Source organism: Scopulibacillus cellulosilyticus, assembly GCF_042665295.1.
GTDB lineage: Bacteria > Bacillota > Bacilli > Bacillales > Sporolactobacillaceae > Scopulibacillus_A > Scopulibacillus_A cellulosilyticus.
Genome location: NZ_JBHTCO010000020.1, coordinates 229,512 through 275,491 on the forward strand (window position 1 = coordinate 229,512; position 45,980 = coordinate 275,491).

Below are 45,980 nucleotides of genomic sequence, written 5' to 3' on the forward strand. Positions count from 1 at the left end.
CATCGTTCCATTGTCTTAAATATGCGTAAACCTGAGGATGATCAGGATAAAGCAGCTGATAATCGCCATAGGTTATAATATCATGTTTCTTTCTTAATTTGATTAACCTTTGATAATGATAGAAAATGGAATCTTGATCCGCCAGACTGCTTTTAACATTAATGTCATGATAATTAGATGCCGGATCAATCCAAGGCTTTCCAATCGAGAACCCTGCATTTTCCTTATCATTCCACTGCATCGGCGTCCTTGAATTATCACGCGATTTTTGTTTAAGAATGTTGATAATCTCTTCTTCGGACATCCCTTGCTGCTGTAAAATTTTATACATGTTTAAAGACTCGACATCGCGGTATGATTCAATACTGGAGAAATTCGGGTCTGTCATACCAATTTCTTCACCCTGGTAAATGTAAGGTGTTCCTTGCAGCATGTGCAGTGCAGTTGCCAGCATTTTCGCTGATTCTTTCCAATACTTGCCCGCATCCCCAAATCTGGAGACAATCCGCGGCTGATCATGGTTGCACCAAAACAAAGCATTCCAGCCGCCGCCTTCATGCATCTTCATTTGCCAGTCCGAGAGAATGCGCTTTAAAGCTAGAAAATCAAAATCAGCTTCCGCCCATTTCTCGCCATTCGGATAATCGACTTTTAAATGGTGAAAATTGAACACCATATCTAATTCTTGCCGATCCGGATTCGTATATTTAATGCATTCTTCAACAGCTGTCGAAGACATTTCGCCGACAGTCATGAGATGATTGTCTGAAAAAACTTTTTTGTTCATTTCATGAAGAAATTCATGAATACGCGGGCCATCCGTATAAAACTTTCTTCCGTCCCCGAAACCATCATTGCCGTCATCATTTGGAAAACGCTGATCTTTGGAAATTAAGTTAATAACGTCGAGTCTAAATCCATCAACACCATGATTCAGCCAATAACACATCATATCATAAACTTTCTCCCGGACAGCCTTGTTTTCCCAGTTAAGATCCGCCTGGCTGACATCAAAAAGATGAAGGTAATATTGACCTGTTTTTTCATTAAATGCCCAAGCGGGACCGCCAAATTTAGACTGCCAATTATTCGGTTCAGAACCGTCCGCAGGATCCCGCCAAATATAAAAATCCCGAAAAGGGCTGTTCTTTGAGCTTCTGGCTGATTTAAACCATTCATGATCAGTTGATGTATGGTTAACGACAATATCCATAATGACTTTCATATCGCGGCTGTGCGCTTCAGCTAACAGCTTTTTAAAATCCTTAAAAGTTCCGTACCGCTCATCTATATTAAAATAATCACTGATATCATAACCATTGTCCCGCCCCGGCGATTTATAAATCGGCGTTAACCAGATGACATCAACACAGAGTTTTTTTAAATAATCGAGTTTTTCAATAATGCCTGGTAAATCCCCAAAACCGTCACCGTTAGTATCTTTAAAGCTTTTTGGATAAATTTGATAAACAACTGCCCTTTTCCACCAAGGCTCTTTCATTTCATATCACCTCTCTATTTCAGGGGTCAGACCCCTGAAGGGTTGTGGGTATTGTGGATAATGTTAATAACTATTGGCCATTTGAAATTTCACTTTGATAGATGGCACCTTTGCTTGATCTCCTTTTAAACTTAGAAAAAATGAATGTTAATACAAAAGGAACCACGATAGAAATTATCATCCCTATAAAAAAGGGGCCCCATTTTTGCGGGAAGATCGATAAGAACCCGGGCAATCCGCCAACACCGATGGAAGCGGCCTTGACATGATTAACAGCGAGTGTTGCTCCGCCGATTGCCGCCCCGATCATTGCCGATACAAACGGATATTTAAATCGAATATTAACCCCGAACATCGCTGGTTCAGTCACGCCTAAAAAGGCTGACACAGCTGAAGTTAAAGACAGGCTTTTTAATTTTTTATCTTTTCTTATGATAAACATCATCGCCAGAGCTGCTGCGCCTTGCGCAACGTTCGACATGACAAGAATCGGCCAAAGAAAAGTGCCGCCCACATTTGAAATTAGCTGCAGGTCAACAGCGAGAAATGTCTGATGCATGCCGGTTACAACAAGCAGCGCATAGCACCCGCCGTATATTAAACCGCCTAATACCGGAAAATGGTCAAAAATACCGACAACGATGTTTGTTATAAAGTTTCCTATTCCAAAAGTCACCGGTCCAATAATAATAAACGCCAGAAATCCAGTTACCAAAAGGGCAATTGGTGCAACAAGGAGTAATTGAATCGAATCCGGTATTCGCTTTTTAAGAAAGATTTCTAATTTCGCCAACACATAAGCAGATACAAGGACAGGCAGGACTTGACCTTGGTAGCCGATTTTTTCCACATGAAGACCGAATAAATTCCAATGCGGAACTGTGCCGTTTTTGACCGCGTTACCATAGTCATAGGCATTCATAAGATCAGGATGAACGAGTATGAGGCCTAATACAATGCCAAGCAATGGATTGCCGCCAAAGCGTTTGACAGCCGACCAGCCAATGAGCGCCGGTAAAAATGTAAACGACGTATTTGCAATTAAATTAATGATATCGGCAAGACCTTTCCATTCCTTATGGACATCTATAAATGACTTGTGGTGATAAAAGATGCCCTGTCCTGTCAGCAAGTTATTCAAACCTAGTAACAGACCCGCAGTCACAATCGCCGGTAAGATTGGAATAAAAATATCAGAGAGTGTTTTCACCGCTTTTTGCAGGGGATTAAGCTTTTTAGAAGATTCATTTTTTACATCTTCCTTGGTGGCCTCACCCAATCCTGAGATTTGAATTAATTGCTCATAAACTTTATCAACGGTGCCTTGGCCGATAACAACTTGAAACTGACCGTTTGCTGAAAACGAACCTTTAACTAAATCAATATTTTCAAGCTTCTCTTTATCAACTTTTGCCTCATCCTTCAGAGCGAATCGCAGACGCGTGACACAATGAGTAACAGCATTAATATTTTCTTTCCCGCCGACCGCCTCCAGTATCTTTTCAACCGTTTCCTTGTTAATACCCATGAATATCCCCTCCCCAATACCATGAATTTTTTGTATCCGTTTTCAACACGGGGTTTACTTTTTCATTTTTATAAACATAATCTCAGTTTCTCCGCTTGAAGCTTTAGCTGCAGTTTGCTTCTCGATACTTTCAACTGCATCCATATTCGTTATAACGATAGGCGTTATCGTATCAGCAGCTTTTTCTTTGACTTGATCTAAATCTACATCGATCAACAGATCACCCGCTTTAACTTTTTGTCCTTGTTGCACATGAGCAGTGAAGCCCTCACCATTCATGGAGACTGTTTCAAGGCCAATGTGAATAAGCAATTCCAATCCCGAATTTCCGCGGATGCCAATGGCATGTTTGGTGGGAAACAATTGAACGATTTCACCATCAATGGGTGCTGTAATTGAACCGTCCACTGGAATAATAGCCAGTCCATCGCCCAACATTTTTTGCGCAAAAGTTGGATCAGGAACCTGATCAATTTCAACTATTTTTCCATTTATCGGAGCCAGCACACGTTCTTCGGTGACTTTTTGCTTTTTTTGAAAAAGATTTTTAAACATTTTTAATAACCTCCTTTAAACTCAATCCGATAATTTGTATATACAAGATTTATTTATATTTTAATTTGTATATACATGATAGTCAATATAAAAAATTCCGTTTTAAAATTATTGTGGAAATATTGTTGAAAAAGTGTATAAAAAATAACTGCTTAAACATAAGCAGTTATTTTTTACGTTTTTTCTTATTGTTTTTTACACCTTCATAAAAAGGCGTTTTTTTCGGCGGTTTATGATCCCTTTTTCTTCTGTTGTTGTCATCCTTCTTATTTTCCCTTTTTTCCTTGCGCTGCCCTTGTATAACTGTTGGACGATCCTTTCGTTTCCTCGGTTTGTTTTCCTTCATGCCGACAATTTCAAAATCAATTGAACGCTCATCCACGTTAACATCAATGACACGAACCTCAATTTGGTCGCCGATCCGGAAGACATTTCCCGTTCGTTCACCGACAAGCGCCATATGTTCTTCATGATAATGATAATAATCGTCCGTTAAATAACTGATATGAACAAGCCCTTCAATCGTATTCGGCAATTCGACAAACAGACCGAAGTTTGTGACACTGCTGATGACACCATCAAAGGTTTCGCCAATCTTATCTTCCATATACTCGGCTTTCTTAAGATCATCTGTTTCCCGTTCAGCATCAACGGCTCGCCTTTCTCTTTCAGATGCATGTCTAGCAATTTCGGGAAGTTCTTTTTCCCAATAATGCTTCGTTTTGCTGTCAATTTGTTTCTCAAATAAGTATTTACGGATCAAACGATGGACAATCAAGTCAGGATAACGGCGAATCGGCGAAGTAAAATGTGTATAAAAATCCGTCGACAAACCGAAGTGGCCGAGACTTTCATGAAAATATTTCGCTTGCTGCATTGACCGGAGCATGACCGTATTAATAATTGGCTCCTCAGGCTCGCCCTTTACCTCTTCAAGTAAAGATTGCAATGTCTTCGGATGAATATTGTCAATGCTTCCTTTGACTACATAGCCAAAGTTCACGGCAAAATTGTAAAACCTTGCAAGTTTATCGGGATCAGGCTCTTCGTGAATCCGGTAAATAAACGGCAAATCAAGCCAGTGAAAATGTTCTGCCACCGTTTCATTTGCACAAAGCATAAATTCTTCAATCAAACGTTCAGCTATTGAACGCTCACGAATAACAACATCCACAGGTTTACCTTCATTACCGATGATAATTTTTGCTTCAGGAAAATCAAAATCAATAGCCCCGCGCTCGCGGCGTCTGCCTCTCAAAATTTCCGCCAGCTCAGCCATTAATTCAAAAAATGGGACGAGTTTCTCGTAACGATTAATGACTTCCTGATCTTCTTTAAGAAGAATTTTGCGGACGTTTGTATAAGTCATTCGTTCCGTTGTGTTGATAACGCTTGGAAAAATATCATAGTTGACGACTTTTCCTGATGGCGTAATTTCCATCTCACAGCTGATCGTTAACCGGTCGACATTCGGATTCAAACTGCAAATCCCATTAGAGAGCCTGTGCGGGATCATCGGAATCACACGGTCAACAAGATAAATGCTTGTCCCGCGTTCAAGCGCCTCTTCATTTAGTGCGGAATCTTCCTTAACATAATAGCTGACATCTGCAATGTGAACCCCAAGCTTATAATTGCCGTTATCAAGCTTGACCACATTGACAGCATCATCTAAATCCTTTGCATCTTCACCATCTATCGTGACGATTGTTTCATTCCTCAGATCACGCCGGCCTTCGATTTCCGAAGGATCTATTTCATCAGGTGCCGCATTTGCTTCAGCGATGACTTCATCCGGAAATTCCTGAGGCAAATTGTATTTATAGATAACTGATAATATATCAATACCAGGGTCATTTTTATGCCCCAGTATTTCAACAATTTTTCCTTCTGCATTCATACGGCCTTCAGGGTATTTGGTTATCTCGACAACAACCTTATGACCGTCAACCGCACCGTTAATTTCTTCTTTCGGAATAAAAATATCATTTGGGATCCGCTTATCGTCAGGAATAACAAATCCAAAATGTTTATTGTCGTCATATGTTCCAACCGTTCTTGTTACACCGCGTTCAATAATGCGAATGACAACACCTTCAGGACGTTCTCCGGAAGATTCATGAGAAAGACGAACAATAACTGTATCACCGTTCATCGCCCCATTAAGGTCTCCCTGGGCCACATAGACATCATCATACTTATCAGCTTCATCCGGAATAATGAATGCAAATCCTTTAGCGTGTCCTTGGACCTTCCCGCGTATGAGATTCATTTTTTCCGGCAGGCCGTAACGGTTGCTTCTTGTCCTTACAATTAAACCTTGGTCTTCCATTTTATTTAATGTTTTAACAAACGTCTTAAAAGCTTCAGAATCAGTCAAATCAAAGACTTCTTCAAGCTCAGTCAACGTCATCGGCTTATATGCTTCTTCCTTCATATAATCCAGAATTTCTTGTATGCGATCTTCCGTCACAAACTATCACTCCTTGTCATTAGGAAACCGTCCAGTCCAAACCTTCTAAGAAATGATAAATATCTTCATGAAGCTGTTCTTTCTCATCTCCTAAAGTAATTACATGCGACGAGTGTTCATACCACTTAATATCTTTGTCATCCGATTGCACTTCATTGTAAATGATATTGGCACTGTTAGTGTCAATCATTTTGTCATTGCGGGCTTGGACAACAAATGTCGGCACATATATCATATCCACATGATTGCGAACATCATTGATTAAGTTCTGCAGATCTTTAATCGTCGCCATTTGTTTTTCCTCAAAGGCTTCCATTTCTTCTTTAATTTCTTCGTCTGATTTGCCTTCACGCTTTTTATATTCTTCAGCGTATTCCAAAACGCCTTCATAAATTTGTTTTTCCGTTTTGGCATTCATAGGTGCGCACATAGTCACAATACCCTTTACTGGAAAAGTGTAACCACATTTAAGGGAAAATACCCCTCCTAATGATAAACCGGCAACAGCAATCTCTTCATAACCGAGAGATTGCAAATGTTCATAGCCGTTTTTCACATCTTCCCACCAGTCTTTCGGTCCGGTTTCCAAAAGCTCCTCTGGAGGCACACCATGGCCTTTATAATGCGGGGCATGGCTTGTATACCCTTTATCCTGCAAATATCGGCCAAGCATTCTTACATCAGATGAATTACCGGTAAAGCCGTGCAATAATAAAACGGCACGTTTCCCAGCTTCAAATGTAAATGGTTTTGGGGGTAAAATTTTCACTTTGCGTCTCTCCTTTTATCTCTATCTATATCATGAGTCGATTGGCTTGAGTTTATTTATCATAAAGCCAAGATAATATACCCATCTGAATTCTTCTTTAAACAATATGTATAAAAAGCTTTAAACAAAAAGAAAACAGCATGCCTTAGTTGGCTGCTGCCTAAGATTAAAAATAATATCCCAATAAAAAGGTTATGACAAAGAATAACACAACCAAAACAGCCGTGATTCTAGTTAAAACAGCGTCAATGCCTCTCGCCTTTTGTTTACCAAATAATTGCTCAGCTCCGCCTGTTATCGCTCCGGATAAGCCGTCACTTTTACTTTGCTGCAGAAGAACGAGTACAATAATGCCAATCGTTACGATAACCAGTAACGTAATTAATGCCGCATGCATTTGCTGCACCTCCACTTTTACACAAAACACTAGTTTTAATGTAACATAAACAACTATACCTTTCCAGTGTACAGGTAATCAAATCCTAATGACAGAGTTGTCATTCATCATTAATTATGAATGACAACTTTTGTGTTATATGGAATATTATCATAGATCCATTTTGCATCTGGAATGGTCAAATGGATACAGCCATGGGAATCTTTATGACCGAGTTTCTTGGCATCAGCGGTGATGACGTGTTGTTTTTTATCCATCGGCACACTGTGGAATAAAAATTCACCATGGTTTTTCCAAGATACCCAATATTTTGCGCCTTCTTTATATTGTGGCGAGTAGAACCATTTGCCGCGTTCAGCTTGAATGTGAAAAGTACCCGTCGGTGTGGTTGTATCAGGGTTTTTATCGAGTCCGGTAGATGCAATCATTGTGTAAATAGTCTTATTGCCGTCTTTAACATATACTTTTTGGTCCTTTTTTGATACATCAAGCCAAATATTTTCCCCTTTTTTCAACTTAGGGTAAGGTCCGCCGGAAGGAGCGTTCCAATTGACGGCTTTCGGCTGTTTAGGCTTTTCGGCAGCAGTTTTTTCATTATCCTTAGCTTTTTTACCCTTGTCATCAGTATGGTGCTGATCGGTTTTTTCGTGCGTTTTCGGTGAAGATTCACTGCCCGAGGCAGAATCGGAACAACCGGCAAGAATAATGCCGAGTACAGATAACGCAAGAAGCAAACTGATAAATTTTTTCTGTATTAACATCACTGTTTCGCCCCCTTTTTCCAACAAAAAATTTTAATATGCAGTCTAAGATGAGTTATGTAAAATAACATTATAAAGTGAAACTTCCTTCAGTGGGGGTTTTGTTCATCCCCCACTGATGGTTAGTTGAACAAATCGGGGTGTTAGTGTCCGTTATCTCCCGCCTAAACTTCAGCGCTTAAACTCAAGTTTTGAGGCGGGAGTTTTACGGACGGTTGCACCGGGATAAAAGTAATTATTAAATATTTTTCTCGTGCCATTTCTAAGTTGCTGTTACACAAGTTTCTGTTTTATCTTTGTAACAGGAAGCGGAAATAAGCCAATAAATATGCATTGGCAAAGGACACCTTATACCCTCTTAAAATCTAAAAAAAAAAACAGTAAAAGGGAGTAAACACTCTATAATAATTTCGGATATTTTTTCAATTTTTGGGGTACATGCAGCTTTACAGCATACCAGCATTTGTAGATTGTTAAATAAATATAATGATATTCCGGAGGTGAGTAATGCACTGGATTACTATTATTGTCGTCGGTTTGGCTGCTAATTTAGATAATTTAGGAATAGGTCTTTCTTATGGGGTCAAAAAGACAAAAATTCCTTTTATGTCAAATTTAATTATAGCGATTCTATCTATGGTTGTTACTTATATTTCTGTGGTTGCCGGAGATTTTGCATCCCAATACATCCCTCCCTATTTGGCTAATCTGTTAGGAAGTTTCTTATTATGTTTAATCGGTATGTGGACACTTATTTCTAATCAACCCATACGGTCATCTTCTATAGAAAATCCGGAGAAAGTTGATTGGGATCATAATAATGTCATTTCGTGGAAAGAAGCTGTTTACCTTGGGATGGCCTTATCATTAAATTGTTTAGCAAGTGGAATTGGCATGGGAGCTAATGATATTTCGGCTATTTGGGCAACATTTTCAATCGGTCTATTTTCGTTAATAACAATTGGTATAGGGAGTCATTTTGGTTATAGCCTTACGAAAACTTTTATTGGGAAATACTCAACAATCGTTTCTGGTTCGTTGCTTATTTTAATTGGACTTTATGAAATATTTGCTTAAGAAAATTCTTTAGATATGATGGAATCATAAATCCGCAAAAAAAAAACAGGCATTTGCCTGTTTTTTTGGGTGAAACCGTTAATACACATTCAAAAACTCCCAACATCCCCCATTACTGAGTACCCAATATCATGAAATGGCTCACTTTTGATGTGTTCTCTCTGACTAAATTTAATATTGACAAAAACAAAAGACGGGCAAATTCTTTTTGGCTTTGTGATATTGCTGTTTTTTTGTTTGATTATAAAATCTATTTTATTTGCTTTCTTAATATTGAACTGTTTGTATTTCTAATCAACAATTTGCTGGTCTGCCGGGATTAAACTTTGTGAAAATAAAAAACAAAGAACAAAGAACTATTCTAAACAGAATTAGTGTTAGAGTAGTTCTTTATTTTTTAAATAAGGAATGTAAGGCATATAGAGTTAAAATAGGCAAACAGATTTTTGTTTAAAAATAGAATGTTTTCTTATGAATAGATTATAAAGATATTTGTTCGCAGTTATATTATTTAATTTAAATTATAAAATAATAACAAAAAGGGGAATTTTCAATCATCCCTTCTCTTCGATCGTTCTTTTATGCCTTTATTTAAATTCATAGTTCATATATAAAAATAGATTTTTTCGAAATCACTAAATCCATTGAATTTAACCTTTTATACAAAAATTTCCTATTATTTCGACATATACATTTTTATAGGGAAGGAGGCAATTACACTAAAACTCGACAAGTACCGAGATTTTATTTTTTTATAAGGAGGCATTGACGTGAAGAGTCTTTTGAAACTGGTTACATTTCTTGTGGTAATAGCCATGGTGCTATCAGGGTGTCACAACGGTCAGTCCGCTAAACAAAGCAGTACGACCAGTAAGAAAGCCGATAATCAGCAATCGGTGGACAATGGATTTCCAATGTGGGGTTATAACTTGCAGCATACAAGGCAAGTACCTTATAAGCAAATCACCAAAGATAACGTGAAGAAATTAGGGGTTGTCTGGCAAACCGATTTAACAACGTTAGATAAGAATACTCCCAGCAGCCAAGAGGATTTCCCGATTATCCAGAATGGTGTGATGTATGTTACAAGTTCACTTAATTATGTATTTGCTCTCGATGCAAAAACGGGGAAAAAGATTTGGGAATGGAAACCGCCGCAAGAGGTTCTCGATCATATAAAAAAGGTGCACATGAATTCTAATGTTGCCAGCAGGGGTGTTGCTGTACACAATGGCTATGTATACGTTTTGATCACTGATTGCCGTCTTGCAAAACTTGACGCGAAAACCGGAAAACTCATCAAAATGGTTAACTTTTGGGATTATTACCCGACTATTAAAATGGAAAACAGAGACTATGAAACGTCTGCTCCAATGTACTTTAACGGAAATATTTATGTTGGCAGCAGCGGCGGTGATAATGGCGCTAGAAGTTTTGTCTTGGCTTTTAAAGCTAGTGATTTAAAACCAGCATGGAAAAAGCCATTTTGGACGGTTCCCCCGAGAGGAAAAAGCTGGACAAAAGCGAAAAATACAGGTGGAGGCTCGGTTTGGACACCAATGTCGTTCGATCCGGATACTGGATTGATGTATTTTGCCGTAGGAAATCCGTCGCCTGACTTTTTTGGGAAAAAGCGCGGCGGAGCCAACCCTTATACGGATTCAATCGTCGCTCTTAACAGCAAAACAGGTAAGCTCGTATGGGTAAATCCGGAAGTTGAACACGATGTATGGGATTATGATGCTGCCGCTACACCGATGGTAATCAAAGCCAAAGTAAGTGGCAAACAAAGAAAGCTCGTCGTTGAAGGCGGAAAAAATGGCAAATGGTATGCCTGGGATGCTAAAACTGGCAAAGCAGTTTATAACGGTATTCCGTTTGTCAAAATTAAGCACACACCGCCTCCTAGCAAAAAAAGTGAAGCTAAGCTTCAATGGCCGGGAACAGGCGGTGGAGAAAACTATGCTCCAGAGACGTATGATTCTGCTACCAATTATGTGCTAATCCCTGGCATCAATCAACCATCTCTAGCAGTAGCCGCAAAAGATCAGACAGATATTGAAAAACACAATAATATGTTTCCTGGTACAGAGATTCTTCCTACTCCAAAAGGCGTCGAGGTTTCCGGAAATGTCACTGCCATTGATGTCAATACCGGGAAAAAAGTCTATGAAAAGAAAACCGCTGACCCTATGCTCGGCGGCCTTACAAGTACAGTAACCGGTCTTGCTTTTTATGGAGAAATGGACGGAACATTTAACGCTATCGATATTAAAACAGGAAAAACGTTATGGCACATGAAGAGTGGTGGAGAACAAATAAAAATGGCTCCTTCGATTTATATGGATCATGGAAAAGAATATATCGCCATCATTACCGGCGGTACGAAAGTCGTAGTTTATGGACTGGGCGGAAAAGCACCCGATAAAGTGGATAATAAAGCAAAATTGGGAAAAACGGATACAACCAAAGAATCAAGTAAAACGGCAAATATTAACCCTCAAAAGGTCTTTGAACAAAATTGTTCTTCTTGCCATGGGAACAATTTACAGGGAGATTCCGGTCCGAATCTTCAACATGTAGGTAAGACCATGTCAGAGAAAGATATATTAAATCAAATTAAAAACGGGAGCAGCCGCATGCCGGCAGGTGTAATTAAAGGAAAAGAAGCAAAAGCCGTTGCGGCCTGGCTTTCTAAAAAGAAATAACAAACACAGACATTCATCGATCTTTTTCTTCGAATTCGAAGTTATTAGTTTACCGAAAGAATTAATAAATCATCTGTTAAACTAAGCCAAAAAATTTGGCTCTTTTTTATTTTATAAGGGGTTTCATTAATTTTCATATTTTTATTGTTTCCAACTAGAATATTTTACTTGTACTACGGAAAAGTTAAACGAATTACAAATCGTATAGTTAAACTCAATAAAGAGGATAGCTAAATCTAAAGTCATTCAAAAGGATTAGATGAAATGCTTGAAAAGGGAAAGATTTCTTCGCTGCAGTTAGGGATTCTCTTGTTTGAGCTTCAAACAGCAACAGGAGTTATTTCTTTGCCTAGCTCCGCTTATAAATATGCTAAACAGAATCTTTGGATTTCATATATCTTCGCTTCGTTTGTCTTTTTTATTTTTATATTTGTATACTTCTATTTAAATAAGTATTACCCTAAAAAAACGTTAATTGAATACTGCACAAGCCTCTTAGGAAAATGGATTGGAAAAACAATTGGCTTTATCTGTCTTTTTTATATCTTTTATGTTTCAACCTTTAATTTAGGGGAATACAGTGAATTTTTAACAATTAACTTTTTCTCTAGAACGCCTAAGGTTGTGACTATATGTGGTTTAGTTATTGTATGTTGTTTTGCTGTTATAGGCGGCATTGAAGTGATAGGTCGCTGTGCTCAATTTTTTTTACCTGTTATCATCATTCTCTTCCTTTTGATGCTGATACTTATTTTACCTGAAGCTAAAGTATTGAATTTATTTCCTGTCTTAGAAAATGGATTTAATACTCCTTTGAAAGGGGGAATTATATCATCAGCATGGTTTGGAGATAATTTTATTCTTACCTTTTTGTTACCTTATGTTAGTGATTCAAAAAAAGCAAAGAAATCTGTTATGATCTCGCTGCTCATATCGACATTGACATTGACAACTGTTAGCCTGACTATTCTTATGGTTCTCGGAGAACTTACAGATAAGTTTTTTTATCCTTTTATTGTAGTTGCCCGCTATATAAGTGTGGCAGACTTCTTAGAACATGTTGAAGCCGCAGTGATGGCTATTTGGATTCTTGGCATGTTTATTAAAATGACTTTATTTATTTATGTTTTAACCCTAGGTACTTCCCAATGGTTAAAACTTAATGATTATCGTCCCTTGGTTTTACCTATTGGGTTTTTATTAACCTTTTTAGAAGTTTGGGTTGACCCTAATCTTGCAACGCTTTTTAAAAATTACAACCCGGATCATATATTTGGCATGTTTCCTAAGTACATTTTTCCAGCTTTCCTTTTTATCATTGCTTTAATCCGTCATAAATTCATTTCTAACAGAAAAACAAAAGACCATCTTGCTTAATAAAATGGTCTTTTTCTTAATTCTTTAGGAACTTCTGCTATCATTGTATAACGAGGCTGTCAGAGTGTGGAGAAACCCTTGATTTTCTCCACATTTTGTTTATTATAAACATTCTTTTTACAAATTGATTTAGATATAAGTCAATAAATTAAGTTTCAAGGTTCAAAAAAATGTATCTAAATATCTATTTGAATATAAATAATTAAATAAACAACAGATACTATGTTTAATAAGTGGGAACCAATTCTCTATAAATGAACCTTATGTCAACTTGACTAAATAGGGATGCATCCCATATTAAAGCCCCTAATATATTTGTATAAAAAAGGAGATACACCTGTAATATAGAATGTTATTTTATATTGGAGGCGGACCTAATGAACACTAAATATGATACTGCTTTGGAAATTGTTGCTGAGTCACTAAAAAATGAATTTCGAGATGAACTTTTAGGAATCATTCTTGGGGGATCTGTAGCCTATGGCACACCGCTTCAACACAGCGATATTGATGTGTTTGGAGTTGTTCGCGGTTCTTGGCATCAGCGGCGTGCTTTCGTCGCTGATGATTGTGATGTAGAGCTAATTTTAAGACCAGTACATGCGATTAGAAAGGACTTTAAGAATAATGATATGCCTGCAACTATTAATATATTTGCAAATGGGTGTGTGATATACGATGCCGGGGGGATTTTAGATCCACTCATTCAGGAGGCTAAAGAAATCTTAAAACAAGGCCCAAAAGCAATGAGTCCAAAAGAACAAGTAAAGACTCGTCTCGGACTTGTTGACTTACTTAAGGATACACAGGATTTACTTGAAGTTGAAACACAAGCAGCTGAATATGTTATGCAAGAAACTTTACGAGAAGCGATTCATGCTTATTACAAGATTCAAAGACTATGGACTGTTAAATCGAAATATCAGCTAAAGGATATAGTTGTCCATAATTCCGAACTTTACAAAATGATACTTAATATTTTATCTCAAGAAAATCCAATAAGTGACAGGATCGACATTCTATCAGAGTTGGTAGATAAAATCCTTGAACCAATTGGCGGACGATTAGGACAACAATGGAAAAGTCCAATAGAGAGACTCGAGAATTCATGAATGATTGCATAGGAATAACGTTAACAATAGGTGTTTTATTATAGGGGTACAGCCAACATTCGTACCCCTATAAATAATATATATCACAAACACCTAAGTAGCTGCCGTGTGTAAATCATGGGCATCTGGATCAATTGTATTCGTTGCGCTATAAATCGTGTTAATTTCTTTAAGGGGTCCTGACGTCAAAACGCGGATATTATACATAGCATCTAATCCTTTACAACATTAGTTAAATTGTATTTATATACACAATAACCTATGAAATTCAGAATCGTTTCCGTACCCATGGTATGATACATTTATAGTTTATTAAAAAGGTCTTTAAATACTTGATCTCGGTCAATATAATGAACATATCGAATGAAATGTCTTGATGAATCAAAACTCCAGCAGAAATCTTCCGAAACGATTGGGCTGTGAACAATTGAGCTGGATAGCCAATCTGGATTATTTAAATATCCAATCGTTGAAATATCCCAAATGACCTTCGAAAAGGCAAAATGATCATCACTGTAATTTTTATAAATTTCATAGAGATACTTGCCGATTTCTCCTTTTTCCGAAATATAATCACGCATTTCGGATAACGTTGTTTTTAAGTGCGACGCCACGCCAAGACATGGGATCAATATAAGCGGAACGCCAGAATTTAAAATTATTCTTGATGCATGAAGATCCTGAAACAGATTAAATTCCTTTGTATCCGGCCAATGCAACGCATGACCGCCAAGCCATACAACCACAATTTTTTCAAGGATTTTTGGCTCCATTAAAATAGCTGAAGCTACATTTGTAGGAGCACCAATTGCCACCACATAGAGAGGGTCATCATCAGATGATGCCATTGCTCTTTCAACAAGATTTTGCGCTGCATCACTTTCCACTGGTGTATTCCCATCCAATAAAAAGGATTCTGAACCTTTATAGATAGAGATGTCATCTTTTCCGATGATAGATAAAATATCTTGAATCTCTTTATAACTTTTTTCCATACCGTCTTTCGGCCCAATTGAACGCTTGTTATAAAAAGGCGCAGCGTAAAATGCTTCAATATCAATTTTTTCCTTTGATTGTAATGCATATATAATAGCGAATTGATCATCAATTTCGTTATACGTGTCAGTATCCAATACAATACGAACCTTTCCCTTTGGGTGATTAAGACGCTTAATTAATTTTTCTTGTTTTAACATGTCTATCTCTCCTCTTTCATTTTAATGTTACTCTTTATTACCTGTATTTGCCAAACCTCTAACAAAGTAACGTTGAAGCGGCATTACTATAAGAATTGGAATAAGAAAAGCAATCACTGTTGCAGCAAACATTTCATTCCAAATCGTCGCATGTTCCGTTGTAAAATCACTCATTGCCACTTGAATAACTTTGTATTCCTGTGATCTTGTAGCTATAAGCGGCCACATGAAGGATTCCCATTGGGAAATAAAAAGCATTAATCCGGCGCTAATCGTTATAGGCTTACATAAAGGCATAATAATAGTAGTGTAAATCTTCCACCATGAAGCGCCATCGATTCTTGCTGATTCTATTAATGAGTCTGGCAATTCAATAAAAAATTGCCTGTATAAGAAAATAACAAGACCGTTGGCTACAGCCGGCACAATAAGACTATAATATGTATCCACCCAACCTAAATCATTGATAAGGTTGTAAAGCGGTATAGCAATCGCTTCAAAAGGAACCATAAAGCTGAAAAGTACAATAGCAAAAAGAATGTTTTTACCTTTAAATTCAAATTTAGCAAATGCAAATGCAGCCATAGACCCGAAAAGTATTCCGAATATGACGGTCAATATTGCCACGAAAAATGTGTTAAATAGGACAGTACCAAATCCTCTTTTTGTAAATAAGTTTACATATGCTTCAAATGTTATATGATTTGGAATAAATGTTTTTAAAGTCACAGGCGCTACGTATTTAAAAATATCATTTAACGGTCTTAAAGAAGACACTAAGGCAAAAAGCAGCGGAAAGACGATGATACAAGCTAATATAATATGAAAAAAATATATAGTTACTTTTGATGTTCTAGAAGTTTTGTCCATCGGTTTCTTTCTCCCCCTTACACTTTTGACCGTAACAATCGGAATTGAATCGCAATAATAATTAAAATAACAATAAGCAGTAGAATGACAATGGCAGCTGCTCTTCCTGGATCTGAATAGACAAAGGCACTATTGTAACTTTCAAGCATAAGTACATTTGTACTATCCTCTGGACCGCCGCCCGTCAAAATATACATCGGCGCAAACAATAAGAAATTCGCTACAGTATCGGCTACCATGACAAAGGTAAGGGGTCTTTTCATTAAAGGAAAAGTTACATTTTTAAATTGCTCCCATTTTCCCGCACCATCAATCGCTGAAGCCTCATAGAGTGATTGAGGGATTTCCTGCAATCCGGCAAGAAGGAAAATGGCCCAATAGCCAACACCTTTCCATGTAGAAATTGCCATGATAACCCATAATGCCTGATGCTTGCTTGATAAGAAAAGTTGTTGCGGCAATCCAACAGCCGTAAGCAATGAATTAATAACCCCTTGATCGGGATTAAGCATAATATTCCAAAGGATACATGCAATCGGTAATGACACGGCAATTGGTATAAAATGAATATTTCTGAAAAAGTTGATGCCCTTTATCTTTTTATTCAGAAACATTGCAAGTAGAAAAGCAAGCAGAATTTGAACCGGATTAATGATCACATTGAAAAACAATGTCACGTATAAAGAATGCCAAAACGTACGATCTGTAAACAACGATATATAATTACCCAACCCTATAAATTTATCTTTTTGACCAGCAATAAAATTTGGTGAAAATAGACTGTCCTTAAAAGCAATCAAAATAGGATATACTTTAAATATTATGAGTAATCCGATAGCTGGAAGTAAAAATAAATAAGGAACATATCTGGATTTTGGCATTATCTCACCCCTTTTTTTGTTATAAATTTAGCGTTGTTTAATAAGTCTTTATTTCACAACATGACGATATTTTTCAAGCAAACGATCAATTTTATATGAGGATTGATCAAGGGCGTTTTTTGGGTTTGCTCCATTTTTTATATCGTCGAACGTTCTGTCATAAAGATTCTCAAACTCTAAATAACCGGGCGTAATCGGCCTTGGCGATGCTGTGTGTTGAACTTCATAACTTGCAAGGCGATAAACGTTCTTAGGAAATGAATCATATGAAGGGTCACGATTAATTGCTTGCAGTAGATTGCGATTATCCGGAACGTTTTGATAAATATCAAACCACATTTTTGCGCCTTTTCCTATTGTAAGAAAGCGGATAAATTTTGCTGCTGCTTCTTTTTTAGTCGAGAATTTTGAAATTCCAAGATGCCAGCTTCCTGTTGGTGTCGCGACTTTATGTCCTTTAAAATATGGATGAGGTGCAACCCCAAAGTTTACTTTCGCATCAGAGAATTCTTTAATATTCCATGTCCCGCCGATAAACATCGCTATTTTTCCTGTTTTGAAATACTCTTTTGACTCGTTTGCCGTAATTTTCGGACTTACTTTCCATTTATTAAAAAGGTCATAATAGAACCTTGCTGCTTGTACAGATTTAGAAGAATTAAGATATCCGTCTGTGGTAAGGCCATCTTTACTGATGACATTTGCTCCTAAACTATCTGAAAGCGCTAAATTCTGATAGGCTCGTCCAACTTGTTCAAAACTGAAACCAAATACATCAGGATATCTATTTCCGTTAGTATCGTAAGTAAGTTTTTTTGCCGCTTGTACGACCTGATCCCAAGTCCAACGTTTTTTAATATTAAATTCCGGAGGTTTCACACCCCTTTTTGAAAAAATATCCTTATTATAAAAAAGAACCTGTGTTGACGTATTCATTGGTGCCGCCATCAGTTTGCCTTTATATGTTCCTTCCTTTATTGATGAATCAATCCATGCTTTACGTTGTTCTTTCGGTGAAATATAATGATTGAGCGGTTCTAAATAATCTTTTACCGAATAATTCGCGACAAGAGGACCATCTACCGTAATGATATCGTAAGTCCTTGATTTTGATCCAAGCTTTACTTCTGTATTTTCAAATAACTGTTCATAAGGATATGTTTCCAAATTAACTTTAATTGTTGGATTTTCTTTTTCAAACTGTGCAACAATTTTCTTAAGACTTGAATTCCAATCTGAAAGTGTCATCATTCTAATAACAGTAACACCATTCGTCCGTTTTGAATCTGTCGTTGTTTCTTCGCTTGACTGGCACCCCGCTAGAAAAAAAATAAGTATTAAAGCTGTAAAAACTGAAATCAGTTTCTTCATTTATTAACCCGCCTCTATTTGATAGTCGTCTTCAGCAATAAGACTTTCATCAATCACAATCTCTCTCAAAAAGCGTCTTATCGAAACCCGCAGTTCAGTTTTAACTTTTTAAGATTTTTCATGGTATTATTGGCGCATCCAAAGTAGTTATGAAGTTTTTTATATTCCTCATAAAGTTGATCATAAATTTTCACATGTTCAGGTACCGGGGTATATGTTTTTTCTTTAACTTTCGCTATTTTATCCGCTGCTTCAAATATGCTGTTATACCCGCCTTTTTCTTTTCCAGCAACAACCGCTCCAAACATGGCAGCTCCGTAAGCTGATGATTGCTTTGAATCAGCAATTTTAATCTCACGGTTCATAACATCAGCATAGATTTGCATCAGTAATTCATTTCGCTGGGGAAGTCCGCCGCAAGCAAAAAGTTCATCAACCTCGATTCCAGCTTCAACAAAACTTTCAATAATTTTTCGAGTCCCAAAAGCAGTTGCCTCTAATAAAGCTCGATATATTTCTTCTGGCTTGGTTCCCAATGTTAAACCTACAATTAACCCCGTCAGATCAGAATCTGCTAGAATACGGCTACCATTCCACCAATCTAGTGCCAATAGTCCGGATTGTCCCGGTTTATAAGTTGACGCTTCTCGCTCCAGCCATTTGTGAATACTTAATCCTTCTTTCATTGCTTGCTGTTTTACATACTCTGGAACACTATGGTTAACAAACCATGCAAAGATATCACCAACAGCTGCTTGTCCGGCTTCGTATCCATAAAATCCTGGTATGATGCCATCCTCTACAACACCTGTTATTCCCTTTATCATTTTCTTCTTATCTGATAGCAGCATATGGCAAGTGGACGTCCCCATTGTCATAACCAATTGTCCGTTGCGAACAGCCCCAACGGCTGGAACAGCAGCATGTGAATCGATGATACCTACAGCCACCGGTATCCCTTCTGGTAATCCCATGCGATCTGCCATTTCCTTTGTTAATTCCCCGGCTTTACTTCCAATTGGACGAATGTTTCCACGCATTTTTGTATCTGCAACATGTTCCAGTCGTTCATCTAATTGTCTAAGAAATTGTGGATCAGGATATCCCGCGTCTTTATGCCAAAGCGCCTTAAATCCACTCGTCGCGTTACTGCGTACCAAGGAGCCCGTTAACCGGTAAACCACCCAGTCACATGCCTCTAAAAATAAGTCAGTTTTCTCAAAAATTTTTGGCGACTCTCTTAATATTTGTAATATTTTTGGAAACATCCACTCTGAAGAGATTTTCCTGCCGTATCGGTTTATAAATGATTCTCCTAGTTTTATTGCAAGATGTGTTATTTCATCAGCCTCCTGTTGGGCTGCATGATGTTTCCATAGTTTTACCCAACTATGAGGATGCTTACTCCACTTAGGATTAAAACACAAAGGGACATGATTATTATCCAAAGGTAACATCGTACATGAAGTAAAATCTACACCAATTCCAATGATCTCTTGCGGATTTATTTGAACTTGATGAATAATCTCCGGAACAGATTCATAGAGTACTTTCATGTAATCCGCAGGATCCTGTAAACTCCAATCATTTTGAAGCTTTTTACCAGTAGGAGGAATCTCATCTATGACACCGTGGTTATAATGGGTTATATAAGTGCCGATCTCTTCACCTGTTTCTACATCAATGAGTAACGTTCTACCTGACTCAGTTCCAAAGTCAAAACCGATTGCATATTTAGCTCCCACGATTCCCCCGCCTTTTTATTTTTTAAATAAATTCATTAATTTTTATAGGGTTAATTCTTTTGAAGACGTCTTAACCTTTACACCAGATAAGTCGCCATACAAAACTTTAATTTCTGGGATTATCTCTCCAGTAATCTCGTCCATTTCCTGATGATATGTTCCCCAAGCAGTTCCAGTACTCCAAAATGAACTAAAATTCTCTTTATTAATTACAGGATTAAAGCTTATCTCTTTTTTGCCCATATCGACATTAAATCCACTTAGCGATAGCAATAAGCCCCAACTGGCCATAGAACGAGCATAATGGTGCCCGCACTCTACTTCATTCCATGGATTTCGTTTTATACCATCATGCCTTTCCTTAATCGCTTTTACTATTGTTAGCCCTTCATCTACAAATCCTTCATATATTAAATGGGTGGCAACCTGATATTCTACTCCTGTCCAAACTTCATCTGAATAGATAAATGGAAATTTCGGGCGGCCTCCATTTGGCCAGCTGCATAAAACCAATCCCTTTTCATCATCCATAACATATGTTCTTTGGCAATTGACATGATTACTAAAATTATCCCTAAAATTGTATTTGAAAATAGATTGAATAGCTTTGTTTACATGTTCTTCAGGTAATAAATACCCTAATCCTAAAATATGAGCAATTTGTTGCGCCAAAAGCTGATCGGACAGACACCCTTCTCCATGTTGATATTTAACTTCATCAACATCATTTATTTTCTGTATATAATACTCTCCATTCCATAACATATCGTCCGTACGGCTTCTGCTTAAATCAAAAATATTTTTGCACTTTTCAGCCATCTCTAGATCGTTTTCTATTTTAGCCATTTCTTCAACAGCTCTTAAGGCACCAAGAAAAAACAAATGACTTAAAGGATTAGGCCCATGAAACTCAATATCATAAGTGTTATGCTGAATACCATCTAAAACTAAATCTCCATCTGTATCCCATTGAACTAATGCAAATGTCAGAGCTTTTTTCACATGAGGCCACATATTGTCTAAAAATTCCTTATCCCCACTTATTTTCCACTCTCGATAAACTCTCATAATAGATCCCATTTGACCATCTACCGCTGCGGGGGCTTTTTTTTCTTGAAAAATCCATTCTGAATCAAACATTTTTACGGCTCGGAAATTCATATGACCGTCTTCTTCCAATTCCTCAAGAAATTCAGTCTTTCTCATATTCCGTTCCAATTCAGGAAACAAAAATGCCAATGTTTGCGCATAACCCCAAACATGAGTGCAATTACCGTCACAGCATCCCCAATTGTCAAAACAACCTTCATACCCCAAAAAATGTCCGTCTTTTAACCACATACAGGTTGGACTTCTTAAAACCGTTATATTACTTGAAATTGCTTCAAGTACATAATTTGGTAAAGTTGATGAAAACAAAGCATGATGAAATTTAAATGATTCAGTTTTTAGCCGATCAAAATTTTCATAAATATACTTAGTTACATCCCAAGAACTATTGAACCTTTTCGAATAGTAATTTTGGGTTATTTCTCTCCCTTTTTCTTTCACACGATGTCTCTCGCTCCAACCGTTAATACGATTAGGGAAGTACCATGTTAATAAAAATAAAAATTCCTTTTCTTCTTGAGGGTTTAATGTTTCATAAATACTTAATGAACCTGTGTCACTCTGACGCTCATAGAATACTGAATCAATACTGTTCACTGATTTCCGATCTGTTGAAGGTGTTGTATAACCTAAATCATTCAATTTCCCATCTTTTGAGAAATCATCCCAAAATTCTTGCATTTCATCAAACCAACGGCCTCTTAGCCAAACAGGTTTAAATGTCACATTTTTATTTGTTGTTGTCAATGCAACATTTCCATATTTCAAATCATTTTTGTCATACTTTTTTGAATACATATAAAGACCTTTAAAATCCTTTTCCTCTCTGACTTCGTTTACATTTAGTCCGCCTAACCCTTGATAATTACTAAATTCATCATACTCGATACCTCCAACAGGATTATACAATGAACCCGCAATTGCAACATCAGTTTTCATTTCAGATTTATTTTTTACCTTATATTTTAAAATTGCACATGGTATTCCTGAATCTTCTGTATTTAATGGAATAAATGGTGTGTAAGCTTCAAGCTCAACATCAACTGGTAAATCATTGTCTTTAAAAACTACATTAGCAATAGGATATTCCCCTTTTAACGCAGATGAACTCATTCGTGGTAAACCAGCCGCAGTATTAGGATAATACCCATGTGAGCCGGAATGGGGAGGGGGAACTTTACCTTCTAATACTTTTGCTATAGATGGCTGATTCATCTCTTTTGCCCAAATACTAAAAAATTTATTTGGAAGTTTCAGTCCCTTATTTGGATGATTGAAAATCTCCCAGTCTCTTAAATCCCCGCGAGAACCAAGTGAAACATTTCCCGTTCCGATTCCGCCAAGTAAAAATGCAGCCTCAGTTGCTTTTTCTGTAAATTCACGAGAACCCGTATTTGAATAAATTTGATTCGAATATAATGTCCCATTTATCTTTTCCATTTATCATTTCCCCTTTATCTTTAAGAATTATATTAAAATAGAAACTATAGGCTAACCTTTTACCCCACTATTCATAACACCCTTGACATAATGCTTCTGTAAAAATAGGAAAGCTATCACTATCGGCAATGAACTTATCGTTGATGCTGCAAAAATTTCTCCCCAAGAAATACCTTCAAGCGAAGAGTAAGATGAAATTCCTATATTAATAACCTGTTTTGTATCGTCATTTATCACAATAAGCGGCCATAAAAAGCTGTCCCATTGAGCAACGAATGTAATAATTGCAAGGGTTAACAATGCTGGAATTGCTAATGGTATGATAATCGTTATATAAATACGAAACCATGACGCCCCATCCATTTTTGCTGATTCAATGATGTCTTTTGGAATCTCTTTAAAGAATTGATATAACAAAAATATCCCAAAAGCCCAAACAATTTGTGGAATAATTAATGCTTTAAAAGAATTAATCCAATGTAAATTTTTAATAATTAAAAATTGAGGAATCATAATAACCTCATAAGGAATTGCTAAAGTAGACAGAAATAAAATAAAAAGTAATCTTTTATAAGGGACGTTCATTTTAGCAAACGCAAACGCTGTCATAGAGTTTACAAAAACACCAATAACTGTTACTGTTAGGGATACAAAAAATGTGTTAATTAAATATTTAAAGAAAGGATTTTCTTTATCTAAAAAAATATCGATATAATTTTGCAATGTCCAATGAACTGGGAAGAATAAATGCCAACTAAGATGAGAAAATTTAAATATTTCATCCTGGGATCGCAAGGAACTTAAAGTCATCCATATCATTGGCAGAAGCATTATCAAAGCTATTAAACATAGAATAATATAATGTAAAATTCTAACCGTACTTTTTTTCATATTAACCACCTTTTAATCAGTATCGGCTCTAAAATACTTAAGTTGAATAATTGATATAATTAATACAATGATAAAGAAAATACAAGCCGCAGCTGCTGCATAACCAATATTTAACAAACGAAAAGCTGCTTCATATATGAACAAAACTAAATTTTCAGTGGAACCAGCTGGGCCCCCGCCATCTGTTGTAATGTACATTGGGACAAATACTTTAAAAGCATCTATTGTTGTTATAATAACAACAAAAGCTGTTGTTCTTTTTAACATAGGCATTGTGATATAGATAAATTTTTGCAAAGCATTAGCACCGTCTATTTGTGCAGCCTCATACAGTTCATCAGGAATATTGTTTAAACCAGCTAGAAATACTAGCATAAAAAATCCAACGGCTTTCCATATGCAAAGAATGATGATTCCAATCATAGCCAAATTCGGATTAGATAAAAAATCAATAGGGTGTATGCCAAGGCTGACTAGTAACGAATTTAATAATCCATAATTTTTGTTATAAATTAGTTTGAAGATAGTAGATGCAACTGCAAAAGAAACAGCTACAGGCAAAAAGTAAATGGCTCTAAAAATTCCTATGCCCCGAATTTTATTTTTAATAAGAAGAGCTAAACCAAGCGCTATTGCTGTTTGAATAGGAATGACGATAACAGCAAAGTAAAATGAGTGAATCAAACTTTTAAAAAATTCTTTGTCTGAAAAAAGGCTTTGATAATTCTCCAAGCCAACAAACGTGCTACTGCCATTTAATAAATTATACTTTTGAAAGCTTAATACCAGGGCATGAAGCATCGGATAAATCCAAAATACAATTAACAATACCAATGCAGGCAATACAAAACATAGCGATGTTATTTTTTCTTTCTTTAGACCAATAAATGTACCTAACCTTCGACGCCGCTGTTTTAAACCAGACGTTTTGATTGGTTTCACTTCTACCTTCACTCATCTTCACCCCTTTAATCTTAGAGATAACAATACTTCCCCTTACAATAATCATCTTTTAAGTTCCTTATCAATTTCATTCACTGCATTTTTTAATGCATCATCTTCTTTTACTCCACCTAGAGTAACATCATCAAACAAATCTCTAATTGATTGACTAATCATTGGGTAAGAAGGAGTTACTGGTCGTGGATGAGCATATTTTTCAGATTGTTTGACAAAGATATCCATTGGATATTCTTGCAACTCCGAAAATGATTTAACTGTTGATTTTCTGGCAGGTACATTTTTGGTATTCTTGTACCAAATCTTTGAACCCTTAACACCTGTAACCCACTTAACGAACAACCATGCCTCCTTAGGATGTTTAGAATTTGATGAAATTGCTAAATTCCAGCTGCCATTAGGCGTTACTTGGTTTTTCCCTTTCCACAATGGGGCTATGCCGTAATCTTTTCCTTATTTAAAATTTGGATATTGTTCGTTTATATAACTAAGTTCCCAAGCTCCGTCCATAAAAATAGCTACTCTTCCATTTTCAAACCCATCCTCTGGCAACTCTTTAGGAGCAACTGCTTTAGAGTTATACAAAGACGAGAAAAATTGTAAAGCTTTTTTACTTTCTGGAGAGTCTAAATAACCTTTCGAAGTTGAATAATCAGGGCTTAAAATTTTTGCTCCTGCTTGCCACAAATACGTCTCTTCTGCAAATGATGTCCCTTCGTCGTCTGAAAATCCCCATGGCGTTGGACCCCACCCATATATTTTTTTAGCAGGATCTGTTAATTTTTGAGCAGCCTTTAATACTTGATTCCATGTCCAAGCTTTGTCCGGATCCTTTGGAGGTTGCGGGATATGATGTTCTTTAAACAATTTTATATTATAAAACATGACTAAACTTGCATCATTTCGCGGTGCTGCATATACTTTACCGTTATATGTCATCGCTTTCATAACTGGTTTAAAAATGTCTTCTTTTTTATAACCTTTTTCACTCATATATTTATCCAAGGGTATAATAGCACCATTTTTAGCATAGAAGGCAATGTTTGGCGCATCCATTCCCATAATATCCGGTGCTGAATTTCCCGCTATCGCAGTTCGCAGTTTTGTCTCATACTGTGTAGAAGGAAAATCCTTAGTAATAATTTTTATATTTGGATACTTTTTTTCAAAAGATGTCACCAATTGTTTCCATGCTGTATTTTCAGAGACGTTATGAATCTTCCAAAATGTAATTGTTGCTTTTTTCGAATTTTGATCCTTATTGGCTTGTACATCAGAACTGCACCCTGTATCAAAGACAAACAACAAAATTAATATTATTGAATAGATAAAAAATTTTTTCACTTTACAGCTCCTCAGTTTTATAGTCAACCTTTATCAATTAACCTTTAATCAACAATATTAATATTTAGGCTAGAGAATTTATCTTCTTAAAGGTCTTTTACCTTTGCAGTTAAGTAAAAGACCTTTCTCTTTTATTTATCTCTTTAACATAACGCCAAATCTTCTATTCTCTTCTATTTATATAAAGGACCGTAAACTTGGCAAGCACGATAATCAGCCCCTTCCGATGTACCAAATGCTCCCCAAACACTTGGACGGAAGATACGGTTTTGATCCACGTTATGCATCGAAACAGGAATCCGCAACATCGATGCAAGTGTTATTAAATCACCGCCTATATGTCCATAACTTAAAGCGCAATGATTAGCTCCCCAGTGATTCATGACTGAATAAACATCTTTAAAAGGCCCTTCACCTGTCAATTTCGGAGCAAACCATGTAGTTGGCCAAGTTGGGTTTGTCCTCTGATCCAATGTATCATGAACATCCTGCGGCAACTCGACTGAATAGCCTTCTGCGATTTGCAGTACAGGTCCTAATCCGTGAACTAAGTTTAATCGAATCATTGTCAGTGGTATTCCTCCCTTGGTTAAGTAATCGGTTGAAAAGCCTCCTCCCCGAAAGAAATCCACCGCCGGACACCATTCAGTTGCATTAAGACACTTTTTGACTTCTTCCTCTGTAATCTCCCAGAAGGGTTTCATCGCCGGGTGTCCATTAATTAACTGCTCTCCTGTTCCATCCAAAGTTGCTGGTCCTGAATTATTCATATGGATGATGCCGTTTGCAGCCATACCTGTTAATTCTTTTCCTGTTACCCGTTTAACCGCCTCAGGACTCCAATATACTTGAACATCTGCAAAAATCTGAGCCGTATTTGTCAAAAGATGACCGAACAACATACTAACAGCATTTAAAGAATCATTTTCTGTGGCAACAATAAAAGGTTCCCTTATACCATTCCAATCAAAAGATGACGATAAAATTGCTTCCGTAAAATCTCCATTAGGCATAAAATCGGTCCATTCTCTCTGACCTTGAAATCCAGCCGCAATCGCATTGTGTCCAAGCGCCTCCTCACCAAATCCTTTTTCAGCCAATCTAGTATTACCAATCATAAGGTCCCTTGCAATTAGAGTCATCTTTACAACTGTTTCCCAATCCTTATCTTTTTGTTCCCTTGTCCTTTGCTGTTCAGAAGGATTAATATCTCGACCTTCCTTACAATGCTCTCTTACCCATTTGATTGCTTTAACGTATTCCTCTTCATCATAAATATTTAACTTTAGACGTCTGATAAATTCGCTCATGTCTACATATTCATTTCGCATCCCAAGATAATTTTGGAAAAAATCTTCATTAACGATACACCCCGCGATCCCCATCGCAACAGAACCCATAGAGAGATAAGATTTACCTCTCATGATAGTGACAACTAATGCAGACTTGGTAAACTGCAATAACTTTTGTTGAACATCTTCTGGAATAGTTGTATCTGTCATATCTTGTACATCTCGACCATAAATCTTAAAAGCAGGCAATCCTTTTTGATCATGGGCAGATGCAGCTGCAGCCAAATAAACAGCACCAGGTCTTTCTGTTCCGTTAAACCCCCAAATAGCTTTCATGGTGAGAGGATCTTGATCCATCGTTTCCGTCGGATAACACCAGGAAGGCGTAACAGTAATCGTAATATCTACCCCGTGACGTTCGAATTTTTCTTGAGTTTCAACAGCCTCAGTAACACCGCCTATACATGTATCGGCAATAACACATTCAACAGATGAACCATCAGGATATTGAATACTTTTTTCTAAAAATATAGAAACTCTTTTGGCCATATCCATTGTGACTTCTTCTAGTGACTCACGAATACCATTTCGCCGACCATCAATTACCGGGCGGATACCGACCCGTGGGAATTGTCCCACTAATCGATTTGAACGCTCTCGTTTCACACTTTTTGCTTCCAACCCTTTATCCCCTTTCCACTTTAAATTCTTGTTTTATAACAAGATTAATAATTTTGATTTCTTAACCATTTTAAATGACTCAATACATCAATTAACCCTATAATGTTATCGGTAACAGGAATATATCAAACAAAAAATATATTGTCAATGATGAATATTTAGTAAAATCCCATTTATTTGATAAAATTAATGCAAATTTTTAAAAAAACAAGTATAATAAAATGAGTATTTTATGATATCGGTATCAATAATGTATTTTGAAGAGGAGAAATAATGTGGTTACTATTTATGATATAGCAAAAAGAGCTAACGTTTCCCCGATGACTGTATCAAGAGTAATAAACAATTCTAAACAGATTAGTGAATCAACAAGACAAAAAGTACAAGCAGTAATAGAGGAGTTAGGATATATCCCGAATTCTGCAGCCAGAAGTTTAATATCAAAAAAGACTAAAATTCTTTCCCTATTGATCACAGACATAACAAACCCCTTTTTTACAAGAGTAGCCAGAGGCGCTGAAGATAAAGCAAAACAATTTGGATATCAAATCCTTTTAAGTAATACTGATGAGGATTTTAAAAAAGAAGAAGATTATATTGACATGCTGCTTTCTACAAATGTTGACGGTGTGCTACTTGCTCCGACCGGAGATCAATCAAAGAAAAATATTAAAAAACTGATTAAGCGGGATATTCCATTTGTTTTACTTGATCGGGAGATAGAGGGGATTGAATCAGATATCGTATTAGGAGATAGCTATGAAGGAACCCGCAAGCTTATAGAACACCTCATTCAACAAGGACACAAAAAAATCGCTTTAATTAATGGCCCTCTTTCCGTATCTACCGCAAGAGAAAGACACAAAAGTTACATTGAAACACTTAAATTGTCAAACCTAAAGGTTAATCATGATCTTATTTCAGAAATCGGATATAACAAAGATGATGCCGATACGATAATTAAAAATTTAATTTCGTTACCAAAGTTCGAACGCCCTACCGCAATTTTTGCGGCAAATAACTTTATTGCGGTAAATGCTATTAAAGCCCTTCGAAAATTTGGATATGAAGTTCCAAAAGATATGTCTATTGTTTGTTTCGAAGACTTCGAACCGATTACAGGCTTTAATCCTTTTCTTACCGCTGCTATCCAACCCGCCTATAGTTTCGGTTATACAGGTATCCAATTTCTCATCGAGAGAATTGAAGGGAAAGCTCCTAAAGAATATCGAAAGATCGTTCTTTCACCCGAAATCGTTATCCGGGAATCATCACGTTTGATCAAAAAATAGTCCGCAGATTCCATAAATGGAACAAGCGGATTTTCTTTTTTATAAAAATAAAACATGAATAGCGAGGGTAACTATTTCAATTAGCCTTCAAACCTTGCACCAAGCTTTAAGGTGGACGTAGTAAACAACTAATCAGTAAATTTTTACTGGTTTTTCAGAAAAATATTCAAAGGCTGTTTTGGAAATATAAGGTATGATAGATTCTGATTCATAATAGGATCCGTCCATGATAAAAACGGATATAATAAGTTGACCTTTCTCTTCAGGCAACTCAATAATCCCGACATCATTAACAACATTGCCGATCCATCCTGTTTTATTTGCCACTCTAGTTCCGGGAGGTAAAAAATATGGGATCCTTCGGCGAAGCTGTTGTCGAGACAGCATATCAAGCATTGCCTCGCTTGCTTTTATAGAAACAAGCTCCTTTTTCAACATTTTTTCTAATAAATTTGTCGAATCAAGAGGCGTCATTGCGTTTGTATGCGAGCTTCCTGTAAATACGATGCTTTCTGGATCAAAGCTTTTTCCGGAAAATAATGCTTGGTGCACAGTTTCATAGTATTCCTGACTATAAGGCTGCGGCGTAAAGCCGATGCTTTCCTGAAGCCAGTCCCATAGTGTTTGTTTGACATGAATATTCTCAAAACCGAGTTCCTTCATATACCGGTCAACATTTTCTACGCCGCCGACAATATCTAAGATTTTATCTGTTGCCAGGTTGTCGCTGACAATCGTCATCAGCATAGCTAAATCCTTAATCGACACTTCCGCCCCCGGATCAAGTTCTCTTAAAATACCTGAACCTGTGACTCGATCCTCTTCTTTTATACGAATACGTGTATCTAATTGTACTTTACCTTCCTCTATATCTCGAAATAATGTAATAAGAATTGGAATTTTAATGCACCTCGCTGCTTGAAACAGCCGTTCTGAGTTGATTTTCACCTCTTCACCAGATTGAATATGCCTTATCAAGATCCCAAAAGAGCCCGAAATCGGTTCTATCAGCTGTTCTATTTTCTTCTGTAACATAATTTAATGACCTCCTATTAATGATTTGAATTATCTTTAGTGTGGATATATGCTTGACCATTCACCTTTAAATAACCCATTTTACGAAATCAGTATATTCCAAAAACTCATTTTACAGGAGGAGCCTCAAGCCCTTTTTGTTCTTTATAATTGCGTTTTAATATTAAATTTTGGAAGGACTGTTGAGTTTGCGGGATAAAAAAGGAACTAAATGCTACCAGCAGTGCACCAAATGCCAGGAAAGCAAAGCCGGCTTGATAAGAAATCGTCTGAATCAAAAAGCCCATAATCGTCGGAGTTAATATGCCTGCCACTTTTCCTCCCATATTAACGATTGAACTGCCGACACCTACTATTTCCGTAGGAAGGAAACGCATTGGCAGTCCTAAAATAGGCATATAACATAGTGTCATAAAAAAAGAACTTAACGTTAAAAAAAGAATAAACATGCCCGCGGATTTGACACTTATCATCGAAATTAAAAAAATCATGGCAAGTATCGAACTTGGAATAAATATTTTACGATGCCGACCATGAAACCGGTCAAACATCAAGCCGCCAAGTATTGTTGCAATAATAGAGACAAATGGTGAGATCGACATTAATAAACCGGCATTCACTAGATGAATATGTTTTTCAGTAATTAGAAACGAAGGGACCCAAGAACCAAGTCCAGTAACTATCACGTCGTATCCAAAAAACATGAAAAACAGCCACCACATAACTCCGCTCTTAAAGAGATCGCTTGTACTTATAGACGAAGTCGATTCCTTATTTGCTGCTGCGTTTTTATGTAACGAATCGTCGTTTTCATCGGCAGACAATAATTCTTGAGATGTCAAAGGGCGAGGCAATAAAAACCATATAAGAACAGCGATGATGATCCCAACCCCAGCAACATAGTAAAATACATGATGCCAACCTATAAATAGAATTGCAGGAGCGATAATTAATGGTGCAAAAGCTATTCCGACAGAGTTAGAAGCCATCGTGAACCCATTAGCAGTTGAACGTGTTTTTTCCGATGTTCTCTCTGTAATGCATTTATAAGCAGCCGCCGGAAAAATACCCTGGAATATACCAAAGAAAACCCGGACAATAAGTAAAGAAAGATAATTGAAGGCTGCCCCTGTAAGAGCGGTAAAAATAGACCAGGAAACTAAGGCAAATGTCATGACTTTTTTTGAACCGAAACGATCTGTTAAGAACCCGCTTGGAATCTGTACGACAGCGTAAGAGAAAGAGAATACACTAAGGATGAGCCCCTGTTCTACCTTATTCAAGTGAAACTCTTTTCCAATATAGGGAAGAGCAATTGAAACGATTGAACGATCCAAGTAATCAATAAACCAGGCAAAAAACAGAATAACAACGGTAGTGACAGTCATTTTCTTAACTATTTTGGCAGTATTTGCTGTCATTACTTTTTAACCTCCTCATATCGGTTGGATTTAAAGGGGAACACAACTTAAATGCCTGGAAAATGATCATCAACCCATTTTTATATCATACCCATCTTGTAATAAAGCTGATCATAAATATTCCGTATAATAAAATTGGAATTAGTCTCCGAGCATTTTCGTACAGCCTCCTTTTTTAATTCTTTTGCCTCAATATTATCTTGTGAAAAAATCAATATATCAGTTAAATGAAGGACCATCTGATACTCACCCTTATCCATTAAATCCCTGCATCTTTTCAAAATGATATTCGCATCCTTCATTAAAGATAAAATCTCATTAGCGACATCCTTTTGTTTACATGGCTGAAGATTTGTTGGATTACCGTCGAACCAGCCGGTATACCTTCTGTAAGTCCCCTTAATCGCAAACTCCAAGCAACCGTAGGACGGCTGGATGTATTTGTTATTCGTTAAATCTGAGGGTAATTCAATCTCTTCGAGCATCATTTCTAATGTCATTCCTTTATTTAAACAGTCTATAACTTTCTCGTGAACAAACCGCAACACATCAATAATCGCTTGCAGACCATCCTGAATGTCCTGCTTGCTGCATAAAGCCCTTCCATGTCCGGGAACTAATACATCCGGTTTTAGCTCTTGAATTTGTTGACAAGTTTCATACCACTCTCGTTCAAAGCGATTTACTTTCAAAGGATTGCCTATATTTGGAAAGGCATTGATAAAGAAATCCCCGGAGTATACGATATTGTCTTCCGGAACATGGACGAAACAATGATCGTCTGTTTCTCCCTTTCCGTGCATAAGATAGATGGTCTTATCGCCTAATTTAAATTTGTACTCTTTGGAAAAAGTAATATCCGGGGTAATAAAGTGAAAAGATTCAAGACCTAATTTCCCTTGAAATTGGACTGAATTAATGCGTAAATGGTAGTCATTCAGTTTTCTATATTTATAAAATCTATCAGCTATATTCTCATGGCCTATAATTTGTGTATTCGTTTCTTTGAATACTTCGGTAGAATTTACATGATCCAAATGTCCATGAGTATAAATGATGTAACGTATAGGTAATTTTGATTTTTGACGAATGGCATTATAAATCGCTTTTGCATGCTGTTTATTTAAAGTTGTATCAATCACAACAATGCCATCCGTTGTCATGATAACGCCAACATTTGCAAAATTTGAAACGTAATAATGGCCGTTTTTCAGTGAAACAAGTTCTATCTTTTCTATCGAATTTTCAACAATATCATCCATTTGTCTATCTAATGGTAACCGTTTCAATGATCTGCTGGAACTCATAAAATACCTTCTTTCTGAAGATTTCTATTTTCAATTTCCCTCTAAAAATCCACCCTCATAACCGGTAAAACCCTCCTTATCAATTAAAGTTCCTTGCTGTCAGAGGCAAATGAATATGAAGATCATTGTATGATTAAGATCTCATCCAAGAGACTAAAAGGGCATTAACTATACGGAAAATTCAATAAATTGTATATAAAAAAAATAACCTTTTGTTTCTAACTTCTGCTGATAATCTTCATAACTAATAAATTTGTATCTGCTAATTTTAAAATTCAAATCCATTAAAGTGAATGTTTATCATCTCTTTTCTTTGATAGATAACAAGAGACTATCACTTCCTCACTTTCTATAAGTAATGACATAAAAAAATGCAATTGGGACTCGACATACTGTTCCAGGGACATCCAACCATGAAGACGTGATTCCTTTTTCAGTGCCCACATATGACCAAGACTCACCACATCAAATGCAAGTAAGTCTGCATCTATATCGTGCCGAAAATTCCCTTTCTGCTGTCCCCCGCGAATTATATCTGCAATTACACGCGCGGTCTCGCTCTCCATATTTAAAATCTTAGTACAAGTATCTCTATCTAAAGTACCAAGGTCTTTGTAGAGGATAACAAACAGATCGGTTACCTGATCAATAGAACGATATAATCCGCGTATCACATACTGGAGCCTTTCCACCGGGTTGGTCATTTCATTACCGTGACTAAAAACTTGCTGATAAATGCTGTTTACAACGGCAAGTAAACTGAGTAAAATATCTTCCTTGTTCTTGAAAATGTAATAGATCGAGCCAACACTTACACCCGCCTCTCTAGCAATATCTGGTATCGAGACACCGTGGTACCCTTTTTCGCTAAAAAGTTTCTTAGCAGTCTCTAAAATTTTATCCCTGCGTCCGTTAGCATCACCTCTCATGGCGCCACCTCCATAAACATTATACAATATTTTAGAATGTTCATTCAATAAGAATGTTCATTCCAATTTACAACAAATTATAATGTGATTTATCTAGCCTTTTTCTGCCAATATAAAAAAGCAGGCAAATGCCCGCCTTTTGAAACCGCATACAAATAAAGGTAAAAATCAAATGAAAATATTGAGAATTAATACACATACAAAAGCTGTAACTGAGAGCAAGGTTTCGAGTACCGTCCATGTCTTAAATGTTTCTTTAACAGATAACCCCAAATATTGTTTAACGAGCCAGAAACCTGAATCATTAACGTGCGATAACATTAAAGATCCCGCCCCCGTTGCAATAACAAGCAATTCTTTATTTACACCTGTCATATGTTCAGCTACTGGAGCAACAATGCCTGCGGCTGTAGTTAAAGCAACTGTTGCCGAGCCTGTCGCAACCCTTATTAAGCCGGCAATGATAAATGCTAATACAATCGGTGATAAGCTTAAGTTTTGCGAAATATGACCGAAAGCTGTACCTACGCCGCTGTCAACAAGAACTTGTTTAAATCCGCCGCCGGCACCCATGATCAACATGATAGCAGCGAGTGGTTTTAAACATTCTTCTATAAGCGCTGTGACTTTTCCTTTATTCACTTTTTTATGGAAGCCTAATGAAAAGTAAGCGACGAAAACGGAAATTAGTAGTGCAATCACCGGTGTACCAATGAACTTTGCAAAATTTATAATTGCATGATTCAATGGCAAATATTCTATAACCATAGACAACAACATTAGTAAAATTGGCAGCAAAATCGTAATTAAAGCTGCTGTAAACGATGGTATATGCTCAGATAAGTGACCGCCTGATTTAACAGCCATGCTATCCTTTGTTGAAGCGGTTTCATTAAATCCAGTGTTTACAGCTGTCTCATTGCTTTCCCCATATGGACTAAAAGATGGTTTTACTCTTTTAGAAACCCATTTACCAAATAGCGGACCTGCAACAATAGCAGACGGAATAGCAACAATTAATCCATAAAGCAAAGATTTGCCGACATTGGCCTTATAAATGCCAATAGCAGTCATAGCACCGGGATGCGGCGGAACAATCCCATGAACAATAGATAATCCGGCAATTAACGGCAGACCAACAAACAGAATTGACTTCTTCGAATTTTTAGAAATTGAAATGACTAATGGAAGCAGCAGCACAACACCAACTTCAAAGAAAACCGGCAATCCAATAATGAAGCCTGAGAACATCATTGCCCAGTGTAATTTGCTCTCACCAAATTTTCTTGTAAGGGCATTAGCTATTTGCAGTCCCCCGCCTGAATCGGCCATCATTTTACCTAAAATCGTTCCAAGACCGATAATTCCCGCTAAATCACTTAGAAGACTGCCGACACCTGTTTCATAAGAGCTTACTAATTTATCAAGCGGCAATCCTGCGAAGATGCCTAGGAACAAACTGGCAATAATCAAACTTAAAAAAGGATGTAATTTAAGAACTGACACACCAAGTATAATAACAACAATCGCAGCCAATGTAATACAGACTAAATACCAATCTCCCATCGTATATGCCTCCTTCTCGTCTACACGATACGGTTATATGAAAACTTGATAGTGTAAAGGTAAGGCCAATCCAGAAGATTGGCCCTCCTTCTATTAATCTTCAACTTCAACAATGATTTCAATTTCAACAGGTGTATTGAATGGCAGCTCATTTGCCGCAATGGCAGACCTTGCGTGCTTTCCTTTTTCACCAAGAACTTCTTCAAGAAATTCAGAAGCGCCATTAATGACGTACGGCTGATCGACAAATCCGGGAGCTGAATTAACAAATGCTAATACTTTAACGACTTTTTTTATTTTATCAAGATCGCCGATTTGCCATTTAATCGCAGTAAAACAATTAATAATACATTGTCTGGCAGCTTCTCTTCCTTGTTCAATGGTTAAGTCTTTGCCTAATTTACCTTCATAAATGAGCTCGCCGTTAACCCGGCAATCCATGCCTGAAGTATAAACCAAATTTCCTGTACGGTTACATGGAACATAGACAAACTTTGGTTTTGCTTGCTCCGGTAAAATAACACCTAGTTCTTCCAATTTCTTTTCAACAACACTCATGATGTACACCTCTGCTTAGTTTTTTTTAAAAGTAATAATCTATTATTTAAATACGTTTGTTTTCTTAATTTAGTGACATGCGCATTTTACGCTATGAAACGGAATAAAATGGCCTGCCTTCTTGTGATTATGTTTTTCGTTTTCAATTGTTAATTGACCGTTAACAACGACATGCTCAATACCTTCAGGCAATGTCATTGGGTTTTCATAGGTTGCCAGATCCGCTACCTTGTCATAATCAAAGATTGTAATATCGGCTTCATAGCCTTCTAGTAACAATCCTTTATTATTTAATCTGAATCTCTTTGCCGGGAAAGAAGTCATCTTTCTAATCGCATCTTCTAACGTCAAGATATTTGTATCTTTAACATATCTTTTAATCACTCGCGGGAAAGTTCCGTATAGGCGCGGGTGCGGTTTCCCGGTGTAACAAGTTAAACTGTCTGAAGCTATCAAAGATTTAGGATATCTAATAACTTCTCTGACATCTTCCTCGTTCATAATGTAATAAACAATGCCGAGATTGCCTTCAGCCTCAACAAGGAGATCAAGGGCTTGATTGATAGGATCTTTGCCATTTAATTGACCAATCTCTTTGACGTTTTTACCTTCATATTGCTTCATTTTATCTGACGTTACGGAAGAAATAACGACATTTTCCCAGCCTGTAGAATAAACAAGGTTGTCCCAGTCTTCCCGCTCTTCGGACAGCTCGCCAATAATCTTTTCTCTGTCTGTCTTATCTTGTAATCTCTTAAGGGTATCTCCCATACCCCCTTCTAATGACCAAGGCGGCAGCAATGTTGTTAACATCGTGGAACTTGCATTGTAAGGATAAACATCACAGGCGATGTCCATGCCTCTGCAACGCGAGGCTTCAATGAGTTCCATGGCCTGCATAACTAATCCCCAGTTCCTTTTACCCGCTGCTTTAAGATGGCTGATGTGAAGTGAAATCCCTGCTTTTTCGGCAATCCAAATGACATCTTTAATTGATGAAAGAAGGTTATTGCCTTCGCCTCTAACATGGGTTGCAAAGATACCATCATATTTGGCAGCGACTTTACAAAGTTCGACGAGCTCTTCCTTGCTGGCGTAACAGCTCGGTGCATAGAGCAGTCCGATCGATAAACCGATTGCTCCGGCTCTCATCGCATCATCAACAATTTGTTTCATTTCATCCATTTCTTGCTTTGTCGGCTGTCTTTTATCGAATCCCATCACCGCAATTCTGACAGCGCCGTGAGCCACGTATGAAGCCGTATGTGAAGAAGCCAGGTTTTGGTCTAAAACATTGAAATACTCTTCAACAGTATTCCATTTCCATTCACAATAAGATTTTCCCAAAACAGGCTGCGTGTAGACTTCTAGCAGTTCTTTATACTTGTTCTTTACTGGAGCCGGCGCAAGACCGCAGTTACCAACCACTTCAGTTGTAACGCCTTGCCTTAATTTGATTTCACTCTCAGGAAAATCCAGAATCATCAAATCCGAGTGACAATGCCCGTCTATAAAACCAGGGGAAACAAACTTGCCTTTCGCATCCAATATTTTATGACCTTTATTGTCAATTTTACCTATTCTAACGATTTTATTGTCTTTAATGCCGACATCCGCATTAAACCAAGGATTTCCCGTGCCATCAACGACTTTGCCGTTTTTAATGACTAGATCATACATGCTAATCCTCCTAGTATAAGTGACCTCTTGCTGCGACTTTTTCTTTCTTGATTTCACCATCTAGTGTTTTGAGATAGACATCATTATGCAAGTTAACAGTACTGCAAATGTGATTAGGAATAATTTCTACGACATCGCCTATTTCTAAATCACAGTCTCCGTTGAATTCTAAAACACCATGTTCTTCATTCATCCTGGCAAATGTTAAATTGCTATGGCCGACAACGATGCCAAAGCCTTTTAAATTTAATGGAGCATGGCCTGGCTGAACATCTGTTGCAAATGTCTTACTGCCGCCATCAATCACCAAATGGTCATCATATTTTCCGACGACTGTTGCGAATACACGGGCAGCGCAATCGTCGATATCGCATAAGCCAAATTTTACTTGCATGGCATCGTTAAAAATGTACGTCCCGGGTCTAATCTCTGTCACACCTTGAACATTAGCAGCAGTTTTCGCCGTAGGACTTGAACCGACGCTCACGGAGGCAATGTCAATACCGTTTTCCGCCAACTCCCGCTTCAGCCCGACCATTAATGAACCTTCTTCTTCTCCTGATTTCTCCAAATCAAGCGTAGATTCACCTTTATAAACGGCACCTTTAAAAGTGAAAATACCTTCTAACTCAAGATTTTCTAATTGAACAATTTCTTTTGCCAGTGAAACCGCTTTATCTTTAGTCACACCCGTTCTGTTTAAACCTGAATCAATTTCAATTCTTACTTTTAATTTCTTGTCCGCACCGGTCATACCAGCGTTAAGTGTCTTAGCGCCTATTAAACTATCAACACCGACGATAAACGTGTCCGCTTGTTCGTTAATGTCTTTTATTAATTCGGCTTTCTCTTTTGTAACAATCGGATAAGCCAAAAAAATATTTTTTATGCCGTTTGCAAGCATGACTTGTGCTTCAGAAAGCTTAGCAACTGTAATGCCTGAAGCGCCGTATTCTTGTTGAAGCTTAGCCAAATAAGGCATCTTATGTGTTTTAATATGCGGTCTTAATTGGAGCTCCTTATTATCAGCGACCTTTTGCATTTTCTCAATGTTAGATCTTACTTTTGCCTCATCTATCAAAATATATGGAGTCAGCATATTAGACTCTCCTTTCAAAATCTAGAAAACCAATCTGCGAAAGGGTTTTCATAACTCTGTAAATAAAGGCATTTGGAATGCCTTATCTTATATATCAAATTATTTTTGCTGAGCAGATCTTACCTCATCTAAATAATTGTAAAGCGTAAACTTGGAAATATTTAAATACTGGCATATTTTATCTCCGGCTTTTTTGACTAAGAAGGCTCCCTTTGCGTCCAGATACTGAATCGCCTTTAATTTATCTTCTTTAGTCATATTGGCCGCCGGCTTGCCTATTTCGTTTTGGCATTCTTGAATTAGGAAATCCAAGACTTCATTAACATCATTTACAAAGACCTCGCTGACTTCTTGCTCCTGTTGGCTCATCGTAATTGATTTAATTGCATTTTCCGCCATCATAAGATCGGAAATATCGAGATTTATACACAAGGAGCCGATGGTTTCCCCTTTGCTGTTTTTAAAGTAAATGGAGGTGGAACGCAGCATTTTCCCATCTTTTGTTTGGGTCAGATAGTTATAACGGTCTCCGTCCTTAACAGTACCGCGCAGAACCTCAAGTCCTAAATTACTGCTTGGATCTCCTATTTTTCTGCCTGTAACGTGACCATTTTCAATCGCTACAATCGTACTTTCAATACCTTCAGTAAGATCGTGAAGCACAACCTCGCAATTTTCGCCAAATTGAGCAGCGATGCCTTTGATCAATGGCTGCAGAAAATCCAGCTCTTGCTTGACTGATTCTATTAAAAGCACCTCCAATCAAATAAATAATTTTTTTATGATATAAAAATTATTTTTATTGTTAACGTCATTATAAATAATAAACGATTAAGGTGCAACAGTTTAATCTCTTTTTGTATAAATTTGTCGAAAAAAAGCCTCCCCTTAAATAGGAGAAGCTTCCGCATTTTAAGATGCCTGTTTTAATTCTTCCAGATATTGATTGCCTTTATTGTGATCGTATTGCTTTTCTAATTTAGACATCACAACCGCTGCTAAAGAGTTGCCGACAACATTGACTGCTGTTCTGGCCATATCCAGGATGCGGTCGATGCCTGCTATAAATGCCAGCCCTTCTACCGGAATACCGACAGAACCGAGAGTTGCAAGGAGTACAACAAACGATACACCCGGAACACCGGCAATGCCTTTTGATGTGACCATTAAGACAAGGACTAACGATATTTGTGCACCAATGGATAGATGAATGCCGTACATTTGAGAGATAAACACAGCTGCAATCGCTTGATAAAGGGTTGAACCATCCAGATTAAAGGAGTAACCGGTTGGAATGACGAAGGATGCAATGGCTTTAGGGCAGCCGAATTTCTCCATCTTTTCCATAAGTTTCGGCAATACGGTCTCCGAACTGGATGTCGAATATGCCAAAATAAGCTCGTCCTTTAAAAGACGCAAGAAACGGAAAATGTTAACCCCTGCAAATTTGGCTACTAACCCGAGGACGACTAATACAAAGAAGATCATAGATCCATAGACTAAGATAACCAATTTGCTTAAAGGAATAAGGGATGAGAGACCGAACTTAGAAACGGTTACACCAATTAAAGCAAATACTCCAAACGGTGCAAATTTCATCACTAAATTTGTGACATAGAACATTGCTTCAGCAGTGCCTTGGAAAAAGCTGAGCACTGGTTTGCCCTTTTCGCCGATATAAGCAACACCTAATCCAAAGAGAACAGAGAAGAAAATAATCGGCAGCATATCGCCATGGGCCATTGAATCAATCAGGTTGCTTGGGACGATATTCACAAACGTGTCAATAATACTATGATGTTCGACTTGTTTCGTTGTTTCTACATAAGAAGAAATATCTGTTTTTTGAAGCGATTTCATATTAACGCCTGTGCCGGGATGAAATATATTCGCTGCAAATAATCCTATAATGATCGCAAAAGTTGTAATGATTTCAAAATAGATAATCGTCTTTCCGCCTAACTTCCCTAACTTCTTAATATCTCCAACACCGGCAACACCGACAATGATGCTTGAGATAACAATAGGGATAACAATCATTTTAATTAAGCGGAGAAATATATCGCCAATTGGCTGTAAATAAGTTGCCACCGCGGGATTGTTATAGAAAATCGCACCAACAATAACCCCCAATACTAATCCTGCGAATATTTGCCATGCTAAACTAAACTTTCTTCTTTTCATTTAAACACCTCTTTTATTTTGGAGTAATATTAAAAATATTTAATTTTCTATATTTTCAATAAATTGAATACCTATCAATTTTGATGAATTAAGTTGTGTGGTAATTTTTATCCAAGAGGTTTTGGATAATAGGTTAAAGGAAGGCTTCCATAGATGAGAATTCTTATCATTTAAAGATTTGTGACCGGTCTTTCTTAATTTAAATTGTATCAAATTAAAACGCAAAGTTCAACAGCTATTTTCTACAAAATTTGCAACAGATATCAACAAAAATTGGCATTTTTTAAGCTATGAGGCTGATCCCCATAGCTTAACAGATAAATATTCACTTACAATAAATTCTTTATTTCTTGATTTGCCCATTGCCATGTACAGTATATTTTGTTGAGGTTAAGGCAGGCAGTCCCATTGGTCCCCTGGCGTGCAGTTTTTGAGTGCTGATGCCAATTTCCGCACCAAAGCCAAATTCAAAGCCGTCAGTAAACCGTGTTGAAGCATTATGATAGAGTGCCGCTGAGTCTACCAATTGGAAAAATAGCTTTGTGTTTTCTGCTGATTCTGTAATGATAGCTTCTGAGTGTTTCGTGCTGTAAGTGTTAATATGATCAATCGCTTCCTGAACATTTGCAACAATTTTAATGGCCATGATTTTATCCAGGTATTCAGTTTCCCAATCTTCTTCATTGGCATCAATGAGATCCGTAACTATTTCCCTTGCCTTTTCATCCCCTCGCAGTTCAACGTTGCTGTTTCGAAGATTTCGGGCAAGTGCTGCCAGATGCTTTTTTGCCCAACTTTCATGGACTATCACTTTTTCAGCTGCATTACAAACAGAAGGACGCTGTGTTTTAGCGTTGACCGTAATATCAATAGCCATTTGCGGGTTGGCCGTTTCATCTATAAACACATGACAATTTCCCGCACCCGTTTCCAAAACAGGAACAGAAGCATTCTGAACAACGGTTTGAATAAGATTCTTCCCGCCGCGCGGAATTAAAACATCAAGGTATTGATTTAATTTAAACATTTGTGAAGCGGTATCCCGGCTGACATCCTCTAACAGTTGAACAGCATCTTGAGGAAGCTTCGTTTGTTCCAGTGCACGGCGGATGACAGATACAAGCGCCCGGTTGGAGTTCAATGCTGATGAACTGCCGCGCAGAAGAACCGCGTTGCCAGTCTTCAAACAAAGACTTGAAGCATCCACAGTAACATTAGGTCTCGCTTCATAAATCATGCCAACAACGCCTATTGGAACCCTGACTTTTTCTATTTTAAGTCCATTCGGCCGCTCCCATGATTCGAGCACTTCTCCGATTGGATCATTTAAAAGCGCTAACTGTTTAAGAGCGAGAGCCATATCCCGAATTCTTTGCTCATTTAGCATCAGCCGGTCAATCAAAGTCTCGCTTACCCCTTTTTCCCTTGCTTGATCTAAATCCTTTTTATTTTCTTGTAAAATGTATGGGATTTCTTCAATAAGTTGTGCAGCAATTGTTTTTAGCGCTTCATTTTTTTGTTTCGTTGTTTTTCCAATTAATTGTCCTGCAGCTGCCTTCGCTTTTTTTGCTTTTGATATTAATTCACTCATATCATCATCTCCTCTATATTAGATACTAATTGATCATGATGAATCACTTCAGGATGGTTTCGCCGTGTTATTTTCATTGCCATTTGACTTGTAAAGCCTTTGATCATTTCTAATTCTTCGGATGTATAATTTACTTGTCCCTTGCCTATGATTTCATTTTTATTATTGATGACCTCAACAACATCCCCGGCTTTGAATGTGCCGTTAATTTGTTTGACTCCTGCCGGCAGCAGACTTTTACCTTTTGAAATAATAGCCGTCAGCGCGCCGTCGTCAATTTTAATTTGTCCCGAGATTTGTGAGTGAAAGGCAATCCATTGCTTTGGTTTCTTTAAGTGGCTTTTTGGAGAATTCCCTATATATGTGCCATCCCCTTCACCATTTAAAATTTTTATCAGTTTATCCGGTCCTGAACCAGTGCCGACAAATACATTGACGCCAAGGGATAGTGCCGTTTGTGCGGCAATTAATTTTGATTTCATACCTCCCGTTCCGACTTTTGAACCTGATGTACTTTTTGCTTGTTCTAAAAGTTCTGCGGTGATTTCAGGCAGAAAATCATACCGTTTTGCTTGAGGGTTAATATGCGGATTTTCTTCGTATAAACCGTTTATATCTGTCAACATGATGAGAAAGTCAGCGTGAACAAGACCGCCGACAAGCGCTGAGAGCATATCATTGTCGCCAAAGGTCAGCTCATCAATCGCCACAGAATCATTTTCATTGATAATTGGCAAAACAGACCGTTTGAGCAGCTCGTTAAGTGTCGTATAGGCATTGCTATAGCTTTCTTTATTGATAAAATCGTGTCTCGTTAATAACAACTGGGCACAAACTAACCCATGCGTTCTAAAAGCCTCTGTATAGGATTGGATCAAAAGCCCTTGACCTACCGCAGCAGCCGCTTGTTTTCCCGAAATTGTTACAGGACGGGCAGGATAACCAAGATCAAAGAACCCTGCGGAAACAGCCCCGGAAGAAATTAAAATGACCTCATTTCCTTGTTTTTTTAATTGTGCAATTGCCTCTGCATGCTCAAATAATTTCGTTTTACTCAATCCGCCGTTAGCATGGGTTAACGAACTGCTGCCAATTTTAACAATGATTCTTTTTTTTGCCATATTGTTCACGCCTTTCTGCTTGAAAATCATTTATAAACAAAAAAACCCTTTACATCCTTACAATAACTTGTAAAGGACGGAAAGGGTTCAGCTTCCGCGGTACCACCTTACTTGACACCATTATGATGCCCGCTTAATTTTCCCATAACGCAGGGTGCGGTTGGGTTATTCATCCAACAGCTCAAGGGATAGGTTCAACAGTTTGACAGCGGTGGAATCTCCCAGCCGATGAATTCCACTCTCTAACGCGCCAATGTCTGTTTACTGGTCTCTGTCTATGCCGATCAATTTATAAATTTATGATATATTATGCTTAAATCTTATGATTATGTCAAGCAGTTTCCACATGAAATTATCGCCATTTTTTGTACTTTTAAAGTTTTTTAGAGAATTAGTTATATGTTTCTTTTAATTAATTGACCTAATTGCTTTGCTACTGCTTCAGTATCCCCTGTTAATTCTTCTAAAACATAAGACTCCACCACACCCATTACAGCTGTTCCCAAAAACTTTAAAATAATATACTTATCAATGTTTTGATTTAAAGGTGCATTTGAATTTAGTTTTTTATCTATTTCACCCATGATAAAAGTCAATAATTTATTTCGAAATGATAATGTACTATTACTTCTAAATAGTGAGGCAAAGAATGATTGATGCTGCTCAAAAAAATTAAACCATATAACCGCACCTTCTATAAAACCTTTGTTTTGTTTTTGGTCACATATTTCTCTCAATTGTTCTAAATGGTCATCAACAATCTTATCTAATAAATCATATTTATCTATATAGTGTAAGTAGAATGTTTTTCGGCCAAGGTCGGCTTTTTCAGTAATATTTTTAACTGTAATATCGTCAAATCCTTCATCAACTAACATTTCCAAAAATGCAGATTGAATAGCCTTTTGTGACTTTAATATTCTTCTATCTATTTTATTCATAGATTACTCCTTTTATTTAATACACACATTTTAGAAAGTGTGTATTAATGCACGAAATCAAGAATGTGGTCATTGAAATGATTCAATGTACATTTTAATATAAATATACACGAGGGCATTAACAACCACAAGTGTATATTCGAAAACAGACAAAGGTGGTCGTAAATATGACAGTTACTAAAAAAAATGTAAGGTTTAATGCAAAAGGGCTGCAAATAGCAGGTATTTTAAATTTACCTGAAAATGCTAAAGAAGAGAAACAAAATCCTGCAATTGTTTGCGTTCATCCGGGCAGCAGCTGTAAAGATCAAACCGCAGGTATCTATGCCGAGAAACTTGCTGAATTAGGATATATAACGATTGCATTTGATGCATCATATCAGGGGGAAAGTGAAGGTGAACCTCGATATATTGAAGAACCGGCTGCACGGGTTGAAGATATTCGCTGTGCAGTAGATTATCTGACAACGCTTGATTATGTAGATGAAAACCGTATTGGTGTATTAGGTGTTTGTGCTGGAGGCGGTTATGCAGTAAATGCTGCAATGACAGAGCGTCGAATCAAAGCAGTTGGTACAGTCGTTGGTGCTAATATTGGTCGTGTAAACCGTGAAGGCGATCCTATCAAAACATTAGAGGCAATTGGTAAACAACGCACTGCTGAAGCTCGCGGGGCTGAATCACTGATTACGAATTGGATTCCCAATAGTCAAGAAGAAAGAGAACAGGCTGGTATTACTGATATAGATATTACGGAAGCTATTGATTATTACACAACGCCAAGAGGTCAAAGTCCTCATTCTCCAAATAAGTTAAAATTCACTAGTCTACAATCAGTGATAGGTTTTGATGCTTTCCATTTAGCAGAGGAGTTACTAACTCAGCCTTTACAAATCATTGTAGGCAGTGTTCAAGGCGGATTCGCTTCGTATAAAGATGGGCATGAACTTTATAATAGAGCAGCTTCAGAAAAAAAAGATTTGTTTGTTGTTGAAGGTGCAAGTCATTATGATTTATACGACAGACCAGAACCTGTTAATCAGGCTGTTGAAAAATTGGGAGCCTTTTATAAAGAAAACCTTTAAAAATAGGTTCTACGTCAAATGTTGGGGTAGGAGTAATAGTTCCTACTCCTTAACCTAACTGATATCCCATTGATTTATATTGATGATGTAATAAAACACGTAATCGTAAACGATCATAACGCTTAAAACCAA

At 37.2% G+C, this 45,980-nt stretch carries 35 protein-coding genes, 1 pseudogene and 1 other annotated feature (1 of these 37 only partly in view); of the genes and pseudogenes, 6 read left to right on the forward strand and 30 right to left on the reverse strand.

Going from position 1 to position 45,980, the window contains the following annotated elements; all coding sequences use genetic code 11:
* From treC to ACFQRG_RS16280, 7 genes are all read right to left on the reverse strand, one after another.
* Positions 1-1,501: the 5' portion of an alpha,alpha-phosphotrehalase gene (treC, locus tag ACFQRG_RS16250; protein ID WP_380967935.1), read on the reverse strand. 239 nt of this gene lie to the left of the window's left edge; 1,501 of the gene's 1,740 nt are visible here — the first part of the coding sequence; the start codon lies at positions 1,499-1,501; its stop codon lies off the left edge, out of view.
* Between the two features lie 70 nt (positions 1,502-1,571).
* Positions 1,572-3,029: a PTS system trehalose-specific EIIBC component gene (gene treP / locus ACFQRG_RS16255; protein ID WP_380967937.1), complete on the reverse strand. Its 1,458-nt coding sequence runs from the start codon at positions 3,027-3,029 to the stop codon at positions 1,572-1,574.
* A gap of 54 nt (positions 3,030-3,083) precedes the next feature.
* Positions 3,084-3,584 carry a PTS sugar transporter subunit IIA gene (locus ACFQRG_RS16260; protein WP_380967940.1) on the reverse strand — a complete coding sequence of 167 codons (501 nt, stop codon included), beginning with the start codon at positions 3,582-3,584 and terminating at the stop codon, positions 3,084-3,086.
* Positions 3,585-3,750: 166 nt separating this feature from the next.
* Entirely contained in the window at positions 3,751-6,021 is a 2,271-nt protein-coding gene (gene rnr, locus ACFQRG_RS16265) for a ribonuclease R (protein ID WP_380968033.1), read from the reverse strand.
* Positions 6,022-6,076: 55 nt separating this feature from the next.
* Entirely contained in the window at positions 6,077-6,826 is a 750-nt protein-coding gene (locus tag ACFQRG_RS16270; protein WP_380967942.1) for an alpha/beta hydrolase, read from the reverse strand.
* 166 nt (positions 6,827-6,992) lie between these two features.
* Positions 6,993-7,223: a preprotein translocase subunit SecG gene (secG, locus tag ACFQRG_RS16275; protein WP_380967944.1), complete on the reverse strand. Its 231-nt coding sequence runs from the start codon at positions 7,221-7,223 to the stop codon at positions 6,993-6,995.
* Positions 7,224-7,333: 110 nt separating this feature from the next.
* Positions 7,334-7,984 (reverse strand): L,D-transpeptidase, encoded by a 651-nt coding sequence (locus tag ACFQRG_RS16280; RefSeq protein WP_380968035.1) that lies wholly within the window; start codon positions 7,982-7,984, stop codon positions 7,334-7,336.
* Positions 7,985-8,491: 507 nt separating this feature from the next.
* Here ACFQRG_RS16280 and ACFQRG_RS16285 point away from each other — a divergent pair.
* From ACFQRG_RS16285 to ACFQRG_RS16300, 4 genes are all read left to right on the forward strand, one after another.
* Positions 8,492-9,061, forward strand: coding sequence for a manganese efflux pump MntP (locus tag ACFQRG_RS16285; RefSeq protein WP_380967946.1), 570 nt, complete (start codon positions 8,492-8,494; stop codon positions 9,059-9,061).
* Positions 9,062-9,831: 770 nt separating this feature from the next.
* On the forward strand, positions 9,832-11,769 hold the full coding sequence (locus tag ACFQRG_RS16290; RefSeq protein WP_380967948.1) for an outer membrane protein assembly factor BamB family protein: 1,938 nt from the start codon (positions 9,832-9,834) through the stop codon (positions 11,767-11,769).
* Positions 11,770-12,033: 264 nt separating this feature from the next.
* Positions 12,034-13,146, forward strand: a complete 1,113-nt coding sequence (locus ACFQRG_RS16295) for a GerAB/ArcD/ProY family transporter (RefSeq protein WP_380967950.1) — start codon at positions 12,034-12,036, stop codon at positions 13,144-13,146.
* Between the two features lie 377 nt (positions 13,147-13,523).
* On the forward strand, positions 13,524-14,258 hold the full coding sequence (locus tag ACFQRG_RS16300) for a nucleotidyltransferase domain-containing protein (RefSeq protein ID WP_380967952.1): 735 nt from the start codon (positions 13,524-13,526) through the stop codon (positions 14,256-14,258).
* Positions 14,259-14,560: 302 nt separating this feature from the next.
* On the opposite strand, the gene ACFQRG_RS16305 is transcribed toward ACFQRG_RS16300, so the two are convergent.
* The 10 genes and pseudogenes from ACFQRG_RS16305 to ACFQRG_RS16350 all read right to left on the reverse strand — a co-directional run bounded on the left by ACFQRG_RS16305 (position 14,561) and on the right by ACFQRG_RS16350 (position 28,039).
* On the reverse strand, positions 14,561-15,454 hold the full coding sequence (locus ACFQRG_RS16305) for a nucleoside hydrolase (protein ID WP_380967954.1): 894 nt from the start codon (positions 15,452-15,454) through the stop codon (positions 14,561-14,563).
* A gap of 27 nt (positions 15,455-15,481) precedes the next feature.
* A complete protein-coding gene (locus ACFQRG_RS16310) occupies positions 15,482-16,324 on the reverse strand; it encodes a carbohydrate ABC transporter permease (protein ID WP_380967956.1) in 843 nt (280 codons plus the stop codon).
* A 17-nt stretch (positions 16,325-16,341) separates the two neighbouring features.
* A complete protein-coding gene (locus tag ACFQRG_RS16315) occupies positions 16,342-17,205 on the reverse strand; it encodes a carbohydrate ABC transporter permease (RefSeq protein ID WP_380967959.1) in 864 nt (287 codons plus the stop codon).
* A gap of 48 nt (positions 17,206-17,253) precedes the next feature.
* Positions 17,254-18,576 carry an ABC transporter substrate-binding protein gene (locus ACFQRG_RS16320; RefSeq protein ID WP_380967961.1) on the reverse strand — a complete coding sequence of 441 codons (1,323 nt, stop codon included), beginning with the start codon at positions 18,574-18,576 and terminating at the stop codon, positions 17,254-17,256.
* A 77-nt stretch (positions 18,577-18,653) separates the two neighbouring features.
* Entirely contained in the window at positions 18,654-20,321 is a 1,668-nt protein-coding gene (locus ACFQRG_RS16325; RefSeq protein WP_380967964.1) for a ribulokinase, read from the reverse strand.
* Between the two features lie 42 nt (positions 20,322-20,363).
* Complete coding sequence (locus ACFQRG_RS16330) at positions 20,364-22,871, reverse strand: GH116 family glycosyl-hydrolase (RefSeq protein WP_380967966.1); 2,508 nt, start codon at positions 22,869-22,871, stop codon at positions 20,364-20,366.
* 51 nt (positions 22,872-22,922) lie between these two features.
* Positions 22,923-23,762: a carbohydrate ABC transporter permease gene (locus ACFQRG_RS16335; protein ID WP_380967968.1), complete on the reverse strand. Its 840-nt coding sequence runs from the start codon at positions 23,760-23,762 to the stop codon at positions 22,923-22,925.
* A gap of 12 nt (positions 23,763-23,774) precedes the next feature.
* Positions 23,775-24,716 (reverse strand): carbohydrate ABC transporter permease, encoded by a 942-nt coding sequence (locus tag ACFQRG_RS16340; protein ID WP_380967970.1) that lies wholly within the window; start codon positions 24,714-24,716, stop codon positions 23,775-23,777.
* Between the two features lie 51 nt (positions 24,717-24,767).
* Positions 24,768-26,066: pseudogene (locus tag ACFQRG_RS16345) on the reverse strand (ABC transporter substrate-binding protein).
* Between the two features lie 173 nt (positions 26,067-26,239).
* A complete protein-coding gene (locus ACFQRG_RS16350) occupies positions 26,240-28,039 on the reverse strand; it encodes an L-fucose isomerase (protein ID WP_380967972.1) in 1,800 nt (599 codons plus the stop codon).
* Positions 28,040-28,314: 275 nt separating this feature from the next.
* Here ACFQRG_RS16350 and ACFQRG_RS16355 point away from each other — a divergent pair, with 275 nt between their 5' ends.
* Positions 28,315-29,331 (forward strand): LacI family DNA-binding transcriptional regulator, encoded by a 1,017-nt coding sequence (locus ACFQRG_RS16355; RefSeq protein ID WP_380967974.1) that lies wholly within the window; start codon positions 28,315-28,317, stop codon positions 29,329-29,331.
* A gap of 132 nt (positions 29,332-29,463) precedes the next feature.
* Here the strand turns inward: ACFQRG_RS16355 and ACFQRG_RS16360 are convergent, their stop codons facing one another.
* From ACFQRG_RS16360 to ACFQRG_RS16420, 13 genes are all read right to left on the reverse strand, one after another.
* The gene (locus ACFQRG_RS16360; protein WP_380967976.1) at positions 29,464-30,366 is read right to left on the reverse strand and encodes a serine hydrolase; all 903 of its coding nucleotides are present in this window, start codon (positions 30,364-30,366) and stop codon (positions 29,464-29,466) included.
* A gap of 107 nt (positions 30,367-30,473) precedes the next feature.
* The gene (locus ACFQRG_RS16365) at positions 30,474-31,787 is read right to left on the reverse strand and encodes an MFS transporter (RefSeq protein WP_380967978.1); all 1,314 of its coding nucleotides are present in this window, start codon (positions 31,785-31,787) and stop codon (positions 30,474-30,476) included.
* 80 nt (positions 31,788-31,867) lie between these two features.
* Positions 31,868-33,094 (reverse strand): alkyl sulfatase dimerization domain-containing protein, encoded by a 1,227-nt coding sequence (locus tag ACFQRG_RS16370; RefSeq protein ID WP_380967981.1) that lies wholly within the window; start codon positions 33,092-33,094, stop codon positions 31,868-31,870.
* A 284-nt stretch (positions 33,095-33,378) separates the two neighbouring features.
* Positions 33,379-34,023: a TetR/AcrR family transcriptional regulator gene (locus ACFQRG_RS16375; RefSeq protein ID WP_380967983.1), complete on the reverse strand. Its 645-nt coding sequence runs from the start codon at positions 34,021-34,023 to the stop codon at positions 33,379-33,381.
* A 168-nt stretch (positions 34,024-34,191) separates the two neighbouring features.
* The gene (locus ACFQRG_RS16380; RefSeq protein ID WP_380967986.1) at positions 34,192-35,589 is read right to left on the reverse strand and encodes a GntT/GntP/DsdX family permease; all 1,398 of its coding nucleotides are present in this window, start codon (positions 35,587-35,589) and stop codon (positions 34,192-34,194) included.
* 93 nt (positions 35,590-35,682) lie between these two features.
* Positions 35,683-36,147 (reverse strand): RidA family protein, encoded by a 465-nt coding sequence (locus ACFQRG_RS16385; protein ID WP_380967988.1) that lies wholly within the window; start codon positions 36,145-36,147, stop codon positions 35,683-35,685.
* 69 nt (positions 36,148-36,216) lie between these two features.
* Positions 36,217-37,827, reverse strand: a complete 1,611-nt coding sequence (locus ACFQRG_RS16390) for an N-acyl-D-amino-acid deacylase family protein (RefSeq protein ID WP_380967990.1) — start codon at positions 37,825-37,827, stop codon at positions 36,217-36,219.
* A 10-nt stretch (positions 37,828-37,837) separates the two neighbouring features.
* The gene (locus ACFQRG_RS16395; protein ID WP_380967993.1) at positions 37,838-38,926 is read right to left on the reverse strand and encodes an alanine racemase; all 1,089 of its coding nucleotides are present in this window, start codon (positions 38,924-38,926) and stop codon (positions 37,838-37,840) included.
* Positions 38,927-39,025: 99 nt separating this feature from the next.
* Positions 39,026-39,673 (reverse strand): helix-turn-helix transcriptional regulator, encoded by a 648-nt coding sequence (locus ACFQRG_RS16400; RefSeq protein ID WP_380968037.1) that lies wholly within the window; start codon positions 39,671-39,673, stop codon positions 39,026-39,028.
* Positions 39,674-39,838: 165 nt separating this feature from the next.
* Complete coding sequence (gene gltP / locus ACFQRG_RS16405; protein WP_380967996.1) at positions 39,839-41,110, reverse strand: glutamate/aspartate:proton symporter GltP; 1,272 nt, start codon at positions 41,108-41,110, stop codon at positions 39,839-39,841.
* Positions 41,111-41,453: 343 nt separating this feature from the next.
* Positions 41,454-42,701, reverse strand: coding sequence for a glutamate-5-semialdehyde dehydrogenase (locus ACFQRG_RS16410; protein ID WP_380967999.1), 1,248 nt, complete (start codon positions 42,699-42,701; stop codon positions 41,454-41,456).
* On the reverse strand, positions 42,698-43,822 hold the full coding sequence (gene proB, locus ACFQRG_RS16415) for a glutamate 5-kinase (protein WP_380968001.1): 1,125 nt from the start codon (positions 43,820-43,822) through the stop codon (positions 42,698-42,700). Before proB ends, ACFQRG_RS16410 begins: the two co-directional genes overlap by 4 nt.
* A gap of 69 nt (positions 43,823-43,891) precedes the next feature.
* Positions 43,892-44,109, reverse strand: a binding site (T-box leader).
* A 108-nt stretch (positions 44,110-44,217) separates the two neighbouring features.
* Positions 44,218-44,763 (reverse strand): TetR/AcrR family transcriptional regulator, encoded by a 546-nt coding sequence (locus tag ACFQRG_RS16420; protein WP_380968003.1) that lies wholly within the window; start codon positions 44,761-44,763, stop codon positions 44,218-44,220.
* Positions 44,764-44,930: 167 nt separating this feature from the next.
* Here ACFQRG_RS16420 and ACFQRG_RS16425 point away from each other — a divergent pair, with 167 nt between their 5' ends.
* The gene (locus ACFQRG_RS16425) at positions 44,931-45,848 is read left to right on the forward strand and encodes an alpha/beta hydrolase (protein WP_380968005.1); all 918 of its coding nucleotides are present in this window, start codon (positions 44,931-44,933) and stop codon (positions 45,846-45,848) included.
* Positions 45,849-45,980: the final 132 nt, after the last annotated feature.

Coding starts and splice junctions, on each gene's coding strand:
- treP (WP_380967937.1), bottom strand. CDS start 3,029: ATGGGTATTAACAAGGAAACGGTTGAAAAGATACTGGAGGCGGTCGGC.
- ACFQRG_RS16260 (WP_380967940.1), bottom strand. CDS start 3,584: ATGTTTAAAAATCTTTTTCAAAAAAAGCAAAAAGTCACCGAAGAACGT.
- rnr (WP_380968033.1), bottom strand. CDS start 6,021: ATGAAGGAAGAAGCATATAAGCCGATGACGTTGACTGAGCTTGAAGAA.
- secG (WP_380967944.1), bottom strand. CDS start 7,223: ATGCATGCGGCATTAATTACGTTACTGGTTATCGTAACGATTGGCATT.
- ACFQRG_RS16280 (WP_380968035.1), bottom strand. CDS start 7,984: ATGTTAATACAGAAAAAATTTATCAGTTTGCTTCTTGCGTTATCTGTA.
- ACFQRG_RS16285 (WP_380967946.1), top strand. CDS start 8,492: ATGCACTGGATTACTATTATTGTCGTCGGTTTGGCTGCTAATTTAGAT.
- ACFQRG_RS16295 (WP_380967950.1), top strand. CDS start 12,034: ATGCTTGAAAAGGGAAAGATTTCTTCGCTGCAGTTAGGGATTCTCTTG.
- ACFQRG_RS16300 (WP_380967952.1), top strand. CDS start 13,524: ATGAACACTAAATATGATACTGCTTTGGAAATTGTTGCTGAGTCACTA.
- ACFQRG_RS16305 (WP_380967954.1), bottom strand. CDS start 15,454: ATGTTAAAACAAGAAAAATTAATTAAGCGTCTTAATCACCCAAAGGGA.
- ACFQRG_RS16310 (WP_380967956.1), bottom strand. CDS start 16,324: ATGGACAAAACTTCTAGAACATCAAAAGTAACTATATATTTTTTTCAT.
- ACFQRG_RS16315 (WP_380967959.1), bottom strand. CDS start 17,205: ATGCCAAAATCCAGATATGTTCCTTATTTATTTTTACTTCCAGCTATC.
- ACFQRG_RS16320 (WP_380967961.1), bottom strand. CDS start 18,576: ATGAAGAAACTGATTTCAGTTTTTACAGCTTTAATACTTATTTTTTTT.
- ACFQRG_RS16330 (WP_380967966.1), bottom strand. CDS start 22,871: ATGGAAAAGATAAATGGGACATTATATTCGAATCAAATTTATTCAAAT.
- ACFQRG_RS16335 (WP_380967968.1), bottom strand. CDS start 23,762: ATGAAAAAAAGTACGGTTAGAATTTTACATTATATTATTCTATGTTTA.
- ACFQRG_RS16360 (WP_380967976.1), bottom strand. CDS start 30,366: ATGTTACAGAAGAAAATAGAACAGCTGATAGAACCGATTTCGGGCTCT.
- ACFQRG_RS16365 (WP_380967978.1), bottom strand. CDS start 31,787: ATGACAGCAAATACTGCCAAAATAGTTAAGAAAATGACTGTCACTACC.
- ACFQRG_RS16370 (WP_380967981.1), bottom strand. CDS start 33,094: ATGAGTTCCAGCAGATCATTGAAACGGTTACCATTAGATAGACAAATG.
- ACFQRG_RS16375 (WP_380967983.1), bottom strand. CDS start 34,023: ATGAGAGGTGATGCTAACGGACGCAGGGATAAAATTTTAGAGACTGCT.
- ACFQRG_RS16380 (WP_380967986.1), bottom strand. CDS start 35,589: ATGGGAGATTGGTATTTAGTCTGTATTACATTGGCTGCGATTGTTGTT.
- ACFQRG_RS16385 (WP_380967988.1), bottom strand. CDS start 36,147: ATGAGTGTTGTTGAAAAGAAATTGGAAGAACTAGGTGTTATTTTACCG.
- ACFQRG_RS16390 (WP_380967990.1), bottom strand. CDS start 37,827: ATGTATGATCTAGTCATTAAAAACGGCAAAGTCGTTGATGGCACGGGA.
- ACFQRG_RS16395 (WP_380967993.1), bottom strand. CDS start 38,926: ATGCTGACTCCATATATTTTGATAGATGAGGCAAAAGTAAGATCTAAC.
- gltP (WP_380967996.1), bottom strand. CDS start 41,110: ATGAAAAGAAGAAAGTTTAGTTTAGCATGGCAAATATTCGCAGGATTA.
- ACFQRG_RS16410 (WP_380967999.1), bottom strand. CDS start 42,701: ATGAGTGAATTAATATCAAAAGCAAAAAAAGCGAAGGCAGCTGCAGGA.
- proB (WP_380968001.1), bottom strand. CDS start 43,822: ATGGCAAAAAAAAGAATCATTGTTAAAATTGGCAGCAGTTCGTTAACC.
- ACFQRG_RS16420 (WP_380968003.1), bottom strand. CDS start 44,763: ATGAATAAAATAGATAGAAGAATATTAAAGTCACAAAAGGCTATTCAA.
- ACFQRG_RS16425 (WP_380968005.1), top strand. CDS start 44,931: ATGACAGTTACTAAAAAAAATGTAAGGTTTAATGCAAAAGGGCTGCAA.